This is a genomic window from Alcanivorax sp. S6407 (assembly GCF_023016115.1).
Taxonomy (GTDB): domain Bacteria; phylum Pseudomonadota; class Gammaproteobacteria; order Pseudomonadales; family Alcanivoracaceae; genus Alcanivorax.
This window is the reverse complement of record NZ_JALKBH010000010.1, coordinates 1-56,900: the sequence shown is the minus strand read 5'-3', so window position 1 is coordinate 56,900 and position 56,900 is coordinate 1. Positions and strand designations below refer to the sequence as shown.

Sequence of the window (56,900 nt, the reverse complement as noted above, 5' to 3'; positions counted from 1 at the left end):
AGGCCAAGGACAAGATCTTGATGGGCGCCGAGCGTCGCTCCATGGTCATGAACGAGAAAGAAAAGCTGAACACCGCTTATCACGAGGCGGGTCACGCTATCGTAGGTCGTCTGGTGCCTGAGCACGATCCGGTCTACAAGGTCAGCATCATTCCCCGCGGCCGCGCCCTGGGTGTGACCATGTACCTGCCGGAAGAGGACAAGTACTCGCAGTCCAAGCGTGGTCTGGAGTCTTCTATCTGTTCCCTGTTCGGTGGTCGTATCGCTGAAGAAATGACCCTGGGCTTTGACGGTGTCACCACCGGTGCCTCCAACGATATCGAACGTGCCACCAAGCTGGCGCGCGCCATGGTCACCAAGTGGGGCCTGAGCGAAAAACTGGGTCCGCTGGCCTACGAGGAAGACGAAGGTGAGGTGTTCCTTGGCAAGCAGATGTCCCAGCGCAAGCATGTGTCCGAGCAGACGGCGGAAGAGATCGACCGGGAAGTGCGTGCCATCATCGATGACTGCTATGGCCGTGCCAAAACCATCCTGGAAGATAACCGTGACAAGCTGGATCTGATGGCCGATGCGCTGATGCAGTACGAAACCATCGATGCCGAGCAGATCGACGACATCATGGGTGGTCACAAGCCGCGTCCGCCCAAGGACTGGCGTGATCAGGGGCCGGGCAATGGCGCTGCTGCCACTGGCGACAAGAAGCCGGGCGATGACGCCATCGGTGGCCCTGCCAACACCCATTAAGATAGATCGCATAACGCCTGGCCCGGATTTCCGGGTCAGGCGTTTTTGCAGCTGATTGCCACAGGCAGTCGAACAAGAATATCCCGGCCCGTTGCGTTTCCCTGCGGCGTAGCCGGAACAGGAACGAGCAAGCACCCTGGATACTCCCTCAATGACCCGGTTACGTTGTGGCTCGCGGACGCTGGATCTGTCTGCACCAGTTGTCATGGGCATTCTCAATGTCACCCCGGATTCCTTTTCCGATGGCGGCCGCTTCAACGAGCGGGATGCGGCCCTGCGCCAGGCTGAGCAGATGCTGGCGGATGGTGCTGCGATCATTGATGTGGGAGGCGAATCCACCCGTCCCGGTGCGGCGCCGGTCAGTGAGCAGGAGGAACTGGACCGGGTGGTGCCGATTGTCGAGGCGCTGCATCAGCATCTGGATGCCCTGGTATCTTTGGATACCAGTACCGCGGCGGTGATTCGTGACGGTGCAGCGGCCGGTGCCGGTCTGATCAATGACGTGCGTGCTTTGCGTCGGCCTGGCGCGCTGCAAGCGGCTGCTGCCAGCGGGCTGCCCGCCTGCCTGATGCATATGCAGGGCGAACCGGGCAATATGCAGGACAATCCACAGTATGACGATGTCACTGCGGAAGTGATGGCCTTTCTGCAGGAGCGCATCGCCGCTTGTGAAGCTGCCGGGATAACCCGTGACAGATTGCTGGTGGACCCAGGTTTCGGCTTCGCCAAATCAGCGAACCATAATCTGCTGTTGATGCGTGAAATGGCTCAGCTGCAGCAGCTGAATTTGCCGATTCTGATCGGTGTCTCCCGCAAGTCCCTGTTTGGCAAGGTGCTGGGACGGGGAGTGAATGAGCGGCTGCCGGGAAGCCTGGCGGCTGCGGTAATGTGTGTTGAGCGTGGCGCCCTGATCGTCCGCGCACACGATGTACAGGAAACCGTGGACGCGGTGCGTTTTGCCCATGCCGTTCGCGAAGCGCACAAGGAGTCATGATGGCGCGTAAATATTTTGGTACCGACGGTGTTCGCGGTACGGTGGGCCAGTTCCCGATTACTCCCGATTTCGTGCTCAAGCTCGGCTGGGCGGCGGGCAAGGTGCTGGCCGCCCATGGTGGTAGCCGCATTCTGATCGGCAAGGACACCCGCATTTCCGGGTATATGTTCGAGTCTGCCCTGGAAGCCGGGATTTCCGCCGCCGGGGTGGATGTGCGTCTGCTGGGCCCCTTGCCGACCCCGGGGATTGCCTACCTGACCCGTACCCTGTCGGCCCAGGCCGGGATCGTGATTTCCGCTTCCCATAACGCTTATACCGATAACGGTATCAAGTTCTTCGGTGCCGATGGTCGCAAGCTTAACGATGAAATCGAGCTGGAGATTGAGAAGCTGCTGGACGAAGAAATGTCGGTGGTAGCGACAGATCAGATCGGCAAGGTGCGTCGTATTGATGATGCCCGTGGCCGCTATATCGAATTCTGCAAAAGCACTGCGCCAGGCCTGGATCTGAGCGGCATGAAGATCGTGGTGGATACCGCCAATGGTGCGGCCTACCACATTGCCCCGGATGTGCTGGAAGAGCTGGGGGCCGAGGTGATTGCCATTGCCAACCAGCCTGACGGTTTCAACATCAACCGCGATTGCGGCTCCACGCATCCCGAGCAGCTCCAGCAGCGCGTCATTGATGAAAAGGCCGATCTCGGTATCGCCCTGGACGGTGATGCGGATCGCCTGATCATGGTGGATCACAATGGCAAGCTGATCGATGGTGATCAGTTGTTGTATGTGGTGGCACGGGACCGCAAGGAAAGCGGAGAAGAGGTAGGCGGCGTGGTCGGTACGCTGATGTCCAATTTCGGTCTCGAGCTGGCCCTGCAGGAGTTGGGTGTGGAGTTTGTCCGCGCCAAGGTCGGTGATCGCTATGTGATGGAGCAGCTGGACAAGCGTGGCTGGCTGATTGGTGGCGAGTCCTCCGGCCATCTGGTGTGCCTGGATCGCACCTCCACCGGTGACGGCACCGTGTCTGCGCTGCAGGTGCTGGCGGCACTGGCTCGCCGCAAGCAATCCCTGGCGGATGCGGTGAAGGATGTGGCGCTGTTGCCGCAGACCATGATCAATGTGCGTGGCGCCAACCGCGATGGCTTTGAGGCGCTGCCCGAAGTGCAGGCGGCCATGGCCGAGGCAGAGACAAAACTTGCCGGCAACGGCCGCATCCTGCTGCGTCCTTCCGGTACCGAGCCGCTGGTGCGGGTGATGATCGAGGGCAAGGACCCGCAACAGGTAGAATCGCTGTGTCGCGAGTTGGCCGACGTGGTGGAAAAGGCCATTGCATGACACGCCTGCTGCCCGACGCCTGACGCTTGACGCAGATGAGCGTCGGGAGCGTCACGCAGGCTGGTAGAATGCTGGCCAGATGAGGGGGCTGCAACGAGGCCGCCGAGAGAAGAATCCAAGGAATACACATGACGACAAGACAGCCCCTTGTGGCCGGTAACTGGAAAATGAATGGCAGCCAGGCGCTGCTGGGTGAGATTGCCGCTGCTCTGGTGAGCTACCAGGGTGCAGCCGAAGCGGTGGTGTGTCCGCCGTTTCCTTATCTGGCTGCTGCACGGGCGGCGCTGCCCGCTGGCGTGAAGGTTGGGGGGCAGAATCTCAGTGATCAGGCGGATGGTGCGTTCACCGGAGAGGTGGCGGGCGCCATGCTGGCCGAGGTCGGCTGTCAGTATGTGATTATTGGCCATTCCGAGCGTCGCGCCATTTACGGTGAAGGTGATGCGCTGGTGGCAGCCAAGTTTGCTCAGGCTCAGGCCGCAGGGCTGGTGCCGATCCTCTGCGTGGGGGAGACCCTGGAAGAGCGAGAGGCGGGTAACACGGAATCGGTTGTCTGTGGCCAGCTGCTGGCGGTAGTGGATGCCGTGGGTATCGACGCATTTGCTTCGGCTGTGGTGGCTTATGAGCCGGTCTGGGCGATCGGTACTGGCAAGACCGCTTCCCCGGAGCAGGCCCAGGAAGTGCACGCTACCCTGCGTCAGACCCTGGCCGAAAAGAGTCCGGAAATTGCCAGTTCGACACGCTTGCTTTACGGCGGCAGTGTAAAGGCGGATAATGCCGCCCTTCTGTTTTCCCAGTCAGACATCGATGGGGGTCTGATTGGTGGGGCGTCACTGACCGCCGACAGTTTTATTGCTATCTGCCAGGCAGCGCAGTAGCCCGTTTTCATGAACAAATAGAGTAACTATGGATATCGTCGTTCACGTAGTGCACATTCTGACCGCGCTTGGCCTGATCGGTCTGGTGCTGATTCAGCACGGCAAGGGTGCCGATGCTGGCGCCTCTTTTGGTGGTGGCGCCTCCCAGAGCGTATTCGGCAGTGCCGGTTCCGCCAATTTTCTGACCCGGGCCACGGCGATACTGGCGGTACTGTTTTTTGTGACCAGCCTGATCCTGGCGTGGATGGCCCGTCAGGAAGCCAATGGCGCAACCAACTATCTGCCTGAGCTGGAAACCATTGAAGAGCAGGCTGATGTGCCGGTGCCGGCAGATCAGGCTGAGGTTCCTGCGGTGCAGTCCGAGGTGCCTGTGGCAGCCGAGGCAACAAATTCTGAAAAAGAAGTTTCAGAAGTGCCGCAAGCTGATGTAGAATCCGCGTCCCCGGTTGAGGTGCCTCAACCGGAGCAGCAGTAAGCGTTCTTTGCCGAAGTGGTGGAATTGGTAGACACGCTATCTTGAGGGGGTAGTGAGCTTCGCTCGTGCCGGTTCAAGTCCGGCCTTCGGCACCAATTTGGACAAGATGATCCGCGGCAATTGCGATCCGGCTCATCTGGTTGAAAAAGCATCAGGTTAAGCGGCTTTTCCTGATGCTAAGGCTTCGAAAAATAAAACCTTTTTTCGAAACTGCCTTGACAGCGCAAGGGTCCATAAGTAGTATTTGCGCTCTCGGATTTGAGGTGATTGCAGAGATCAGACGCTGCACTCACTGATTCAGGCAAGACCTGAATCGCAGCCCGGTGCGAAGGGCTTTAAAGGGCACAAGGTTTATTGCGGGGTGGAGCAGTCTGGTAGCTCGTCGGGCTCATAACCCGAAGGTCGTAGGTTCAAATCCTGCCCCCGCTACCACTTAGAGGAGTTGGCTCCGGTCGACTCAAAGCGGACAAAAAGCCCCTCTAGCAGGGGCTTTTTGTTATCCGCGTCAGTGGAATGGGCGGTGGATGTGCGGTCGATTGCATGTTTTCCTTGCGGTCGCCTGTAATGTCTCCAGGCCCATTTTTTGTTTGTGCCTGAAACGATGAAGTCATGGTTTCAGGCGTAATGTCGGAATGGTATGTCGAAACGCGTAGAGCAATTAACGGAGCTGCTGGCTCCGGTTGTGGAAGATCTGGGCTTCGTGCTTTGGGGATTGGAATATATCCAGGGGCGCGGGGCTGTTTTGCGTGTGTTTATCGACCATGCTGATGGCATTACTGTAGATAACTGTGCGGCGGTGAGTCACGAGATCAGCGGCGTGCTGGATGTGGAAGATCCGATTCCGGGTGAGTACAACCTGGAAGTCTCCTCTCCGGGGATGGATCGTCCCATGTTCCAAATTGCGCAATATGTCGATTACATCGGTGAAGATGTGCAGCTCAAGCTGCTGGCACCGGTGGCCGGCAAGCGCAAGATGACGGCGGCCATTGTGGCCGTTGACGGCGAAACGCTGGTGGTGGAGCTGGATGGCGAAACCCTGCGTATTCCTTACAGTCAGGTAGATCGTGCCCGGTTGCAGCCCCGCTTCGACTGAGCACGCCCTGGAAACTTTGTCTTTGTAAAGGCCTGGCCATGAACAAAGAGATCCTGCTGGTAGCGGAAACGGTATCAAACGAAAAAGGTGTCAGCCGCGATGTAATCTTCGAGGCCATCGAGCTGGCCCTGGCTGCTGCTACGAAAAAGCGTTTTAAGGAAGAAGACGTGGAAATCCGCGTGGACATCGACCGTGTATCCGGCGATTCCCGTACCTTCCGTGTCTGGCATGTGGTGCCTGATGAAGAGCTCTACGAGTTCGGCAAGCAGCTGACTCTGGACGAAGCTCACGAGCAGGATACTTCGCTGCAGATCGGCGACACCTGGGAAGAGGAAATTGAATCCGAAGCCTTTGGTCGTATCGCTGCGCAGACTGCCAAGCAGGTTATCGTGCAGAAGGTGCGCGAAGCCGAGCGCCGTCAGATCATCGAAGAATATCGCGATCGCATCGGCGATCTGGTCAGCGGTACGGTCAAGAAGGCCAACCGTGACTCCATCGTGCTGGATCTGGGTGGCAATGCCGAAGCCCTGATTACCCGCGAGCACATGATTCCTCGCGAAGCAGTGCGTCAGAACGATCGCATTCGTGCCTACCTGATGGGCGTGAACGAAGAAAACCGTGGTCCGCAGCTGTTCGCCAGCCGCGCTTGCCCGGAAATGCTGATCGAGCTGTTCAAGATTGAAGTGCCGGAAATCGGCGAAGAGCTGATCGAGATCAAGGGTGCGGCCCGTGATCCGGGTTCCCGCGCCAAGATCGCGGTGAAGACCAACGACCAGCGCATTGATCCGGTGGGTGCCTGTGTGGGTATGCGCGGCGCGCGTGTCCAGGCGGTATCCAACGAACTGGCCGGCGAGCGTATCGACATCGTGCTGTGGGATGACAATCCTGCCCAGCTGGTGATCAATGCCATGCAGCCGGCTGAGGTGGCTTCCATCGTAATGGATGAAGAAAGCCATTCCATGGACATCGCTGTAGAAGATGAGTCTGCGCTGGCACAGGCCATTGGCCGTAGTGGTCAGAACATTCGTCTTGCTTCCGAGCTGACCGGCTGGGAACTGAATGTGATGACGCTCGACGATGCCGAGAACAAGCAGCAGGAAGAAGCCGCCCAGGCCCTGGAAACGTTCATGAACGAACTGGACGTGGACGAGGATGTGGCTGGCGTTCTGGTTGAGGAAGGCTTTTCCACGCTGGAAGAAGTCGCCTACGTACCGGAAGAGGAAATGCTGGCCATCGAAGGGTTTGACGAAGACATCGTTGAAGCCCTGCGTCAGCGCGCCAAGGATGTATTGCTGACCAAGGCGCTGGTTTCCGAAGAGAAGTTTGAAAACGCAGAGCCTGCGGAAGACCTTCTGACAATGGAAGGCATGGATCGTGACCTGGCTGTGGAGCTGGCTTCCCGTGGCATCGCCACCATGGAAGACCTGGCCGAGCAGGCAGTGGACGATCTGCTGGAAATCGAAGGTATGGACGAAGAGCGTGCGGCCCAGTTGATCATGACTGCGCGCGCCCCCTGGTTCGAAAACGAAGACGGCGAATAACAGCCTTTTTACCGGCTGGCCCGCCTTCGCAGGCACCCATGAAGTACTGCAGTTTCTCTGCAGGCCAGGGGAAGGGCAGTTTTGCCCTTTTCCGGTATTTTGGCGAAAGCCGAAATGCACACAGACAGTTTGACTGGCTGACACGGCCGGTCAAAGTGGCCAACCGCACAGGCGGTGGCCCAGGCTATAACCCTAGCCTGCAAGAGACGCGGACAGGAGAGTGTTGCTGACATGGCAGAAACGACCGTAAAGAAACTGGCCGAAACAGTAGGTATGCCCGTTGAGAAGCTGCTTTCACAGATGAAAGAAGCGGGATTGCCTCATGGCGACGCCAGCGAAGAGGTCTCCGGTGAGCAGAAACAGCAGTTGCTGGCTCACCTGCGCAAGTCTCATGGTGCCAAGACTGACGACGCCAAGAAAATCACCCTCAAGCGCAAGTCCACCAGCACCATCAAGACTACCGGTGCGGCGGGCAAGGCCAAGACGGTAAACGTGGAAGTGCGCAAGAAGCGCACCTATGTGAAGCGTGAAGTGCTTGAGGCCGAAGAGCGCGAAGAAGCGGAACGCAAGGCAGCCGAAGAGGCAGCGCTGAAAGCTGAGCAGGAAAAACGCGAAGCGGAAGAAGCGGTCAAGCGTCAGGCGGAAGAAGAAGCCGCTCGCAAGAAAGAGGAAGAGGCCAAGGCCGCTGCCGAGGCAGACCGCAAGGTAGCCGAAGAGAAGGCAGCGGAAGAGAAGGCCAAGCGCGTGGCTGTGCCGAAGACTGCCACCGCCAAGAAGCCGGCCAAAGAAGAAACGCCGGAAGAAAAGGCGCAGCGCGAAGCAGAAGAAAAGAAGCAGCGTGAGGCAGAAGAAGCCAAGCGCAAGCAGGAATCTGAAGCGCGCAAGAAGGCCGAAGAAGAAGCTGCCCGTCGTACCGCTGAAGAGGCTGCCCGCATTGCGGCGGAGCTGGAAAAGCGTGGCGACCAGCCTGAAAAGAAAGAAGAGGAAGTGGACGATGGTTCCTCCATCGTGGTGGCGGCCCAGGAGGCCAGCTATCAGCGTGAGGAGCGTCAATCCCGTCGTCGTCGTCGCAAGCCGAAAGCGGCTGGCGTTGCTCATGGCCAGATGAAGAGCTCCATGAACAAGGCGCACGGCTTTAAAGCTCCGACCGAGAAGAAAGTGATGGAAGTTGAGGTGCCGGAAAGCATCACCGTGGGTGATCTGGCACAGCGCCTGAACATCAAATCCAAAGAGCTGATCAAGTCACTCATGAAGATGGGTGAAATGGCGACCGTGAATCAGTTGATCGATCAGGAAACCGCCATCCTGCTGGTGGAAGAAATGGGCCATAAGGCCGTTGCCGGCAAGGGTGAGGAAGAGGTTCTGGAAGATCACCTGGCGACCATGGTTAACCGTGACGGTGCCGAGCTGTCGGATCGCGCTCCGGTGGTGACCATCATGGGTCACGTTGACCACGGTAAGACCTCCCTGCTCGATTACATCCGCAAGGCCAAGGTGGCTGCCGGTGAAGCGGGTGGTATTACCCAGCACATTGGTGCTTACCACGTAGAGCACGAGAAAGGCATGATCACCTTCCTCGATACCCCTGGTCACGCCGCGTTTACCGCCATGCGTGCCCGTGGTGCCAAGGCTACTGATATCGTGGTGATTGTGGTCGCTGCTGACGACGGCATGATGCCGCAGACCGAAGAGGCGATTAACCACGCCAAGGCTTCCGGTGTGCCGATCATCATCGCAGTCAACAAGATTGATAAAGAGGCGGCGGACCCGGATCGGGTGCGTACCGAGCTGGCAGCCAAGGAAGTGATTCCGGAAGAGTGGGGCGGTGACTATCAGTTCATCAACGTCTCTGCGCATTCCGGTCAGGGTGTCGACGAACTGCTCGACTCCATCCTGGTACAGGCTGAGCTGCTGGAGCTGAAAGCTCCGGATCATGGCCCGGCTACCGGTGTGGTGATCGAATCCCGCATCGAGAAAGGTCGCGGTACCGTTGCTTCCATCCTGGTTCAGGGTGGTGAGCTGAACATCGGTGACATGCTGCTGGCGGGTGCCCACTTCGGCCGCGTTCGTGCCATGGTTGACGAGAACGGTCAGCCGATCAAATCCGCTGGCCCGTCCATTCCGGTAGAAGTGCTGGGTCTGGATGGTGCGCCGGAAGCCGGTGAGCAGGTTCAGGTGGTATCCGACGAGCGTAAGGCCCGTGAAGTGGCCGAGTTCCGTCAGGATCGCGATCGTGATGTGAAGCTCAAGCGTCAGCAGGCCTCCAAGCTGGAAAACCTGTTTGCCAACATGGGCAGCGCCGAAGCCAGCACCGTAAATATCGTATTGAAGACCGACGTACGTGGTTCCCTGGAAGCACTGACCGGTGCCCTGAACGATCTGGGTACTGAGGAAGTGAAGGTGAACCTGGTGTCTGTGGGCGTGGGTGCGATCAACGAGTCTGACGTGAATCTGGCCATGACCAGTGAAGCGGTACTGCTGGGCTTCAATGTTCGTGCCGATACCAAGGCCAAGAAACTGTGTGAGCAGGAAGGTATCGACCTGCGCTACTACAGCGTGATCTATGAGCTGATCGACGATGTGAAGCAGGCCATGAGTGGTTTGCTGGCACCGGAGAAGCGCGAAGAGATCCTCGGTACCGCCCAGGTGCGCGACGTGTTCCGTTCTTCCAAGTTCGGTGCCGTGGCCGGCTGTATGGTTATCGAAGGTACCCTGTACCGCAATCGCCCGATCCGCGTTCTGCGCGACGATGTGGTGGTCTTCGAGGGTGAACTGGAATCCCTGCGTCGCTTCAAGGACGACGTGGCGGAAGTTCGCAACGGCATGGAATGTGGTATCGCCGTGAAGAGCTACAACGACGTGAAAGAAGGCGACAAGATCGAAGTCTTCGAAGTGAAGGAGGTGGCGCGCTCCCTGTAAGGGGCGTGCCCGGCCGGATTACCCATGAGTCGTCATCGTCGCCCGCAGGGCTTTAACCGCACGGACCGGATTGCTGACCAGATCCAGCGTGAGCTGTCCCGTCTGCTGCAGTTCGAGATGAAAGACCCGCGGGTCAATCTGGCTACCATTCAGGACGTGACCGTGTCCCGCGATCTGTCCTATGCAGAAGTCTATTTCACCCTGCTCGGCAAGGGCGAGGAAGAAGGCGTTGAGGCAGAAGCGGTACTGGAGAAAGCCAGTGGTTTCCTGCGCAGCAGCCTGGCCCAGAGCCTCAATACCCGCACTACCCCCAAATTGCGTTTCCACTACGACACCACTCCGGAGCATGCCGCGGAAATCTCTCGTCTGATTGACGATGCCCGCGCCGAAGACCGGGAGCTGGGTCTGGACAGCGACGAACCCGAGCAGGACTAATCGGGCAGGCTTAACGGCGGCCCGTATTAACGGAGAGTATCCAGGTGGCAAAGCGTCGTCCCCGTGGCCGTGATCTCAACGGCATTCTGTTGTTGGATAAAGTCGGTGGTGTCAGCAGTAATGGCGCCCTGCAGATGGCCAAGAAAATGTTTGCGGCGGCCAAGGCCGGCCACACCGGTAGCCTGGATCCGCTGGCCACCGGCATGCTGCCGATCTGTTTTGGTGAAGCCACCAAGTTCAGTCAGTTCCTGCTGGAATCCGACAAGAGCTATCGGGTAACGGCGAAGCTGGGGGTTACCACCGAAACCGGTGATGCGGATGGCGACGTGGTGAAGACCACTGAGGTGACCGCCTCGGCAGCCGAGATCGAAGATGCCCTGATGTCCTTCGTGGGGGATATCGAGCAGATCCCGAGCATGTATTCAGCCATCAAGCATGAAGGTGTGCCGCTCTACAAGCTGGCTCGAGAAGGCAAGACCGTGGAGCGCAAGCCCCGCGCCGTGACTATCTACGACATCCGTATCCTGCGTATCGAAGGCGATGAGCTGGAATTCGAGGTGGACTGCTCCAAGGGCACCTATGTGCGTTCGCTGGTGGAAGACACCGGTGAAAAGCTGGGTTGCGGTGGTCATGTGACCGTGTTGCGCCGTCTGTCGGCTGGCCCTTATCCGGCTGAAAAGATGCTGACCCTGGAACAGCTGGGCAATATCAAGGCGGAAGGCGGTTTCGAGGCAATCGACGAACTGCTCTTGCCTTTATCTACCAGCGTGGCAGACTGGCCGCGCGTTGAACTGGGTGACAATGCTGCCTACTACATTCAGCAGGGTCAGCCAGTGATGGCCTCGGACCGTCCCGCGGACGGCTGGGTCAGTGTTTATGAGGCCTCCAGCGGCAAGTTTCTTGGCGTTGGCGAGGTCCTGGAAGACGGGCGAATCGCGCCACGTCGACTGGTTTCAAACTGAGCTGCCTGCCGGCAGCCCGGATTGGAAGTAACGACGGCAGCTATAAATATGCATGGCTGGCCGTGACACTCATTGAGCATATTGGAGCAATATCATGGCGTTGAGCGCTGAAGTTAAAGCTGAGATCCTGAAAGAGCACGGCCAGAAAGAAGGCGATACCGGTTCCCCGGAAGTGCAGGTTGCCCTGCTGACCGCCAACATCAATGGTCTGCAAGGTCACTTCAAGGACCACAAGAAGGATCACCACAGCCGTCGCGGCCTGATCCGCATGGTAAACCAGCGTCGTAAGCTGCTGGACTACCTGGCCAAGAAAGACCGCACCCGTTACCTGCAGCTGATCGAAAAGCTGGGTCTGCGTCGCTAAGCGATTGTGGATGGGTAGCAACAGCAGAAGCTCGGCCTTGCCGGGCTTTTGTTGTTTCTGGGGGCATGCAATCCCTCTGTGCCGTAGGAGCTTGCCTGCAAGCGATGTCTTTTTGGCGGAGATCGGCTCACGCCGATTTCCGCCCTACGGGCTGGCGGGTTATGATGCGCGAGCATTGAAGAGTGTTGTCAGAGGCATGGGCCTCGAGATTGTCGTGAAGAAGAGAGAAGAGACGAGATATGTTTAATAAAATCACCAAAGAGATTCAGTACGGCCGTGACACGGTCATCCTGGAAACCGGGCAGATTGCCCGCCAGGCGACTGCCGCTGTCATGGTTCGCATCGGTGCCACCGAAGTGCTGGTTACCGTGGTAGGCAAGAAAGAAGCCGATCCGAGCAAGAACTTTTTCCCGCTGACCGTGAACTACCAGGAAAAGACCTACGCCGCCGGCCGTATCCCGGGTGGCTTCCTGAAGCGTGAAGGTCGTCCCAGCGAGAAAGAAACCCTGACCTGCCGCCTGATCGACCGTCCGATCCGTCCGCTGTTCCCCAACGGCTTCATGAATGAAGTGCAGGTAGTGGCCACTGTGATGTCCGTCGACAAGGAAAACGATCCGGATATCGCTGCCATGATCGGTACTTCCGCGGCCCTGTCCATTTCCGGCATCCCGTTCAATGGCCCCATCGGCGCCGCCCGTGTTGGTTTCAAGGACGGCATGTACATCCTCAACCCGAGCTACGCCGAGCTGGCCGAGTCCGCACTGGACCTGGTGGTTGCCGGTACCGAGCCTGCGGTATTGATGGTGGAATCCGAAGCCAAGGAACTGTCTGAAGACCAGATGCTGGGCGCGGTACTGTTCGGCCACATGGAAATGCAGCCGGTGATCCAGGGTATCAAGGAATTCGCTGCCGAAGTGGGTACCGAGACCTGGAACTGGACTGCCCCGGCCGTGAACACCGAGCTGAAAGACGCCATCAAGGCCAAGTTCGAAGCGGGTCTGGCCGAGGCCTACACCATCACCGAAAAGATGGCCCGTTACGCCAAGGTCGGCGAGCTGCGTGATGCCTGTGTTGCCGAATTTGCTACTGGTGCAGAAGGCGCGCCGGAAGCGGGTGAAGTGAAAGACCTGTTCGGCAAGATCGAGAAGAACGTGGTACGTGAAGCGGTAGTATCCGGCAAGCCGCGTATCGACGGTCGTGCCCTGGACGCAGTGCGTGCCATCGACTGTCAGGTTGGCGCACTGGCCAAGACCCACGGTTCTGCCCTGTTCACCCGTGGTGAGACCCAGGCCATCGTTGCCGCTACCCTGGGCGGCATGCGCGATGCCCAGTTCATCGATGCGCTGGAAGGATCCCGTCAGGATCACTTCATGCTGCACTACAACTTCCCTCCTTACTGCGTAGGCGAGACCGGCATGATCGGCTCTCCCAAGCGTCGTGAGATCGGTCACGGTCGTCTGGCCCGCCGTGGTGTTCAGGCCGTACTGCCCACCGTGCAGGACTTCCCCTACACCATCCGTGTGGTATCCGAGATCACCGAGTCCAACGGTTCCTCCTCCATGGCGTCCGTGTGTGGTACTTCCATGGCGCTGATGGACGCTGGTGTTCCCCTGACTGCTCCGGTGGCAGGTATCGCCATGGGTCTGGTGAAGGAAGAAGACGGTCGTTTCGCGGTACTGTCCGACATCCTCGGTGACGAAGATCACCTGGGCGACATGGACTTTAAAGTGGCCGGTACCCAGCGTGGCGTGACTGCCCTGCAGATGGACATCAAGATCGAAGGCATCACCGAAGAGATCATGGAGAAGGCCCTCGAGCAGGCCAACGCCGGTCGTCTTCACATCCTCGGCGAAATGTCCAAGGCCATCAGTGCATCCCGTGCCCAGGTGTCCGAGAACGCTCCGACCCTGCTGACCCTGAAGATCAACCCGGACAAGATCCGTGACGTGATCGGCAAGGGCGGCGCCACCATCCGTGCGCTGACCGAAGAAACCGGCTGTACCATCGACATCGAAGACGATGGCAGCGTGAAGATCTACGGTGATACCCGCGAAGCAGCTGATGAAGCTGTGCGCCGTGTGGAAGAGATCACCGCAGAAGCGGAAGTCGGTGTGATCTACGAAGGCAAGGTGACCCGTGTGGTCGACTTCGGTGCCTTTGTTGCCATCATGCCGGGCACTGAAGGTCTGCTGCACATCTCCCAGATCGCTGAAGAGCGTGTGGAGAAAGTGTCTGACTACGTGAACGAAGGCGACATCATCAAGGTGAAAGTCCTCGACGTAGACCAGCGTGGCCGCATCAAGCTGTCCATGAAGGAAGCCAAGGAAGACTGATCATCAGTCCTCTGAAGCACAAGAAAGGCCGGCATTCGCCGGCCTTTTTTGTGGGCCGCTCTGCGGCTGCAACACGCTTGTGGGAGTTTGCCTGCAAGCGATCCGGGCGACAGCGAGGAAAGGAAGCGAGTTACGAGTTTCGAGTTGCGAAATTCAAAGGATAACCGGTTCCCTCAGTGGGGTTTGCTCTTCGCAACTCGTCACTGAGACTTGCTTCTCAGCCCGTTACTGTCTGGAGCCTCCCCGGTCTGGACCCGAGTAGAGGGGCGGAGTGATAAGGCAAATGCAAACAACTGTATCAAGCCGACAACATTAGTCCTGTATATATGACTCACAGGTCGCGTTAAAAATGGGTGAAGAATAACAACCTATGCAACGCGATGACTGGCAACTTTCTTCCCAGTTCAACGCTCCACGGTGCCGCCGAATTACTGATCGCTCATGGTGGTGACCCGAAGCCGTTGATGACTGCTCTCCATATGGATGCCGAGGCCCTCCACAAACCGGATATACCGGTGCCTGCAGGGGCGGTGGGCACCTTTCTCGAGCGTGCCGGTGAGGCTGCTCACTGCCGCAGTTTTGGTATCCGGCTGGCGCTACGCTCCGGCATGGCGATTCTCGGGCCATTGTGGGTATTGCTGCGTAATGCGGAAACCGTCGGACAGATGTTTGAAGATCTGGCGGGCCATTATGAGCTGTTTACCACTGCCGCGGCGGTCACTATGGAGTCTGCGGATGGCGGGGTATTTGTCGGCTGGGATACCGCGGCAGGCCTTACGGGGAGCAGTATTCAGGCGGTGGAATTCGTGATCGCGCTGTTCTGCAATGAAATCCGGCTGCGCGCAGACCCGCAATGGACGCCGTCACTGGTGCAGTTCCGTCATTCCCCTCCGGCACAACTGCATGATCATCAACAGGTTTTTGGCAGTCGCATACAGTTTCAGGGTGAGCGAAATGCGCTGTTTCTGGATCAGGCGACGCTGGCGTTACCGGTGAATGGCTCGGGTGCCCGTTCCCGGGCTCTGCTCAGTTCCATGTTACGGCTGGATCAGGATGCCCTGAACGCGGGCATAAGCCGGCGCGTGGAAGGGGTGGTGAGGGCCTTGCTGCCCTACGCCCCCTGCTCGCTGCAGGACGTGAGCCGGGTGTTTGGTATGGCCCCGCGCACCCTGCAGGAGCACCTGTCCAGCTCCGAGACCAGCTTCAAGGTGATCAAGGATCAGGTCCGCTCTGATTTGGCACTGAAATATCTGCAGCAATCCAGCCTCAGCCTGTCCGAAATCGCGGATATTCTCGGTTATGGAGCGCTGAGCAGTTTTTCTCATTCATTCCGGCGCTGGCATGGCTGTTCTGCCTCTGCATTTCGCCGTCAGGCGGCAATGTAGATAGCGCTCCCTAATGGTTTTCCTGTTCCTTTGGCGTGTGGCGTGATGCCTGTTGCGTCCAGCAGCCGCAGAGCGGCATGAAGTTTAGGAGTTTTGTAACTGCGCGCCTGAAAACAAAAAACCTGCGTAAAAAAGCAAATGCCTGGCACCGGGCTGGGGCAAACTGCGGCTGCGCTCGAGACATATATCTTTATATGTCTCTCTGTTTTCCCTGAACCTGAAAGGAATTGTCCCATGAAAAAAACAAAGACACCGTCTACCTCAATGAATCGCCGTAGCTTTCTGGCCCTCACCGGTGCCGTTGGCGCCAGCGTTATGGTGCCGAGCTGGAGCTGGGCAGGTAGCCAGTCCGTGGCCGGCATTGGTGGTGTCACCGTTCCGCCGTCCTACGTCTATGACGACGAGGCAGATCCGGTTGTGGCTCGTCTGATTGAGGAAGGCAAGGTTCAGGAAGTTAACCAGATTCTCAGCAGCTGGAAGAAGAACAGCCAGCCGCTGCCCGCTGGCCTGCCCGATTATCTGCACGACTTTATTGAAGAGGCTCGCCAGCTGCCGAGCTGGGCGGATATCGACAAGCTGAACGCGGCGGACAAGTTTAACAAGGACCGTGGTACCTACCTGGGAGTGGCCTACGGTTTTGTCAGCGGCATGATGAGCACTGTGATTCCCCACGAAGCCCGTGCGGTGTACTACTCGAAGGGTGGCGCGGACATGAAGCGCCGTATCTCACGTACCGCCAAGTTCGGTTATGACATCGGTTCCATGGGTGGCTTCCATAACCCGGATGCGGAAATGGTAGTGACTGCGGTGAAGACCCGTCTGGCCCATGCTGGCGTGCGCCATCTGCTGCCGCAGTCTCCGCATTGGCAGGGCACTGCCGACCAGCCCAAGCCAATTTCCCAGCGCGATATTCTGGTGACCTGGCACAGCCTGCCCACTTCCGTGATGCGTGCACTGGATCAGTGGGGTGTGCGCGTTTCCGATAGCCAGGCCAACGCTTTCCTGCATTCCTGGCAGGTAGCGGCGCACATGCTGGGGGTACGTGATGAGTACATCCCGGCGGATTGGGATGGTGCCTATGAGCAGGCGCCGCAAATTCTCGATCCGGTGCTGGCTCCCACCGAGGAAGGCATCAAGCTGGCCCACATCCTGCTGGATCTGGCTGCCGACGTGGATGGCGGTGTCCTGACCCGTCCGATGATGGAATCCTTTACCCGTTACTTCCTGGGTGACGAAATCGCCGAATGGCTGGAAATTCCCCGTCATCCGGTTCAGGACCAGGGCCTCGCCTACAGCTGGCCCTACTTTGTCACCATGAAGGAGTACGGTCTGCGCATGCCGGGTTCCAGCGAATTCTACTGGGCCTGTGATGAAATGCTGCGCCAGGGCGCCATGTGGTACCTGGCCGAAGGGCAAGAGATCAACATCGAAATCCCTGACATGAACAACCCCAATTATTCCTGAGAGGCGCTACGCTGCTTCAAGGCCGGCTTATGCCGGCCTTTTTTTGGGGGCCGCTCTGCGGCTGCAACGCGCTGCACGCAACATGCAACACGCCAAAATCAAATCTGCCGGGTTGCAGGTCTGCTGTAGGAGCCTGCCTGCAGGCGATCCGAGCCTGAGCGAGGTAAGGATTCCAGAGACGAGTTTCGAGTCACGGGTTTCGAAAGGCAAAAGCGGGTGCGGGACTGCGGGAATAAAGCTTGTAAGCGAATGGGGAGGGCAGGGCGTGAGTGCCCTGCCCGGAGAGGATTCGGCTATTCGCCGCAGACCACGGTGGTGGTCTTGCCGAAGATGCCCAGCAGGCTCTGGAAATTCATGTCCACGTTGGTCACCTTGGTGACGCCGGCCTGCTCCTTGGCAGCGGCCACACCGGCATCGCCGAAAGACAGTATGTTGAGCACATTGACCATGCTGGCTTCGCCGCGCTTGCTGCAGTCGCCGGCGTTGTCGCGCACATCGATGGGCGCATTGAAATTGTTGTAAACCATCCCGCCGGAGTAGGGGGCCTGACAGCCAGTCAGAGAGGTAGCAGCTGTAAAGGTGGCAAGCAAGATCAGCTTTTTCATGGTAGTTCCTCGCGCATTTTATTGGAGCGAAGAGGATGCCAACTTTATGAAATAAATCTGTAATCTATTTGCTTGAGAAAGAGTAAGCGATGGCTGAATCACCCTGAAAAACAGGGGTCGACAGGTTCTGTCTCGAGGAAGTCAGGGATTTTTGTGGTTTCACGATCAACAAGAAACGGCGGCCTTTTGGGCCGCCGTTTTTTATCTGGCTGCTGACGCGTTACTTGTTCAGGCGCGTTTCAATCAGCTGCTCCACCACACTGGGATCGGCCAGGGTGGAGGTGTCGCCGAGGCTGTCCAGTTCGTTGGCGGCGATCTTGCGCAGGATGCGGCGCATGATCTTGCCGGAACGGGTCTTGGGCAGGCCGGGGGCAAAGTGGATCAGGTCCGGTTTGGCGATCGGGCCGATTTCCAGGTTTACCAGCCCGCGCAGTTCTTCCACCAGCTTTTCGCTGCCTTCCTTGCCTGCCATCAGGGACACGTAGGCATAGATGCCCTGACCCTTCACATCGTGCTGGTAGCCCACCACGGCGGCTTCGGAAATGCTCGGGTGAAGTACCAGCGCAGATTCGATTTCGGCCGTGCCCAGACGGTGACCGGACACGTTGAGCACGTCGTCCACCCGGCCGGTGATCCAGAAGTAACCGTCTTCATCACGACGGGCACCGTCACCGGTGAAGTAGTAGCCCTTGTAGGCGCTGAAGTAGGTGTCGATCATGCGCTGGTGATCGCCGTACACGGAGCGAATCTGGCTGGGCCAGCTGGACTTGATGGCCAGGTTGCCGGAGGTGGCACCTTCCAGCTCGTTGCCGTCCGGATCCATCAGTACTGGTTCCACGCCGAACATGGGCAGGGTAGCGGAACCGGGTTTGAGATCTACCGCGCCGGGCAGCGGGGCAATCATGATGGCGCCGGTTTCGGTCTGCCACCAGGTATCCACGATCGGACAGCGGGATTCGCCTACCACCTTGTAATACCACTCCCAGGCTTCCGGGTTGATCGGCTCACCCACGGTGCCGAGCAGTTTCAGGGAGGCGCGGGAGGTTTTCGTTACCGGTTCATCGCCCACACCCATGAGGGCGCGAATGGCGGTAGGCGCAGTGTAGAAGATATTCACCTTATGCTTGTCTACCACCTGCCAGCAACGGGAGGCATCAGGATAGGTGGGCACGCCTTCGAACATCAGGGTGGTGGCGCCGTTGGCCAGCGGGCCATAGACGATATAGCTGTGGCCAGTGATCCAGCCCACGTCAGCGGTACACCAGTAGATGTCGCCCTCGTGATAATCGAAAACATATTTGTGGGTGAGCGCGGCGCTGAGCAGGTAGCCGGCAGAGGTATGTACTACGCCCTTGGGCTTGCCGGTGGAGCCGGAGGTGTAAAGGGTGAACAGAGCATCTTCGGCTTCCACCCATTCCGGTTCGCACTCTGCCGAGGCGGTGGCAATGGCTTCGTGGTACCAGACATCACGGTCGTCGTGCCAGTTCACATCGCCACCGGTACGTTTCACGGTAATGCAGGTGTGAACGGTGTCCATGCCGGTCATGGCCTTGTCGGCATTAATCTTGAGAGGCACGGTCTTGCCGCCGCGAACGCCTTCGTCGGCAGTGATCACGGCGCAGGCGCCGGCATCGTTGATGCGGTCCTTGAGGGCTTCAGGAGAAAAGCCGCCAAACACGACGGAGTGAATGGCGCCGATACGGGCGCAGGCCAGCATGGCGTAGGCGGCTTCCGGGATCATCGGCATGTAGATGACCACGCGATCGCCTTTCTTGACGCCGCGATCCTTGAGCACGTTGCCGAACTTGCTGACTTCCTCAAACAGTTCCTGATAGCTGATGTGCTTGTCCTGGTCGGGCTCGTCGCCTTCCCAGATGATAGCGGTCTGGTTGGCGCGCTCGGGCAGGTGACGATCCACACAGTTGTAGCAGACGTTCAGCGTAGCGCCCTTGAACCAGGCGGCACGGCCTTCTTTAAAGTCCCAGTCGCTGACGGTGTCCCATGGTGTTTTCCAGTCCAGAAATTCATTGGCGCGATCGGCCCAGAAGGTATCCGGGTCATTGATGGACTGGGCGTAAAGACGATCATAGGTCTCGCGGTCCATCAGGGTTTGCGACTTAAAGGCGTCAGGAACTGGGTGAACGATGGGCTTGGACATCAAGGGCCTCCTTGGAATACTGCCTCTGGGAACCAGTCTGGCTCCCTGCTTTTCCTTCATTATTGTGAGTATCTCTTTGCTCGCCTATTCCACCATGGTCGTAGTGGGTAAGGGGTAAAGAGACAGGCTGCCACAAGAGTAAACAAAGCGTGGAGGAATGGCCAAGTTGAAGAGCAGTTAATAGTGAATAGTTAACAGTTAATAGCTGCGCGGATGGGGGAGGGGCGCCCTGTAATGGCGGTGGACGCGAAAGGCAAAGGCGGGTGGGGCGGAGCCGCTCGGGGACGCTGTAGGAGCTTGCCTGCAAGCGATACGAGCGATAGCGAGGTGGTGAGTTTCGAGTGGCGAGAAGCGAGTTTCGAAAGGCAAAACCGGAAGCGGGATACGATGGTTTATTGGTTTTCGAAACTCGTTACTCGTCACTCGCTTCTTTACCTCGCCAGGGCTCGTATCGCTTGCAGGCAAGCTCCTAGAGCAAGTGGTGGCGGGGCGGGTGAGGTTTTGGTTAGCCTGTTGCAGCCGCAGCGCGGCCAAAAAAAACGCCGGCATTTGCCGGCGTTTTAAATAATCCTTTTGAACGGAATCGGGATCAGGCGACCTGAACCGGAATCGCGTTGCTGGTGCCTTTGACGGCGTTGCCTTCATCCATGTAGATCAGGCTGGGCTTGAAGTTGATCAGTTCGGCGCTGGAGTAGCTTGCGTAGGCGCAGATGATCACACGGTGACCGGGCTGTGCCTTGTGTGCAGCTGCACCATTGACAGAAATGATCTTGGATCCGGCTTCGCCACGGATAGCGTAAGTCTCGAAACGCTCGCCGTTGTCGATGTTGTAAATCTGGATCTGTTCGTACTCCAGGATACCCGCCATGTCCATCAGATCACCATCGATGGCGCAGGAGCCTTCGTACTCGAGTTCCGCGTGGGTGACACGAGCCTGATGGAGTTTCGCTTTCAGCATGGTGCACTGCATGTTGGTTACCTCTCACACTACCCGAAGCCTGCAATTACAGGGCGTTACAACCAAGCAGGCGCTAAGGGGCCCGAAGTATGCACGAATCACTGGTTGTCTACAACGGCCAGTGAGACATTGTCTATCAATCGTGTTTGCCCCAGTTTGGCGGCTACGGCAACCACCAGATCGGTGTCGCTTTTGGCCGCTGGCGCCAGTGATCGGGCGTTGGCAATGGTCAGGTAATCGACCTGGAAGCCGGCCCCGTTGAGCGCGTCGGTATAGCGCTGTTCAAGGCTGCGGAAGTCCCGTTCACCTTGCTCGATGTCGTTACGCAGAGCGCTCAGATGAGAGTAGATTTTTGGCGCTAGTTGGCGCTCACTCTCGCTGAGGAATCCATTTCTTGAGCTTTTTGCCAGGCCATCCTCCTCGCGGCTGGTGGGCGCGCCGACGATCTTGATCGGGAACAGCAGCTCTTCGCACATGCGTCGCAGGATCGCCAACTGCTGAAAATCCTTTTCGCCGAACACGGCCACGTCAGGCTGGACGATATTGAACAGCTTGGACACCACGGTGGTGACGCCGCGGAAATGGCCTTCGCGGCTGGCGCCGCACAGGTAGTCACCCAGGTTGTCCACGTCTACCCAGGTCTGGTTCTGGCCCAGAGGGTACATTTCGTCGACGGAAGGGGCGAACAACAGGGCCGCGCCGGCATCCACCAGCTGGGCAGCATCGGCGTCCAGAGTTCGCGGGTAACGGTCGAAATCCTCGTTGGGGCCAAACTGGGTGGGGTTCACGAAAATGGACACCACCACCTTGTCGCAACGGGCCAGTGCTTCCCGGACCAGACTGATATGGCCGCTGTGCAGATTGCCCATGGTGGGCACAAACCCCACGCTCAGACCTTCGCGGTGCCATCCACGAACCACTTCGCGGACCTGGGAGACGGTATGGGCAGTTTGCATGGTAAAACCTCGCAGAGACGCAACACGCAACACGCAGCAACGCGACGTCTGGGCTGTTACGTTTTTCGGTGTCAGGGCCGCGCCCAAGCCCTGGGCGCGGCTCCGGTGTTATCAATCAGGAAAGACCGTGATGTCGCGTTGTTGCGTGAAGCGTGTTGCGTGCTGCGGTCTTTAAAAGCAGTGCTCGTCCGCCGGGAAGCTGACGTTCAGAACCGCTTCATGATACGCCTTGAACGCGCCCGGAATGTCGCTGGCGTCGGCCATGAAGTTTTTCACGAAGCGGGCGGGTTTGCCGGGGCTGATGCCGAGCATGTCGTGCATCACCAGTACCTGGCCGTCGCATTCCGGGGCGGCGCCGATGCCGATCACCGGGATGTTCACCGATTGGGTGAGACGGGTGCTCAGTTCACGCGGCACGCATTCCAGCAACAGTGCGGCTGCGCCAGCCTGTTCCAGAATGCGGGCGGCTTCCAGCATTTCATTGGCGCTGTCGTCGTCCTTGCCCTGCACCCGGTAGCCGCCAAGGGCGTTAACCGCTTGCGGAGTCAGGCCCATGTGGGCGCACACCGGGATGCCGTTGCGGTTGAGCAGCTCGATGCTCTCCGCCAGCCAGGCGCTGCCTTCCAGTTTGACCATGTTGGCGCCGGCCTGCATCAGGGCGGTGGCGCTTTCCAGGGCGCGCTCCACGGTGGCGGCGCCCATGAAGGGCACATCGGCAATGATCAGGCTGCCTTTATTGCCGCGGGCCACGCATTCGGTGTGATAGGCCATCTGTTCAAGGGTCACCGGTACGGTGCTGGACTGGCCCTGGATCACGTTGCCCAGGGAGTCGCCCACCAGGATGGCATCCACGCCGGCTTCAGAAATCAGCTGGGAAAAGCAGGCGTCGTAAGCGGTAAGTACGGAGAACTTTTCACCGTCCTGCTTGCGTTTCTGCAGGGTGCGAATGGTCACGGACATGGGAAACCTCCCAGGGAAATTCAGGGGCGAGCTTCAAGCTTCAAGCTGCAAGCTACAACACGGTCAAGTCTGTCAGGTTTGGGGGCGCTGGTGCCCGCGCACAGATTTGATCGCGGCTTTCTGGACTCAAGAGCACACAGGAGCCTGTCGCGTTGTAGCTTGCAGCTTGTAGCTTGTAGCCAGTTTTCAGTCGACCAGCGGCCGGGGGTTAAAATAGTGTCGTCCGGAGCGGATGTCCAGCAGCTCGCTGACCAGTTGCTGGTAATCGCGGTCGTGGCTGACCAGGTTGATCTCGGCGGCGTTGACGATCAGCAGCGGGGCGCGATCGTAGAAATGGAAAAATTCGGTGTAGGCATTACTCAGCCGATCCAGATAGTCGCCCTCGATACGCTGCTCGAAATCGTTGCCGCGTCGGGTAATACGCTGACGCAGCACCTGCGGCGGTGCCTGCAGGTAAATCACCAGATCCGGTTGCGGAGCGTCCAGAGTCAGATGGTCGTCCACGTTACGGTACAGCTCGAATTCATCCTCATCCAGGGTCACTTGGGCAAACAGGCGGTTCTTGTCGATCAGGAAGTCGGCAATGCGTGGGCCGGCAAACAGGTCCTGTTGCTGGATCTGGCGCAGCTGGTCGGCACGCTGGAACAGGAAGAATAATTCTGTCTGCAGGGCATAGCGGGCCGGGTCCTGATAAAAGCGGGCGAGAAAGGGGTTTTCTTCCGCCTGCTCCAGCAGCAAATCATAGCCAAACGTCATGGCGAGACGACGAGCCAGGCTGGTCTTGCCTGCGCCAATGGGGCCTTCCACGGCGATAAAGCGGGGCAAGGTGCCCGCCTGGCGGCGCTGTTCAATACGCTCGGTAAGTGTCTTGTCATTCAATGAGGGCATCGCAATCCAGCTCTTCCAGTGGTGACAGTTGCTGATCCTTTACTTGTTCCAGAAAGCTACTCAGTGCGGTGCCATCGGGCAAGTGGGCTGCCGGGGCGATATCCATCAGCGGCTGCAGAACAAAGGCACGGTGAATCATCTGAGGGTGGGGTACCTGCAGGTCCGGGGTGTCGATGCGTTGCTGATCTATCAGCAGGATATCCAGATCGAGAGTGCGTTCGCCCCAGTGGCGCAGGCGTTGGCGGCCCGCGGCCAGTTCCAGTGCCTGCAGAGTGAGAAGCAGTGCATGAGGCGTGCTGTCCCAGGCCAGCGCCGCCACGGCGTTGACGTAGTCGGGCTGATCCTGGGGGCCGATGGGGGCGCTGCTGAACAGTCGTGAGTGATGCAGCAGGCGCCCGCCCGGTAGCCGCTGCAGAGCGGCCAGGGCGCTTATCAGTCGTTGGGCGGGATTGTCCAGATTGCTGCCAAGTCCGATAAAGGCCTGCATGACTTGCTCTCTGTGATGGCAGGGAGGGTTAGCTGTCTGCCTTGGGTTTGCGTGGCCGGCGGCGGCGGCGGCGCTTGTTGGCACTACCCTGGTTACCCAGGTTGCTGATCATCTCGCGCCGACCTTGCTCGTCTTCTTCCTGGTAGCGGGTCCACCAGTCGCCCAGCCCGGGTTTGATCTCCCCGGCCTGCTCTCGCAGCAGCAGGAAATCATAGGCCGCCCGGAAACGGGGGTGCTCCATCAAGGCATCGGCGCGGCGTCCGCCGCGCTTGTCCAGACGCAGCTGCAGTTCCCACATTTCGCGCATAACGGTAGAGAAACGGCGAGGGATGGCAGTGTGTTTGATCTGGTCGTTGAGTGCCCGGGTGGCTGCCTTGTGCAGGGCCTGTGCCGGCGGTAACCCGCTGGACAGGTAGCCGCCCATGCGCTGCTGGATTTCCGGCCACAACAGCACGGCATAGATAAAGGCAGGGGTCACAGGCTTGTCGACGGCCAGGCGCTTGTCGGTGTTGTCCATGGCGGCCAGCAGCATGTCTTCCCACACCGGCCCCTGCTCGCCTTCCAGTGCCCGCTGGGTGCCGGGGAACAGGAAGCGGAACAGATGCAGCTGCTGCAGCTGTTCATAGGACGCGCGGGCATGGCCGCTGAGGAACAGCTTGAGCACTTCATCGAACATGCGCGCGGAAGGAACCTGCAGCAGCAATTCGGCAAGCTCCGGGATCGGGTCAGCAGTGGCCTGGTCGATGTGGAAGCCGAGCTTGGCGGCGAAGCGGGCGGCACGCAGCATGCGGACCGGGTCTTCGCGATAGCGGGTCTGCGGATCACCGATCAGGTGAATGCGCTGGTTTTCGATGTCCTGCAGGCTGCCGGTGAAGTCATGCAGGGTGAAATCGGCAATATTGTAGTAGAGCGCGTTGCAGGTGAAATCCCGGCGCTGGGCATCTTCCTCGATGCTGCCCCAGGTATTGTCGCGCAGTACCAGTCCGGTTTCCTCATGGGCGTGGTGTTGCTGCTTGTCCGGGTTTTCCTCCCGGTTCATGGCCCGGAAAGTGGAGACTTCGATGACTTCCCGGCCAAAGCGCACGTGCACGATCTGAAAGCGGCGGCCGATGATGCGGCTCCGCTTGAAGATGCGGTTTACCTGCTCGGGGGTGGCGTTGGTGGAGACATCGAAATCTTTCGGTTCCCGGCCACTGAGAATGTCGCGCAGGCAGCCGCCCACCAGAAACGCCTCGAAACCAGCCTTATGCAGACCGTAGAGCACGTTGAGTGCCGCACGGGAAATCTGCTGGCGGGAAATCGGGTGTTGGTCGCGGGGAATAATCCGGGGTGAATTCATGGCAGGATTCTGGGAACCCTTCTTGAACCAGCCTGTCATACGTTCCAGAAGCTTGCAGGGCATGCGTGATTGTCCGGACTCAGAATAAGGAAGCAGTAAAGCGGCGATGGTAGCATTTTTTTCTCGCCGGGTGAGGGATTCGTCACGTATACTCGGCAATTGGGTTTGTGAAAGCCCAAAAGTAAAAAGGAGCCACAACCTAAGTTGTGACTCCCATATTTTGCGCTGATTCTGTTGTTATTATTGTTTGTGTTGTTATCTGCCTAGTGCTGCAAGCAGCACTGCATTGGCTCGTAAAATTATTGTTCTTCTTTCTTGTTGTTATTGTTGAGCCTGTCACGCCGTTGTTTTTGTTGTTGGCTGGCGTGGAATTCATAGTGCCTGCCACCCCGCCCCAATGCAACAACGCTTAAAATCCTTTTAAAACAGTGTGTTACAGGTTGTTCGTGAAAAGCCCGTTGAATTGGGGGTGAATCCGGTAACAACAGTGTTACTTTCCTGGGTAGTGAGGTAACACTTGAACCGTGTTCTGCGAAAATCTGTGGAAAACGGCCAAAATGGGCCGGGAGCCGCTGCAATTTTTTGATTGACCAAAATGACGAACGTGCCGGATTAAAGGGTCAATGGCCGGTTTGTCAGGGCTGGATTCGCCTGTTTTAACGTCGCCCACCGCCTTTTTTACGGGGAATGCCCAGTCTCTGGCGCCGTTCCCACAGGCTTTTTCGGCTGATTCCCAGTTTCTGGGCCAGTTCGGTCTCGGTCATGCTGTCCTGGTTTTCCATCACGAAGCGGGTGAAATAATCTTCCAGCGAAAGGTCCTCGCTGGGATCCAGACTGGCCCGGCTTACCCGCTGCGGGGTGCGGTTGGGGTTCAGGCCCAGTTGGGCGGGGCCGATGCCTTCTTCCTCGGTGAGGATGATGGCGCGCTCGATCACGTTTTCCAGTTCCCGTACATTGCCTGGCCAGCTGTAATTGTGCATGGCCTGTCGTGCCGACTCGGTGAAATGCAGCCCGTGGCGGTTAAGCTTCTCGCTGCCACGACCAAGCAGGGCGTCGGCCAGCAGATCCAGATCATCTCCCCGTTCACGCAGCGGTGGCAGGGTCAGTTCCATCACATTGAGGCGGTAGTAGAGGTCCTGGCGGAAATGGCCATCAGCGACACGGGCGGGAAGATCCAGCTGGCTGCTGGCCAGTATGCGTACGTCCACCTTGCGCGGTGCCAGTGACCCCTGCCGGTGAATCTCGTGGTGGGTCAGCAGGGTCAGCAGGCGGCTCTGGACTTCGCTGGCCAGTTCGCCGATTTCATCCAGAAACAGGGTGCCTCCGTCGGCCTCTTCTATCCGGCCGGGATTGCCGTCATCGCCGAACAGCTCGGTAATCTGCAGGTTGCGCGGCAGGGCAGCGCATTGTACTGACACCATGGGGCCCGCCGAGCGCTCACTGTTCTCGTGCAGGGCGCGGGCGGTGAGTTCCTTGCCGCTGCCTGCTTCGCCCATGATCAGGACCGGGGTGTTGGTGGGCCCGACCCGGTTGATGCGGTGACGCAGTTCCTGCATCACTTCGCTCTCGCCCACCATGTTGCGGACTGGATAAGTGCGTTCGATGTCCCGGCGCAGGGCGCGGTTGCCGCGGTTAAGGCGGCCTTCTTTCAGAACCCGGTCCACGGCCAGCAGCATTTCGTCATGGTCGAATGGCTTGGGAATGTAGTCCACGGCCCCCAGGCGCATGGCATCCACTGCCGAGCGAAGGCTGGCGTAGCTGGTCATGATCAGTACTGGCGTATTGCCCGCGGCTTCAATCATGTTGGTGCCCGGTTCGCCGGGCAGGCGCAGATCGCTGATGATGAGGTCAAACTGATTGAGAGGTTTTTCCCGGGCCTGCTCCACGGAATCGGCTTCTTCCACGGAGTGTTCGTGACGCTCCAGCAGTTTTCGCAGTGCACCGCGAATGACGGGCTCGTCTTCAACAATCAGGATGTGGCTCATGAATCACGGGTTCCTGTACTGACCGATCAAGGCTTGAGACAGCGTTTTCTGAACAGTAACGCTATGCAGAAAATACTACCTCAAGTTGCCGCGTTATGAATGGGCAGACGAATAATAAAACGGGTGCCGCCCTGTTCGTTGACCGGGCTCTCTACGCTGATGCTGCCGAAATGCTCTTCGATAATACTGTACACCAGCGCCAGGCCAAGACCGGTGCCCCTTCCGGGACTCTTGCTGGTCACAAAGGGTTCAAACAGGGCATCGCGCACGTTGGCCGGTATGCCGTGGCCCTGATCTTCTACCTGAATTTCCAGCCACGGATCCTGGGCCTCGCAGCGAATGGAAATGGGCTGTGAGGGTTCGCAGGCATCGGCAGCATTGCCCAGCAGGTTGATAAACACCTGCAGCAGACGTTGCGGGTCACCCTGAACCCAGTTGTTGCCGGGACAATGATTTTCAAACTGTTGCTGGCGGTGATCCGGGTCCAGCAACAGCAGGGAAATCGCTTCGTCCACGGTGTCACGCACACTGACCGGAACATGCTCGCTATGACGCACGCTGCCGGAGTGGCTGAAGGTCACCAGGGATTCCACGATGCGGGTAATGCGGCGGGTCTGTTCCAGGATCTGCTGACTGGATTCCATCTGTTCGCGGGCATCACTTTCGCTATCCAGATTCTGCGCCAGGCAGGCTATGGCGGTGACGGGGTTGCCGATTTCGTGGGCCACTCCGGCAGCCAGTCGGCCGATGGAGGCAAGTCGTTCGTTGTGCGCAAGGTGCACTTCCATGTGCCGCAGTTCGGTAATGTCTTCGATCACCAGCACCTGGCCGCCGGCCTGTTCGGCTGTGCCGACGCCCATCACCGAGGACTTGTGCAGACTCAGCCAGCGGGTCTGGCCATCCACATCAAGGGACTGCTGCGGCTGGTGGGAACTGGCGTCACGGCTGAAACGGGTGAGGAACTCGCCCCAGGGGGGCGCCAGGTCTGCCAGTCGGGAACCGATGGTGTCGGCGGCGGAGATGCCGGTGAGGAATTCCATGGCCTGGTTCCAGCCAATGATTTCATCGTCGGCGCCCAATGAGATCACCCCCATGGGCAGTTCCAGCAGGGTCTGCCGGTGGAAGCGACGCAGTCCGTCCAGTTCTGCCGCCAGGCCGGAGAGGCGGTCGCGATATTGCTCCAGGCGGGATTCGATGAACTGAATGTCTTCGCTGGTGCTCTGTTCTTCCTTGGGCAGATAGGGCAGATGGTCATCCATGAGCTGGTGGGATACCGACGGACCAAGCAGCCCGGAGAGGTTGGTTTCCAGCTGATCCCGCAGCCGCCGCAGGGCATAGGGGCGGGTTTCGGTTCTGGGCAGGCGCAAGTCGCGTAGCGCCATTTCCACCTCGCGGGTGGCGGTGATCGGGCCCAGAGGCAGGCTCAGGGCGTCGATGAAATCGTCCACGCTCTTGGCTTCCAGCTCCCAGCGGTAGGGACGGCGCAGGCTGTCCACGGCACAGGCTTCGGCGGCGTTCTTTTCCGCGCGCGACATGGGCGTCACGATGGAGATGATGGCAAACAGCAGGGCGTTGGCGGACACCGAGGCAATGGCCACATGGTGCCACTGGTTGGCGCCATTCTGATATCGCATGCCAGCCAGTTCCATCAGTTGCGGAATCTGCAGGCTCGGGTAGGTGATGGGCAGTACCAGCAACAGCAGCCACAACAGGAAGCCGATGATAAGACCGGCGAACAGACCGTTGCGGTTGCCGGTGGGCCAGAACAGGGCGCCGATCAGACCGGGGACAAACTGCAGGGTGGCCACAAACGACAGCACACCCAGCTCTACCAGGGTGTGGTTGGCACCGGTAAAGCGATAAAACAGGTAGGCCATGGCGAGGATGGCGGCGATCAGGGTGCGCCGCGTCCACAGCAGGTTACGGTACAGGTTCTGGCCCTGATGTAGCGGGCTGGCAGGCAGAATCAGGTGGTTCAGGCACATGCCCGACAACGCCAGTGTGGCGACAATCAACATGCCACTGGCGCCGGCGAGGCCGGCCAGATAACCCAGCACGGCACCCTGTCCGCCGGTAACCATGCCAATGCCCAATACATAGTAATCCGGCGGTGTAGGGGCGTTGCTGGCAGCAGCGGCCCACAGGATCACCGGCACGCACAGGGCCATGACCAGGAACATCAGTGGCAGCGCCCAGCTGGCGGTGATCAGGGCTCGCGGGTTCAGGTTTTCGGTAAAGGCCATGTAGAACATGTGCGGCAGCACCACGGCGGAGACAAAGAACGCCATGATCATGGAGTGCCAGGTGCCGTCCTGCAGTGGGTAGTACAGGCGCGCGAGCATTTCCGGGTGATCGTCCAGCCAGGCGCTGAGATCGCCTGGACCGTCAAATACCCCGTAAAGCCCCAGCAGTGCCACCGCGCCGAAGGCCATCAGCTTGATCAGGGATTCGGTGGCAATGGCCACCACTAGCCCTTCATGTTTTTCCCGCGCAGTGGCATGGCGAGCACCAAACAGGATGGCGAAGATCACCATCATGATGCAGAAGCCTCCGGCCAGTGAACGGGGGTCATCGGTACCGGTGAGAATCTGGATGGATTCGCCCACCGCCTTGAGCTGCAACGCCAGCAGGGGCAGCACGCCGATCAACATGATGATGGTGGTCAGTGCCCCGGCCAGCCGGCTGCGATAACGGAATGCGAACAGATCAGCCAGGGAACTTAGCTGGTAGGTGGCGGTGAGGCGAAGAATTGGTGCCAGCAGAATCGGCGCCAGCAGGAACACCCCGGAGATGCCCAGAAAGTAAGACAGGAAGTTGTAGCCAAACTGATAGGCATAGCCCACCGCCCCGTACACCGCCCAGGCGCTGGCATAGACACCAAGGGAAAATACATAAACAGCAGGGTGGCGGACCAGTCGTGACGGCAACCAGCCGCGTTCGGTGATCCAGGCAACCAGAAACAGGAATAACAGGTAACCGCCGGCGATGGCGATCAGTTCGCTGACACTATAGACCATCGACGTCTTTGCTCTTGGCGATCCAGTAACTCAGGGCGATCAGGCCCAGCCAGATCAGATAGGGGCGATACCAGGCCCGGCCCCCTTCGCTCCACCAGTCGATGATGGCAGGGGAGAGCAGGTAGGTTCCCAGAATAAAGATGATCAGCAGGCGGTCGGTATACATGGTGGTTTTGCCCCTTCAAGGCGAAGAGCATACGTCAGGTGGGGGAGGTGTGTAAAAGCGGGGAGCGCAGTTGAAAGTTCAAAGTTGAAAGTTTAAAAGCGCGAGATGGGGTTGGGGTTGCTTCTCCGCTGTGCCCGCGCCGATACGCTGAATCGCGGGCTCCGCCTTCGCACTCGCAGTAACCTGCGCCGCGTTTGAACTTTCAACTCGGCGGATTGAGGGCGTAGGGTGGAAATTGGCGTCAGCCAATCTCCACCAGATGATGCCGAAATCCAGGGGCAGGGTGGCGGAGATGGGCTGACGCCCATTTCCGCCCTACGAGAGTAACGTGGGTAAAGGTTGCTGGCGGCCGGGGGGCCAGTGGTGTTCGGGGTAATGGATTTTGCTCCATTCCAGCAGGGTGGCGGGTGGTGCGCCCAGCAGATCCTTGGGCGGCTGCAGCCCCATGCAGTGCAGGGCGGCGGAGAGTAGCTGGCTGGCGTGGGCCGGGTCGAGCGCTTCGCTGCCGCCGGACTTGGACAGCTTGGTGTCGCGGCCATCCGTGATGACCGGTAAATGCGCATAGCGGGGTGCGGGGCGGCCAAGGCATTCCAGCAGCCAGCGTTGGCGCAGGGTGGAATCGAGCAGGTCGGCGCCGCGCAGCACATGGGTGATAACGTCGTCGGCATCATCCAGGGCGCAGGCCAGTTGATAGCCAAACAAACCGTCGCGGCGACGGATCACGAAAGCGCCGCCATCCCGGTGGAGGTTGTTGCAAACCTGGCCCTGAATGCCATCGTCATAGCACAGCTCACGGTCCGGCACGGCAAGACGAACCGATGCCTCGGAACTGGCAGGCACGGCGGCGCTGATGCCCGGGTGATTATGTTCGAGCGCGGCCAGCTGTTTGCGGGTCAGGGTGCAGTAAAAGGCGTGGCCCTGCTCCAGCAGTTGATCCACCGCCCGCTGATAACTGGCATGGCGCTGGCTTTGGTAACGTACCGGGCCATCCCACTCCAGCCCGAACTGTTCCAGCTGCCTGAGAATGGTGTCGGCGGCGCCGGGCACTTCCCGCGGCGGATCCAGATCATCCACCCGCACCAGCCACTCCCCACCCGCAGCACGGGCCTCCAACCAACTGGCCAGCGCCGCCACCAGCGATCCGAAATGCAACGGGCCGGAGGGGGTAGGGGCGAAACGTCCGCGATAGGTCATAAAACAGTGAACAGTGAATAGTGAATAGTGAACAGTGAACAGCGACGCGCCTTAAGAGTGCAGTGGAGTAAAACGCAGGAGGCCGCGCTCAGAGTATGGGCGCGGCCTCCTGAATAGCAAAGAGCGAAAGCCCGCTATCGCGCGCTGTTCACTGTTCACTATTCACTATTCACTGCCTTTAGCCTGCCAGCTGCTTTTCCTTGATCTCCGCCAGCTCCTTGCAGTCGATGCACATCTCTGCGGTGGGGCGGGCTTCCAGGCGGCGGATGCCGATTTCGATACCGCAGGCTTCGCAGTAGCCGTAATCGTCCTTGTCGACCAGATCCAGGGTTTTCTCGATCTTCTTGAGCAGCTTGCGCTCACGGTCGCGGGTACGCAGTTCCAGGGCGAATTCTTCTTCCTGGGTGGCCCGGTCGGCCGGATCGGGCAGGTTGACCTGCTCATCCTGAAGGTGGTGCATGGTGCGATCGGCTTCCTCCATCAGCTCCTGGCGCCAGGCCAGCAGAATCTTGCGGAAGTGGTCACGCTGCTTTTCGTTCATGTATTCCTCACCTGCCGCAGGCTGATACGGTTCGAAGCCGTGCAGCTGGGCCATGGAGGAAGTGGATTTGGATGACTTTTTCACGTTCTTTTTTACCTGAGCGGAAGAGGTGGATCGGCTCGGCGACATTCCATTGCCGGCAGACGCTGTCCTTGCGGTACCGGATTGCGATGTACTGGTGGCCGCAGCAGCTGCGGACCGTGCCTTCCCGGAGGTAGGCAGCTTTGTTCTTGGTGCAGCAGGCGCTGCTTTCTTGGCCGCGACCTTTTTGGCCGCTGGCTTGGCGGCGGCGGGTTTGGCTGCCGTCGCCTTGGCTGTCTGGGGTTTGCTGGCCGGCTTTGCGGCTGGCTTGCTGGCTGCCGGCTTGGTCGCCGGTTTCTTCACTGCAACCTTCTTCGCCGGCGCTTTTTTGGCGGCAGGCTTTGCAGCCGGTTTGGCGACGGCCTTCTTGGCCACAGGTTTTTTCACCGCTGCTTTTTTGGCGGGGGCCTTTTTGGCCGCGGCCTTCTTCGCCGGTGCTTTCTTTACGGCGGCTTTTTTCGCTGCCGGCTTTGCTGCCGTTTTCTTGGCTGGCGCTTTCTTCACTGCCGCTTTCTTTGCCGGCGCCTTCTTGGCAGCGGCTTTCTTGGCGGCAGGCTTTTTCACGGCAGCTTTCTTGGCAGGGGCTTTCTTTGCTGAGGAAGCCGAAGCTTTTTTGCTGGCAGTGGTTCCGGTTGTTTGTTTTTTAGCCGCCTTCTTCGGGGCTTTCTTTTTGCCGGTGGCCATCTTCAATAACTCCCTTAGCATCGTCTTGACTCTCTGTCCTGTGCCCGAACATCCCTCATGGGCATAATGTAATCTTCGACCTTACCCCTTATAGGCAAGTCTTGTCACCAATTACAGGGCTGGGGCCCCGAGGGTAGCCTGATTGATGAAAATCTGGCCGATTATAGCCATGCAGACTCTGCATGGAAGAGGAAACTTGCGATGAGCCAATTGTCACGATACGCCAGCCAGGTACCACCCTTTCATGTGATGGCCCTGTTGGAGCGCGCCCAGCAACTGACGGCCCAGGGGAGGGATGTTATTCACCTGGAGGTGGGCGAGCCGGATTTCGACACCCCGGATCCTGTCATGGATGCCATTCGCGATGCCATGGCCCATGGCCGTACCGGGTATACCCCTGCAGCAGGATTGCCGGCCCTGCGTGAGGCGATCGCCCGTGATTACCGCGAGCGTTTTGGTGCAGCGGTGTCGCCCGGCCAGGTGGTGGTGACACCGGGTGCGTCCGGGGCCTTGCAGCTGGCACTGGCGGCACTGATCAATCCCGGGGATGGTGTGTTGCTGCCGGATCCTGGTTATCCCTGTAATCGTCAGTTCGTCAGGCTGGTGGGCGGTGAGGTGCAGCCGCTGGTATTGTCGGCGGAGAACCAGTTCAGCCTTACCTGTGATGACCTGCTGGAGGCCTGGCAGCTCAACACCCGGGTGGCCATGGTGGCGAGCCCCGATAATCCCACTGGCAATATGTTGAGCCCGCAGACGCTCGGCAAGATGGCGGCGGCGGTCAAAGGTCTGGGCGGCACCCTGTTGGTGGACGAAATCTATCAGGGGCTTTGCTACGGTGAGCCGGCCGGTTCGGTGCTGGCGGAAACCGATGACGTGGTAGTAATCAACAGCTTCAGCAAGTATTTCTGCATGACCGGCTGGCGGCTCGGCTGGCTGGTGGCGCCGCCGGCACTGGTCCCAGCCATCGAAAGGCTGGCCCAGAACCTGTTTCTGGCGCCTTCCACGCCCGCCCAATACGGCGCTATCGCCGCCTTGGAAGAAGCCTCGCTGACCATTCTTGAGCAGCGCCACCAGTTGCTGGCGCGCCGCCGTCAGTGCCTGCTCAATGGTCTGGCCCATCTCAAGGTGCCGGTGGTGTCCCGTGGCGATGGCGCCTTCTACCTTTATGCCGATGTCAGTGGCTTTACCGATGACAGCTTTGCCTTCTGTGCTGACTTGCTGGAAAAGGCCGGCGTGGCCATGACTCCGGGGCTGGATTTTGGTGAGGGGCATGAGCATTGTCGCTATGTGCGCCTGGCCTATACCTGTTCAGAGTCACGCCTTAGCGAAGCATTGCATCGCCTTGAACATTATCTGGAGACTTTGTGAAGTTTGATCCCCCGCTGGAAACCGTCACTCTGCTGCGCCGTTACAAGCGTTTCATGGCAGATGTGGTGCGCGCCGATGGCAGTGAAATCACGGTGCACTGTCCGAATACCGGGTCCATGAAAAACTGCGTGCTGGGTGAGCCCCAGCAGGCGCTGATTTCCGATAGCGGCAATCCCAAACGTAAATACCGCCATACCCTGGAAGCCTTGCAGGTGGCTCACGATCATTGGGCCGGGGTGAATACCAGTCGCACCAATGCCCTGGTGGAAGAGGCGGTGCGGGCGGCGATTATTCCGCAGCTGGATCCCCAGGACGGGGTCGAACGGGAAGTGAAATACGGCGACAGCCGTTTTGATCTTGCTTTGGGCCATCGCGCGGACCCGCACACCTTTATCGAGGTCAAGAATGTGACCCTGGGTCCGGGCCCTGAGGATACGGATGATGGCGTGATTGCCTTTCCGGATTCGGTCACTGAGCGAGGCCAGAAACACCTCAAGACCCTGATGGCGGTGGTGGCTTCCGGCAAGCGTGCGGTGCTGGTGTTTTGTGTGCAGCACAGTGGTGCCACGGCCGCCCGGCCGGCGGACGAGATTGACCAACGCTATGGGGCGCTGCTGCGTGAAGCGGTGGATGCCGGGGTAGAGGTGCTGGCCTGGAAAGTCTCGCTTTCCCCGCAGGACTTCTCCCTGACCAGCAGTGTTCCGGTATTGCTGTAACTGTTGTTGTAGTTATTGCTTCTTGAAGATCAGGAAGCGGCTGTTCTGCCTGTCTCCCACAATGACGCTACTGCTGTCGATGATCCTGACGCCATTGGGGTCGCTAAGAGTGCGCGCGCTGGGGGTGCCGGGCAAGCCGTCATCCGGCAGCCCATCCTGGTCATCATCATTGGGCGCGCCGTGGACGAAATCAGACTGGCCAATGACTTCGTCAGCAGCGGCGAAGTTGGTGGTGGGGAACTGGTTCCACACCAGCACGCGGTTGTTGTCGCCGTCAGCGATGAACAGACGGGAGCCATCCGAGTCCACCCCGTTGTAGGGAGTGCTGAGGGTGTGTGCGGTGGGTGAGCCGTCAGAAGCGCCATCCTGATCGCTGTCGTTGGCGGCGACGTTGGCAAAGTTTTCCTGTCCCAATACCACATTGGCGGGCTGGTAATTGCTGGTCGGAAAGCTGTTCCAGATCAGCGCCCGATTATTATAACTGTCCAGAACCACCAGCTTGTTGCCATCACTCCAGATGCCGGCCGGGTAATTCAGGGTGCGGGCAGAGGCGGGATCCGGCGCTGCCCCGGCATCATTGTTGGCGCTGCAGTTGCTGAAATCGGGCTGCCCAAGCACCAGATCGGCTGCTGCTCCATTGGCCAGCGATGAGGTGTCATTCCAGATCAGTACCCGGTTGTTTTCACTGTCAGCCACTATCAGTTTGCCGGCAACGGCAAACAGGGACTCAGGGTATGCCATGCCGGTCTGGCTACAGGCCTCCACATTGCTGTTCAGATCAACTTGCCCCAGCACCACAGAGGCGTCCGCACCAGCCGTTGGTGTCGGGTCATACACGACGACCCGGTTATTGAAGTAATCCGCCACAAACAACTTTCCATCGCTGGCGGACGGGCTTTGCGGGCTATCGAACAGGGCTTCACTGACACCGGCGATGCTGCTGGTAAGATCTGCCTGGCCGAGAGCGAAGGTGGCGGTGCCATTGTTCACCGCTGGCAGGGTGCCGAAACCGAGGCTGCGATTGTTGTTGCTGTCCGGCAGATAAAGGATGCCGTCACGGTAATCGGGGTTGCCATAGGGTTTGTCGAGGGTGTTGGCCGCAACAGTGCCTCCCTGATCCGGTTGCCTGCTGGCCATGTCGGCCTGTCCGATTACGACGGTGGCTGCCGCAAAGGTGAAGGTGGGTTTCGGTGGCGTGGAGGCTGCCACTGCTCCGCCGCTGCTGCCACCCCCGCCCCCGCAGCCTGTGAGTGTCGTAGCGACGGCAATCATGCCGATGAAACTCTGAATTCGCGTCCCTGCATTCATGATGATCCCCCCTGTCCATATGGTGGGCATGGTTTTCCGGAGCGTCCTTCCCCGGGTACATATTTGAATATAGGCCTGTCCGGGCGGTTAAAAAGTAATCAGATGGTAACGATTTGAGAGCGATCGGCAGGGAAATGTTATGCGTTATATGCAAGGGCTGGGAAAGGGGGGCGCGACTGCCGATCCCGGCGGGATCGGCAGTGTACTGACGGCTATTGGTCCAGCTTGAAAACCAGTGCCCGGTGGTTACCGTAGTCACCGACAATCAGGTGGCGGTTGTTGACCATAGAGAGCCCATAGGGGGAGTTAAAGGTGCGGGCACTGGGGGCGCCATCACTGATACCGTTCTGGTCGTCGTCGTTATCCGTGAGACGGGTAAAGTCCGATTGCCCCAATACCACATCGGCGGGCTGAAAATTGCGGGTGGGGAAGCCGTTCCAGGCCAGCACGCGCATGTTGTCCGAGTCCGGAACAAAGAACTGCTTGCCGTTGAACACAATCTGCCCATAAGGGAAGTAGAGGGTTCGGGCACTGGTGATCTTCTGGCCGTTCTCCGGGTCCGTGTCGGGTACGCCATCCTGGTTGTCGTCATTCTCGGTGTTATTGGTGAAGTTGCTCTGACCGAGCACCAGGTCTGGCAGTTTGTCTTCGGCTGTGGGGAAGGTGTTCCAGATCAGAATCCGGCTGTTGTCACTGTCAACGACGGCCAGGCGGGAGCCGTCGCTCCAGATCCCGGTGGGGTTATGGAGTGAGCCGGCAGAGGCGGTGGCGTAGCCTCCAGCATTGACTGTGCATTCTGTAAAGCTGTCTTGTCCCAGCACCAGATCGGCAGGCTGGCCATTGCTGTCAGGAATGCTGTTCCAGATCAATACCCGATGATTGCCGTTGTCCGAGACGATCAGCTTGCCATCTACCACGGCGATCGCGTGCGGGCGTCGCAGACTGGAGCTGGAGCAGCCCGGGTCGTTGCTGCCGAAGCCGGTCTGGCCAATAACCAGCTGTGCACTGGCCGGCCCGGTCTGTGGTGCCGGGTCAAAGATCAGCACACGGTGGTTGCCATAATCCGAGACAAACAACTGGTTGCCGGCCTCGACCACCACATTGGGTCGGTTCAGCTGGTCGGCGTTGCTGCCGGAGGCGTTGGAGGTGAAATCGGCCTGGCCAAGAACAAAATCTGCGGCAGCTTGCTGAACGCCGGGGATCTGGTGGTAACCGAGAACCCGGTTGTTGTATTCATCAGGAAGATACAGGGGGCCGCTGCCTGCGCCGTTCATGATCGATGCGACATTGTCGGCTGCGGGGCTGGCGGGTGCGGAACCGGTGACAAAGTCCGGTTGGCCAATCACGAAGTCCGCACGCTGAAAGGTGCTCGCCTTGCCGCTAAAGCCGGCCTCAGCTGGTGGAGTGGAGCTGCTGCTTCCACCGCAGGCGGTGAGGAGCTGGATGGCTGCCACGAGTAGCAGGCCGCTACCGAGCTTGAAGGTGTTCGTCACGTGGTAATCCCCCGAAAGAATGGCAATGCCGAGAAGGCAAAAGGAATGCATGGCTGGCGTTAACTGATATGCATGCTATTGCTTATTTAGAGAATCTCAAATGCTATTTGACGTGGAAGTGTGAAAGCGGGTGTCAGGTCACGTTCGGAGCTAAAAACGAACGGTTAACCGTCCTGCCAAAGACTATGGGATTGCTGCTGGAGCAGGTTGATCTGGTTGCCCCAATAGTTCATGGACTCAAACCAGGGGAACGCCGGCGGGAAGGCCGGGTCGTCCCAGCGGCGCGCCAGCCAGGCGTCGTAGCAGACCATGCGGCGAATGCGCAGCGGCTCGATCAGGGCTTTCTGCTCCCAGGGGAAGGGCAGGAAGGTGTCATAGCCCTGGGCCAGCACGCGCAGCTGGTGTTGCTGCTCGTCGTCTTCGCCGGACAGCAGCATCCACAGATCCTGCATGGCCGGGGCGCGCAGGCTGTCGTCCAGATCGACAAAGTGAGGGCTGTTGTCGCGCCACAGGATATTGCCGGTGTGGCAGTCGCCGTGGACGTTGAGTAGCGGGAAGGAGAGTCCATCCAGGCGTTGCGTGATGCTGTCGAGCAGTTGGCCGATCAGGTCGCGATACTGGCCGCGGTAATTGAGATCCACCACGTCATCGATCAGGAAGGTGCTGGCGGTGCGGATATCCTCAATCACATCCAGGGTGGGGCGATGCTGGTAGGGGCGGTCGCTGCCGCAGGCGTGCCAGCGGGCCAGGGTGCGACCCAGTTGTTCCAGGTGACTGTCGTTGGCCAGCTCCGGGGCGTGGCCACCGGCGCGGCGGAATACCGCAAAGGAAAAGCCGTTACAGTGGAACAGGCTGTTTCCATCGCGCACTTCCGGGGCAATCACCGGAAGATCCCGTTCCACCAGAAACAGGCTGAAAGCGTGCTCTTCGAGAATCTGTTCATCGCTCCAGCGCTGCGGGCGGTAGAACTTCACGATTACCGGCGGGCCTTCTTCCTGGCCCACCTGATATACCCGGTTTTCAAAGCTGTTCAGCTGCAACAGGCGACCGTCGCTGAGAAAGCCTGCGCCATCCACCGCATCCAGCATGAAATCCGGGGTGAGATCATCAAAGGGGTGGGACATGGTATGCCTCAGGTGTTGGCGTTGTCAGCGTCGGGCTTCCGGCATCTGGCGTCCAGCGTCATTATGCCGGTTCCGGCACTTCGCCCAGCCAGATTTCTTCACCGCGCACTTCCACGGGTACCGGTACCAGCTTGTCGCCCATGCACGGGCCAGACAGGCAGTTGCCGGTCTGCACTTCGAACAGCGCCCCGTGATTGGCGCACATGATGAACTGCTTGTCGCTGTCCATGAAGTCGTCAGGCATGAAATTCAGTTCGATGCCCAGGTGCGGACACCAGTTGATATAGGCATGAATCTGGCCATCGAATTTGGCGATGACGATGGGCTGGTCGTCCTTGCGGAACTCCCGTGCGCTTTCGTGCTCGATGTCGTCCAGGTTGCAGATGTGTTTCATGGTGCTTCCAGTGTTGCTTGGCAGGGTGGAGTCTGTGGCGGAGAACGGCGCTCGCCGATTTCCGCCCTACGGTTATTCGCCGAGAACCGCCTTGCGGATTTCCGGGTGGGCTTCGGCTGCCAGACGCGGGCCAAATTCGGTGACCAGGCGGGCGGAGGCTACGGAGGCCAGCTTGCCGGCGGTGGCGAAGTCGTGGCCGTGGGTAATGGCATACAGGAAGGCGCCGGCAAACAGGTCACCCGCGCCATTGCTGTCTACCGCCTTTACCTGTACTGGCTCGATCTGGTGGGTGTCGATGCCGTCCCAGACCAAAGCGCCCTTGGCGCCCAGGGTAATCACGGCGGAGCGACACACTGCTTTAAGGGCGTCGAGGGCAGCTTCTACATTGTCGGTGTCGGTGAAGCTGGTGGCTTCCGCTTCGTTGCAGAACAACAGGTCAACACCGTCGCCGAGCATTTCGCTGAGCCCATCCTTGAAGAACTGCACCATGGCCGGATCGGAGAAGGTCAGCGAGGTTTTCACCCCGTGCTTCTCGGCCAGCTGGCGCAGTTTCACGGTGGCAGCCCGGGAGCTGTCGCCGCTGACCAGATAGCCTTCCAGATACACGTAGTGGCTGGCGGCAATGGCGGCTTCGTCCAGGTCCTGTTCGGACACTTCACTGGAAATGCCCAGATAGGTGTTCATGGTGCGCTCGGCGTCCGGGGTGAGCATCACCAGGCACTTTCCGGAGATGCCGTCTTCACGGTTGCCGTTCATGTTGGTGTCGACGCCAGCGGCAGTCAGGTCGTTGACGAAGATATCGCCGGTGCTGTCGCTGGCGACCTTGCAGGCATAGTAACCGCTGCCGCCAAAGAAACGGGTGGCTACCACGGTGTTGCAGGCGGAGCCGCCACTGGTCTGCTTGCGGGGCTCCGCTTCCTCGGCCAGGGCAGCCAGTAATTCTGCCTGACGGGCTTCATCTACCAGGGTCATCAAGCCCTTGCCCACGTCCATACGCTCCAGGAAGGCGTCGCTGACCTCGATCTCGGTATCCACCAGGGCATTGCCGAGGGCATAAACGTCATATTTCTTGGTCATGGTTGCTCCGTTTTGCGTTGGGGGCTTGCTGGGGTTAAGCCGGGCGGCTCTGTGGGAACGTGCTTGCACGCGAATAAACCTCTCAGAAATAAAGGCTTCGCGTGCAAGCACGCTCCCACAAAAAACCAAAATCGCGGCTTAAGAGAACAGCAGTATGCTAAGGCCGGCTATTATGGGCTCCCGGGCGGCGGTTGCAAAATCAACGCGCCGGCTTTTTGAGCTGGCGGAACATATTGGGCGCCGTGCACTCATAAAATACCCACACTTTTCTCTATACTCCGTCCCCATGGCGAAAAAGACGAACAACACTCGAAAGACCCCGGCGCGATCGCGGGGGCAAACACCACGGAAGAAAGCGCCGGCCCGCAAGAAGAAAGCGGCGAAATCCCGGCGCTGGTTCAGCTGGGCCTTCGTGGCCAAGGTGTCCCTGGTGCTGCTGGTGATCGGCGCGGCTGGCCTGGCCTATCTGGATGCCATGGTGCGGCAGCGTTTTGATGCCCATGCCTGGCAGTTGCCGGCGCGTGTCTATGCCCGTCCGGTGGAGCTGTATGAAGGGCGTGTGCTGTCCCGGGACGACATGCTCAAGCTACTCGACCTGATGCGCTACCGAAAAGATTCCCGGGCGTCTACGCCTGGTAGCTTTTCCGCCCAGGGCAACAGCCTGCTGATCCATACCCGGGGTTTCCGGGACAGTGATGGTGGCGAACAGCCAAAGCGGATCCGGCTATCCCTGTCCGGGGGCCAGATTCGTTCCCTGCAGGCGGGCGGTGAGGGGCTGGCTCGTCTCGAGCCGCTGCAGATCGGCAGTATCCATCCGCAGCATGCCGAGGACCGGGTACTGGTGCCCCTGGAGGAAGTGCCGCCGCTTTTGGTGGAGATGCTGGTGGCAACCGAGGATCAGAGCTTCTACGACCATCACGGTATTTCCCTGCGCGGGCTGGCCCGGGCCATGCTGGCCAACCTGAAAGCCGGGCGGCTGGTGCAGGGGGGCAGTACCCTGACCCAGCAGCTGGTGAAGAATTTCTGGCTGAGTTCGGATCGCACCCTGTCGCGCAAGCTGCTGGAAATGCCCATGGCGTTGCTGCTGGAGCTGCATTACAGCAAGCAGCAGATTCTCGAGGCCTACCTCAACGAGGTGTATCTCGGTCAGGACGGCGCCCGGGCCATTCATGGCATGGGCCTGGGTGCCCAGTTCCTGTTCGGTCGGCCGTTGCAGGAACTGGAGCCTCATCAGCTGGCAACCCTGGTGGCATTGCTGAAAGGGCCCAGCTGGTACGATCCGCGTCGCCGTCCAGAGCGAGCCATGGAACGTCGTAACACCGTGCTTCGGGTGGCGGTAGAGCAGGGCGCTCTGTCCCAGGCGGACTATGACAAATACAGTGCCCGCCCGCTGGAAGTAGTGCCGCGCGGCGCCTCGGCACTGTATGCGTTCCCTGCCTTTATCGATCTGGTGCGCCGTCAGCTGGCCCGGGATTACCCGCCGGAAGTGCTCAGTGACGAGGGCCTCAATATCCATTCCACCCTGGATGTGCTGGCCCAGCTGGCCGCAGAAGGGGCACTGAAAGAACACCTTGATAACCGCGACCCGCAGCAGGACAAGAAACTGAACGGGGCCGTGGTGGTGGTCGCCCCGGCCCAGGGCGATGTGTTGGCGCTGGTCAGTAACCGCAACTCCCGGGAAGCCGGTTTCAATCGCGCCCTGGATGCCCAGCGGCCCATGGGTTCGTTGGCCAAGCCGGCGGTGATTCTGGCGGCGGTACAGCAACCGAAGCAATGGTCACTGGCGACCCTGGTGGAGGATGGCCCGATCCAGGTGGCCATGCCCAATGGCGATTTGTGGGATCCGCAGAATTTCGACAAGCAATCCCGCGGCGCCATGCCCATGGTCGATGTGCTGGCCCAGTCCCGCAACCAGGCCACCGCCCGGTTGGGACTGGATGTGGGACTGGACAAGGTAGCGGGCACCATGGAAACCCTGGGCGTGACCCGCAATGTGCCCCGTTACCCCAGTATCCTGCTGGGCAGCCTGGCGCTGACACCCTTTGAGGTGGCGATGATGTACCAGCCGCTGGCCACCGGGGGTTTCAGTACCCGGCTGCGTTCCATCACCGATGTGCTGGACAAGGATGGCGAACCGCTGGCCCGTTATCCGGTCAGTGCGGATGAGGTCATCGGCGCTGGTCCGGCGTTTCTCACCCAGTGGGCCATGCAGCAGGTGGTGGAAACCGGCACCGCCCGTTCAGCGCGGGCCTATTTGCCAGAAGATCTCAAGGTGGCCGGCAAGACCGGCACCAGCGATGACTTCCGCGATGCCTGGTTTGCCGGCTTTTCTGCCAACCATCTGGCCGTGGTCTGGGTGGGGCGGGATGACAACGGCAATGCCGGCATCACCGGCTCCAGCGGCGCGTTGCCAGTGTGGGCAAGGCTGATGGGCAAGCTCCCTCAGCGCAGTCTTTCCCAGAATCCGCCCGCCGGCGTGGAGTGGGTATGGATGAATCCCAATGGCACCCAGGTCAGTGCCGAGGGTTGTGGTGAGGCCCGTCGCTACCCCATGCTGGAGGCCTCGATTCCCCGGGATGCCGACGGCTGTGGCACCGTGAAACAGACCGGCAAGGGCATCAAGGGCTGGTTCAAGGGATTGTTTGATTGATGCCTCTCGGACTTGGGAAGGCAACGGTTATCAGGATGAAGGCGATGCAGATGTGGATGCGATTACTGGTGATTGGCGTGTTGCTGAGCGGCTGTGCCGTGCGAGGTCCCGACATGCCGACCGAACCCATGACGGCCGGCGTGGAACTGGACGGCTCGCCGGCATTGTCGTTGCTGCACAAGGCGGAGGCCGCTCGCCAGCAGGGGGAAACGTCGGCGGCGGAGCGTTATCTGGAGCGGGCCCTGAATATCGCCCCGGATTCGTCCTGGCTGTACAAGTCGCTGGCGGATCTGCGTCTGTTTGAAGGCGATGCTCGCAGTGCCGAGGGCTTTGCCCTGAAGGCCCTGCGACTGGCGCCGGATTACCCGCAATACCGTGCGGAACTGTGGGAGATGGTGGCCACCGCCCGTGAGCGCCAGGGTGACAAGGCTGGGGCCGACGACGCCCGTGCCCGTGCCGCCGATGCGTTGGCGCCGGGACAGCCGGTATGACGCCAGCGGTTCAGGCGGCCAAAAAGGCGAAGGTGAAGCACCGGTTGCTCAGCTACGAGCATGATCCCAAGGCGGAAAGTTACGGTCTCGAGGCGGCGGAGCTGCTCGGATTGCCCGCGGCTCAGGTGTTCAAGACCTTGCTGGCGCTGGTTGATGAACAGCCGGTGGTGGCCATGGTGCCGGTGGCACATCAGCTGGATCTGAAGTTTCTCGCCAAAGCCCATGGCGGCAAGAAGGCGGTGATGTGCCCGCCGGACAAGGCGCAACGGCTAACCGGCTATGTGCTGGGCGGGATCAGCCCGCTGGGACAGAAGAAGCGCCTGCCGTTGTATCTGGACAGCAGCGCAGAAGCACTGGATGAAATCTACATGAGCGCCGGACGCCGCGGCCTGGAAATCGCCATGGCGCCGGAGGATTTGTTGGGACTGACTGGAGGAAAGATGGTGTCGCTGGTTCGCGACTGACCAATCTCTCCGTAGGAGCGTCGCTGGCGGCGCGATCACAGACCAGGATCAAAAGCATTTTCACCACAGAGGGCACAGAGTCCACCGAGAAAATGAACGCATTTCTCTGTGCCCTCTGTGGTAATGCTGTCTTTTTAAATGTTGGGTTATCGCGCCGCGAGCGACGCTCCTACGAATAGGTTTGGTTAAACCTTCCCGAATGCCTTGCGTGCCGCCGCGATAGTGGCATCGATATCTTCGTCGCTGTGGGCGGCGGAGACGAAGCCGGCTTCGAAGGCGCTGGGGGCCAGGTAGATGCCCTGGTCCAGCATGGCGTGGAAGAAGCGGTTGAAGCGCTCGCTGTCGCAGGCCATCACTTCGGCAAAGCTGCTGACCCGGCTCTGGTCAGTGAAGAACAGACCGAACATGGCGCCAGCTTGAGCGGTAGTGAAAGCCACGCCTTCGGCATGGGCGGCTTCGGTGAGGCCGTTGAGCAGACGGGTGGTCTTCTCGGTCAGCGCCTCATGGAAGCCGGGCTGGCTGATCAGGTTCAGGGTGGCCAGACCGGCGGCCATGGCTACCGGGTTACCGGACAGGGTGCCGGCCTGGTAGACCGGGCCCAGCGGTGCCAGGTGCTCCATGATTTCCTTCTTGCCGCCAAAGGCGCCCACCGGCATACCGCCGCCGATGATCTTGCCCAGGGTGGTCATGTCCGGGGTGATGCCGTACATGGCCTGGGCACCGCCCAGGGCGACCCGGAAGCCGGTCATCACTTCATCAAAAATCAGCACGCTGCCGTGGTCGTCACAGTGCTTGCGCAGGGCCTGCAGGAAGGCCGGGGTGGGCGGCACGCAGTTCATGTTGCCGGCCACCGGCTCGACGATCACCGCGGCAATGTCGTTACCGTATTCGGCAAAGGCAGCTTCCACGCTGGCGGCGTCGTTGTAGTTCAGCGTCAGGGTGTCGGCAGTGACCGAGGCCGGCACGCCCGGGGAGCTGGGGTTGCCCAGGGTCAGCGCACCGGAGCCGGCTTTCACCAGCAGGCTGTCCACATGCCCGTGATAGCAGCCTTCAAACTTGATGATCTTGTCGCGGCCGGTATAGCCGCGTGCCAGGCGGATGGCGCTCATGGTGGCTTCGGTGCCGGAGTTGACCATGCGCACCATGTCCATGGAGGGCACCAGTTCGCAGACCTTGTCGGCCATGGCGATTTCGGCGGCGGTGGGCGCGCCAAAGCTGAGACCGTTCTTCACGGCCGCATCCACGGCGCTGATCACTTCAGGGTGATTGTGGCCAAGGATCATCGGGCCCCAGGATCCCACGTAATCGATATAGCGGTTGTCGTCTTCGTCGAACAGGTAGGCGCCTTCGGCCTGATGGAAGAACACCGGGGTGCCACCGACGCCCTTGAACGCGCGGACCGGGGAGTTGACGCCCCCGGGGATGTGCTTCTGGGCCTGACGAAACAGTTTTTCGGATTGCTTGCGGGGCATGGTGTGTCTCCTGAATCTGGGGTCTGAACGTGTCAGAAAAGAGCGCTGATACGGCGCGCTGCGGCTTCAATGTCTGCCGGGTCGGAATGGCCGAACAGGGCCTCGATAACGGCCACGCTGGCGGCGCCAGCCTGGATCAGCTGGGGCGCATTATCCGCATTCACCCCGCCGATGGCTACCACGGGAAGATGAAACTCGCGGCAGGCCTGTTCCAGACTGGTGATGGCGGCGGGCGGCGCCTGGGGCTTGGTGCGGGACGCAAAGAACCGCCCCATGGCGAGATAATCGGCGCCGGCGTCGGCGGCACTACGGGCCAGCGCCAGGTCGCCATGACAGGTGACACCGATGATGCGCTGGTCGCCAAGCAGGGCGCGGGCGGCGGCGATACCGCCGTCGCTCTGACCGATATGGACGCCGTCAGCGCCCACTTCAGCAGCCAGCACCGGATCATCGTTGACGATGAACAGGGCATCGTATTCATGGCACAGGCCGCGCAGCTGACTGGCCCGGCGGCGGCGTTGATCCTGGCTGGCGGTCTTGTCGCGGTACTGCAACAGCCGGGCGCCGCCAAACAGGGCTGCCTCTGCGGCAGGCAGCAGGCGGTCGTCCGGGGTCAGGTGCGGATCGGTAATGGCGTAGAGCCCGTGCACGGCGAGTAGCTGGTGGGGAGCGGTCATCGGCGATCCGGGACGTACTGGCCTGCGCCGGGACGGAATGCCTTGCGCAGGAAGCGATCCACGTGGGCCTGACCATCGGCCACTGCGTTGCCCAGGGATTCGCCATGTCCGCGCAGGCAGGCGATGGAGGAGGCCAGGGTGCAGCCGGAGCCATGGTAGCTGTGCGGCAGGCGCTCCCATTGCCACTGCTGTTCGCCGCTGGCGGTGAACAGGTGGTTGGCCACCAGGTCAGTGTTGTCATGGGTGCCGGTGATCAGTACCCCCTGGCCGCTGGCTTTCACCAGTGCCTCGCCACAGGCCTGGACCCCATGCCGCCCGCTGAGCTTTTCGGCTTCGGGCAGGTTGGGCGTCATCACTTCACAACGTGGTGCCAGTTGATTGAGCATCACATCGGCCAGCGATTCCGAGGTCAGGCTGCCGCCGGCTTCGGCGGCCAGCACCGGATCAAGCACCACGGGAACGCCGGGCAGGCGATCCAGCAGACGGGCAATGAATTCGATGATGGCGACGGAGCCGGTCATGCCGATTTTCACTGCCTGATACTGGAAGTCATCCAGCAGTGCATCGGCCTGCTGTTCCAGCAAGGCTACATCGGTGAGCTGGAAGCCGCGCACATTCTGACTGTTCTGCACGGTCAGGCCGGTAATCAGGGTGGAGGCAAAGCCGCCCAGGGCCTGAATGGCTTCGATGTCCGCATGGATGCCCGCCCCTCCGGAGGGGTCATGACCAGCAATGACAAGAATATTCGGTTTCATTGGTGCGCCTGCGTCAGGACACCCAATGCCTGCCTCGGGTGCCGGTTTGTCGTCCGGCATCGGGCGTCAGGCATCAGGCGTCGGTCAAAATGGACGTACGATGACCAGAATAACGATGGCCACCAGCATGAATACCGGAATCTCGTTAAAGATCCGGTAAAACTTGTCGCTTTTGGTGTTGGCATCGTTGGCGAATTTTTTCATGTAGGCCAGGCAGACGTGGTGGTAGCCGATCAACAGAAACACCAGCGTCAGTTTGGCATGCATCCAGCCGCTGCCCTTGTACGCTTCCATGTTGGCAACAAACATCCAGATACCCAGCACCACGGTGACGATCATGCTCGGGTTCATGATGCCACGGTAAAGCTTGCGTTCCATGATCTTGAAGCGGTCCTTGCTGACCTGGTCTTCGGCCATGGCGTGATACACGAACAGGCGTGGCAGGTAGAAGATGCCGGCAAACCAGCAGATAACAGCAATCAGGTGAATGGCCTTGAGCCAGAGAAAGTGGTCGAGAGCGAACTGCATCGGTAGATCCTGTTGGTTGCGCCATTGGAGTGGAGGTTCAGTGGGCGTACACTATACCGCCTTCCCTTTGCCCTTTTCGAATTCTCAAGGAGTCCTGTGAACAAGCGGCCCCGTCATCGTCGATTGATGCGTTACTACCTGTTTCGCACCCGACGTGTCAGCCGCAAACAGTTGGGCTCCTGGCAGGACTGGAAATTGCGCATGGTGTTCTGGACCGGCGCCATTCTGGTGGGCCTGCTGGTGGTGGCGTTCGCCTGGGTGGCCGAGCTGGCTTCCCACACCTTTGTGCAGATCCATGAACGCTCTCCCTATTTGCCGATTCTGGTCACGCCACTGGGCATGTTGCTGATTGTCTGGCTGATGCGTCAGCTGGGCACCGAGTCCCAGGGCAGTGGTATTCCGCAGGTGTTGGTGGTGCTCAAGCAGCGCTACCACTGGTTGCGTCCCACCTTTCTTTCCCTGCGGGTGATTCTCGGCAAGTTCGTGCTTACCTGCCTGGGGTTGCTGTGTGGCGCCAGTATCGGTCGCGAGGGTCCCAGCGTACACATGGGGGCCGCGATCATGTATTCGGTGGGGCAGGTAGGACGACTGAACCAGAAATACGTGGATAATTCGCTGATCGTTGCTGGCGGGGCCGCCGGGGTGTCAGCGGCGTTCAATGCTCCTCTGGCAGGCATTGTGTTTGCCATTGAGGAGCTGTCAGGCTCTTTCGAGCAGCGCACCAGCGGCACCCTGATCCTGGCTATCATCCTGTCGGGTGTGGTGGTGCTGATGATCATGGGGCACTACAGCTTTTTCGGGCATCCCGGCGGCGCCCTGGACATTACCCGGGACTGGGCGGCCATTGGGGTGACGGCGCTGGTGTGTGGTCTGTTTGGCGGACTGTTCAGCCGCTTGTTGATCCGCGGCAGTCAGTTTCTTTCTCCTTATGCCAAGGCCCATCCCTACCGGGTGGTGTTGATGTGTTCGCTGGTGCTGGTATTGCTTGGCCTGGCCACCGGGGGCGCGACCTACGGTAGTGGCTACGAACAGGCCAGTACCTTGCTGGACGGTGAGCATCCCGGAAACTGGAGTTTTGCGCTGGCCAAGATGTCGGCCACGCTGGTGTCCTATTTCACCGGTATTCCTGGCGGGTTGTTTTCGCCCAGTCTGGCGGCAGGGGCCGGGTTCGGCAATCTGGTTGGCGGTTTCTTCCCGGAGGTTTCGCTGGTGGGATTAACGCTGGTGGCCATGGCGGCTTTTCTGGCTGCCGTGATCCAGCGTCCGATTACCTCGTTCGTGATCGTCATGGAGCTGACCGGTAACCGCCACGATATTCTGTTGCCGTTGATGGCTGGAGCGTTCCTTTCTGCTGCGGTGGCAAAACTTGTCTGGGCAAGGCCGCTGTACGATTCTCTTGCCGAGCGCATGGCGGATGGGCAGGGGATGGCGCTGGAAAAGCCGCGCGAAGAGGAAAAACCGGCGGAGCCAGCCAGTGAAGAAAAATCCCGGCAATTACCGGGGTAAAGGGTGTGGCAACAACGTCTTAAAGTTGCTGAGGGCAGGGCGGGCCGCCTATTATGCGGGCCTTATGCCGGAGGCGGCACAGTGAATTGGTTGGAGTAAGACTATGGCAACGGGGTCTGTCCTCAAGGTCGGCGTGGTAGGTGGAACCGGGTATACCGGGGTAGAGCTGCTGCGTCTGTTGGTCAATCATCCCCAGGCTGAACTGGAAGTGATCACTTCCCGCGGTGATGCCGGTACGGCTGTTGCCGACATGTTCCCCTCGTTGCGTGGTCGTACCGATCTGGTGTTCAGTGAGCCGGATGTGGGGCGCCTGGCCCAGTGTGATGTGGTGTTCTTTGCCACCCCGCATAATGTGGCCATGCGCATGATGCCCGAGCTGATGGACGCCGGGGTGCGGGTGGTGGATCTGTCCGCGGATTTCCGTCTGCGTGATCATGTGCTGTGGAGTGAATGGTACGGCGAGCCCCATGCCTGCCCGGAGTTGCTGGCGGAGGCGGTCTACGGCCTGCCGGAAGTCAATCGCGAGAAGATGCGTGATGCCCGGCTGGTGGCCTGTGCCGGTTGCTACCCCACTTCCATCCAGCTGGGCTATCTGCCGTTGCTGGAAAATGGCTGGATCAAGCCGGATCAGCTGATTGCCAACGCGGCCAGTGGTGCCAGCGGTGCCGGCAAGGGTGCCAAGGTGCCCATGTTGCTGGCGGAAGCGGGTGAGAGCTACAAGGCCTATGGTGCCAGCGGGCATCGTCACCTGCCGGAAATCGAGCAGGGGCTGGGTGATATTGCTGGTCAGCCGGTGAAAGCGACCTTTGTGCCGCACCTGATCCCCATGATTCGCGGCATTCACTCCACCCTGTACGGCCAGCTGGTGGAAGGCGCGCCGTCTCTGGAGGCGGTGCAGGAAGCCTATGAGAAGCGCTATGCCAACGAGCCTTTCGTGGATGTGATGCCGCTGGGCAGTCATCCGGAAACCCGTTTCGTGAAAGGCGCCAATACTTGCCGGATCGCCCTGCATCAGCCCCGCGGCGAGAATGTCATCGTGGTACTGTCAGTGATCGATAACCTGGTCAAAGGCGCTTCCGGACAGGCGGTGCAGGCCATGAATATCATGTTTGGACTGGATGAGGATGCGGGGCTGTCTGTTGTCCCGCTGGCGCCCTGATATGGCAAAGAAACCGAAAAGCCGGGCCGGTATTGATGATGTGATGCTGGTGCCGGTCAGTCCGTCCCAGCAGAAGAAGCGCCGCCGGATTCTGGTTGCCAGTGCCATCGTGGCAGCGCTGTTACTGTTCTTTGGTGGCCTGTGGACCGGCAATAGTGGCTCTCTGGATACTTCGGAAACCAATCGTCGTCTGCGCGCCGAGCTGAAGAGCGCCTCCCGGGAACTGGAGGCCGCCCGAAACGAACTGGCGCTGTATCGTACCGATACCGAAGTGACCCAGCAGGCCCGTGAGAATCTGCGTCAGGAGATCAAGGGGCTGCGCGATCAGGCGGCGGAGCTTGAGGAGGCGGTGTCCTTCTACAAGAACGTGATGGCGCCCGGTGGTACCGAAAGGGGCATGCAGATCGAGAAGCTGACGCTGCAGCCCACCGGGGAAGATCGTCAGTACAGTTACAAAGTGGTGCTGGTGCAGTCCGGCGATAACCGTAATTATCTGTCTGGTGACATATCCTTGACTCTGCGTGGCAGCAAGGATGGCAGCGCCATCAAGCTGACCGGAGATAGCTGGCTGGATGACGGAAGTGAGACCCGCTTCCGGTTTCGCTATTTTCAGGAGCTGAATGGGCGCTTTCATCTGCCGGAAGGGGTAGAGATTGTGGCCCTGGATGTGGATGCTGAGAGCGGCGGCAGAAACCGTTACGAAACACAGAAAACCATAAAGTGGCAGTAGGAGAGACCTGTGCTAGGCCGAGACAAGAAAAATGCAGCCAACAATAACGCTGCGTCCCAGGATTACCGGAACCATACCCTGATTGCTCCCAGTGCAACCGTGAAAGGGGATCTTGAGTTCACCGGCGGCCTGCATGTTCAAGGCACTGTGGAAGGCAATATCAGTGTGGGCAAGGATGGCGGTCGTCTGATCATTGGCGAGACCGGTGTGGTCAAGGGCGAGATTCAGGTGCCCCAGGTGGTCATCAATGGCCGTGTGGAAGGCGATGTACATGCCTCCGAAAACCTGGAGCTGGCCGAGAAGGCCTCCGTGGAAGGCAATGTCTACTACCAGATGATAGAGATGGTGATGGGCGCCCGGGTGAACGGCAAGCTGGTGCGTCTGGACGACGAGCGCCGCAACCTGCCGGCGCCGGACAAGGACAAGAAAGGTGAAAAGGCGGACGCAGGCAAGCAGCCGGCAGCCGAATAATTCTTGACTGATTTAGTCGGGTACTGGAACATAGATGACCCGCTGACCCGAAAAGGCAGCGGGTTTTCTGTCTTTACTGCATCAGCGAGCCGTATGACCGAGCAAGCCCCCATTTCTTTCACTGACGCCGCCGCCGCCAAGGTCAAGGAACTGCGCGACGACGAAGGTAATCCCGAACTCAAGCTGCGGGTGTATATCACCGGGGGTGGCTGTGCCGGCTTTTCCTACGGCTTCACCTTCGATGAAGCGGTGAATGACGACGACACCATCGTCGAGAAAGACGGCGTGACCCTGCTGGTGGACGCCATGAGTATCCAGTACCTGGACGGTTCCCAGGTGGACTATGAGCAGGGCCTGATGGGCTCCCGCTTCGTGGTCAGCAACCCCAACGCCGCCACCACCTGCGGCTGCGGCTCCTCCTTCTCGGTCTAAACCGCTGCACGCAACACGCAACACGCAAGCACGCGTGAGTAGTACGAAGGCGCCATAGGCGCCTTCTGGTTTTTGGCGTGCGCCCGCAGGGCGGCGTGCAGCGTGGTGCGTGTTGCATCTCCCGTTGTCATATAACCTTCATCAGTTGATCAACATTTCGTCGTTTTCAAGGGGGAAACTGAACCCATGATGACGACACGACCGACATTTCAGAGAATGACCGCCGCGGATACCCGCGCCATGTGCTGGCTGCTTCAGCAGCCCCAGGCTGCGCGCCGCGCTCGCATGGCCAGGCAGGTTTCGCGGCTGGGTGACGGCCCCTTCTATGTGGCGCTGACGCTGTTGATCTGGTGGTTCGACAAGGAAGGGGGCAGTCTGTTTGCGCTCACAGCCATGGCCGCCTATGCCCTGGAGGTGCCCTTGTTCGTCGGGCTTAAACATCTGATCCAGCGCCCGCGTCCGGCGGATGCACTGGAAAGCCTTTCCGCCTTCATTCAGCCGGCGGATCGCTTCAGCTTCCCCTCAGGCCACACCGCCGCCGCTTTTGTGATGGCGTCCCTGTTGGCGGTGTTCTATCCGCCGGTGGCGGCGTTGGCCCTGGCGCTGGCGGTGATGGTGGGGTTGTCCCGGGTATTGCTGGGGGTGCACTACCCCTCGGATATCCTGGCCGGCGCCGCCCTCGGCTTCAGCTGCGCCATGATCGGCCTCTGGCTGGTTTGAGTAGCTGCAAGCTACAAGTTACAAGCTGCAAGGCGCGAGAAAGGGGCTTGCCAACTGGATTGCTTGTGGTCGCGTTCATGCGTAATGAAAAGGTTTGCGGCGCGGCTCGGTGACCTGTCGATTGGCGAGATGCTTTATTCGCGCCTTGTAGCTTGAGGCTTGAAGCTTGTCCCTCTATGGCAGGGTGACCTGTCCCAGAATCGCTTCCCTTGATGCGCCGGTAACCACCGGGGCGTTGCCCGGTTGTTCATTCCATCGTGCCCAGGCCAGCCAGGCAAAGGCCGCCGCTTCCACCCAGTCCGGGTGCAGTCCTTCGCTGTCAGTGCTGACAACCGGCACGCCACTGCAGGCTCGCAGGCGCTCGATCAGGTGGCCGTTGTGGGCGCCCCCGCCACAGATCAGCAGGCGTTGGGGGGCGAAGTCGGTGAGGCTGTCGGTGATGCTTCGCGCGGTCAGCTCGGCCAGGGTGGCCTGAAGGTTTTCGGCGGGCAGTTCATCCTTGAGGTGGCGGGTCAGCCACTGGCGGTTGAAGTGTTCGCGGCCGGTGCTTTTGGGGGGCGGTTGCTGGAAATAGGGGTCGCGCAGCAAGCGGTTGAGCAAGGGCTTGTTGATCTTGCCGCTGGCAGCCCAGGCGCCATCGGCATCGTAACTGTCGCCACTGTGCAGCTGGATCCACAGGTCCATCAGGACGTTGCCCGGGCCGGTATCAAAACCGCCGACCAGGGTGTCGCCGTCCAGCAGGGTGGCATTGGCCATGCCGCCAATGTTGACGATGGCCCGCCGCTCGCCGGTTGCGGCAAACAGGCGGCGGTGGAAGGGTGGTACCAGCGGTGCCCCCTGTCCCCCCAGCACCATGTCCTTGTTGCGGAAATTATTCACTACCGGAATGCCGGAGGCGCAGGCCAGGGTGTCCGGGCAGCCAAGTTGCACGCTGAAGCCATCCGCTCCGGGCCGATGTCGCACGGTCTGGCCGTGGCAGCCTATGGCGGTGATCTGGCTGGCATCCATGCCGGCCTTTTTCAGCAAGGCGGCGCAGGCCTCGGCGTAGATGCGTCCCAGTTGCCGGCTGACCTTGCCGGCGGCATCCAGCTCACCGTCACCAGGTTGGCACAGGGTCAGGATGTCGTCTGTCAGGTCGGCGGGCAGGGTGTGGCTGTGGCTCTCCAGAAGGGAGAAGTGGTCATCATCAATGCGAGCCAGCACCGCATCGATGCCATCGACGCTGGTGCCGGTCATCAGGCCGATAAAGAGATCAGAAGACATCACTGCTGGCCAGGGTGGCGGCTTCGGCGAACAGGGTCATCTGTGCTTTCAGCCGGTTGGCAGCGATCAGGAACTCCGAGCGCTCGTTGTCATTGATGCCACGGGCCTTGGGCAGCGGCACGGTCTGCGGGTTGCGGTGAACCCCGTTGATGCGGAATTCATAGTGCAGGTGCGGCCCGGTGGAGAGTCCGGATGTGCCCACATAGCCGATGGTTTGCGACTGCTTAACACGTTTTCCGACCCTGATGCCTTTGGCGAAATTACGCATATGTGCATACAGGGTGGTGTAGATCTGGCCGTGTTTGAGAATGATCACGTTGCCGTAGCCACCTTTCACACCGGCGAAGATCACCTTGCCGTCACCGGCTGCGCGAATCGGGGTGCCTCTGGGGGCGGCATAGTCGGTGCCCCTGTGAGCTCGAATAGTGTTAAGAACCGGGTGGCGGCGGCCAAGGTTGAAGCGCGAGCTGATCCGGGCAAAGGCCACCGGGGTGCGAATAAAGGCCTTGCGCATGGAGTCGCCCTTGATATCCAGGTACTCCACGTCGCCCGACAGGGTTTCATAGCGGAACGCAGACAGATGGCGGTCCTGGTTCCAGAATTCTGCCATCAGGATGTCGCCTTCACCGACTTTCTCGCCATCCAGGTAAAGTTCTTCATAGAGAACGCGGAATTTGTCGCCCTTGCGGATATCCAGTATGAAATCGATGTCCCAGGCGAACAGCTCGGCCAGCTGCATGGTGAGCCGGTCGCTGATGCCCGCGGCGGCACCGGCCAGAAACAGGGAGTCGGTGATCTCGGCCTGGGCAAAGCGGGTTTGCTTCTGGTACTCGCGCTGGCTGAGGCGGGCGGTCCAGCCTGCACCGGTGAGTTTCGCGGTCAGGGTTTCCACACGGGAGGGATTGTAGCGAACCCCGCGCAGGGCGTTGTCCTCGTTTACCAGAACTTCCAGTTGTTCTCCGGGGCGAAGCTTGGTGAGCCGTGTCAGCTTCTCGTCACTGTTGATGAGGCCATAAACCTGCCCTGCGCCGATGCCGAGTGGCTGCAGCAGGGAGGACAGGCTGTCTCCGGATTTGACCGTCAAGGTTTGCCATTCCGGCCCCTTCGCTACGGCAGGTTGCTCCACCGGTTTGGGGGCCGGGGCGGTACGGGCTGGCAATTCGATGGACTTGGCTGCCTGTTTTGGTGTCGGCGCAGACTCGGGCTGAAGGGCGACAATGATGACGCCGCCGAGAAGCACCATGGCCAGCAGTAAATGGGTGCGGGGGAACTGGCGCACCAGTCTGCCGACAGCAGAAAAAAATTGTTTCATGGAAATCGCGGAATCTGGTTGGCTGAGGGTGTGTCGGGATACAAAGACACAACGAAAAACAGACCTGCAAAGATACCTGCCTTCTCTGGCCGCATTCAAGTGCTACAATACCGCGCTTTCACGGGGCCGCCGGGTCCCGGAACAGCGAATACATAAAGACAGCGGCAGATCACAGAGGTAGGCATGGCCACGGTGGAAGAACAATGGGCACTGATTTCCCGGGGTGCGGATGAAATCATCCAGGAAGACGAATTACGGGAAAAGCTGGCCTCCGGCCGCCCCTTGCGCATCAAGGCGGGCTTTGATCCCACCGCACCGGATCTGCATCTGGGGCACACTGTACTGATCAACAAGCTGCGCCAGTTCCAGGAGCTGGGTCATGAGGTCATCTTCCTGATCGGGGATTTCACCGGCATGATCGGTGACCCCACCGGCAAGAGCGCCACACGTCCGCCCTTGAGTCGTGAAGATGTGCTCCGTAACGCCGAGACCTACAAGGAGCAGGTGTTCAAGATCCTCGATCCGGCGAAAACCCGGGTGGTGTTCAATTCCAGCTGGATGAACGAAATTGGTGCTGCCGGCATGATCAAGCTGGCAGGCCAGTACACCGTGGCGCGGATGCTTGAGCGGGATGACTTCGACAAGCGCTACAAGGGCAATCAGCCCATCGCCATTCACGAGTTCCTCTATCCCCTGGTGCAGGGCTATGACTCCGTAGCGCTGGAAGCGGACGTGGAGCTGGGTGGTACCGACCAGAAATTCAACCTGCTGATGGGGCGTACCCTGCAGAAGTCGCACGGCCAGGCCCCGCAGATCTGCCTTACCATGCCTATTCTCGAGGGGCTGGACGGGGTTCAGAAGATGTCAAAGTCGCTGGGTAACTATGTGGGGGTGAATGAGGCGCCGGGAAGTATGTACAGGAAATTGGTGCAGATGCCTGACACATTGGTATGGCGCTATTTCAAGCTGCTCAGTCTGCTTCCGATGGATAAAGTGGATTACATGCGGGCGGTCTGTTCTGCCCCGGAGCGCAATATTGGTGAATTCTCATTTGTTTATGATGATCTTTGCTCAAGAATTGCCGATGTTGAATCATTTGAGGCTGCAAACTTCGACCTCAGGTGGGTTCTTTGCGATGCTGCGGATGCAGTGAATGATATTCGCGATGCTAAACAGTTGCTTGCAGCTGAGATCGTAAGTCGTTTCCATGGTGCGCATGCCGCTTTGGTTGCGCCAAAATCTGCCGGCAACCAGATTGCCCTGGGTGAGATCCCGGACAATGTTCCGGAGGTGATAGTCAGCTTGGACGGCGAGGTGGAGATTCGTCTGTTCCAGCTTTTGGTGAAGGCTGATCTTGCCAAAGCCGCCAAGGCCGCCAAGGATGTATTTGCCCGTGGGGCGGTCTATCTTGACGGTGAGCAGCTCTCCGATGAGCGCACTTTCAAGTCCGGCGACAGCCATGTGATTCAGGCGGGCAAGAAGAAGATCGCCAAGGTGATCATCAAATAGCCAGAAACGGCCCCTCAGGGGCCGTTTTGGGCAGAAAGTGATCGGTCAGACGGTTTTTTGGAAAAAGTGCGAAAAAGGGTTTGACACCCTCAGGGAAATCCCTAGAATGCGCACTCCTCGACGGGGCAACAACGCAAAGCGCGGCACCGGACGAGACGCTCTTTAACAATCAGGCAAGCAAACGTGTGGGACCTGTTCGGGACGGGATCTTTAAAAGATTTCAGTTCTGAACGAGTCAACAAAGTTTTTGTTAATTCAGATGACGAACTGAGCATGTATTAAGTGCTCCTTCTTCGGAAGGCCACTTTAAACGCTTTTCTTAACTGAAGAGTTTGATCATGGCTC

General features: G+C 59.6%; 51 protein-coding genes and 2 tRNA genes (1 of these 53 running past the window's edge). 29 read left to right on the top strand and 24 right to left on the bottom strand.

All coding sequences use genetic code 11. The annotated features are described in order from the left end of the window. The 16 genes from ftsH to MWU49_RS16650 all read left to right on the top strand — a co-directional run. Positions 1 to 743, top strand: the 3' end of a protein-coding gene (gene ftsH / locus MWU49_RS16725; protein ID WP_246974551.1) for an ATP-dependent zinc metalloprotease FtsH. 1,165 nt of this gene lie to the left of the window's left edge; 743 of the gene's 1,908 nt are visible here — the last part of the coding sequence; its start codon lies beyond the left edge, outside the window; its stop codon occupies positions 741 to 743. A gap of 151 nt (positions 744 to 894) precedes the next feature. Beyond that, positions 895 to 1,737: a dihydropteroate synthase gene (gene folP, locus MWU49_RS16720; RefSeq protein ID WP_246974549.1), complete on the top strand. Its 843-nt coding sequence runs from the start codon at positions 895 to 897 to the stop codon at positions 1,735 to 1,737. Then, positions 1,737 to 3,071 (top strand): phosphoglucosamine mutase, encoded by a 1,335-nt coding sequence (glmM, locus tag MWU49_RS16715; protein ID WP_246974547.1) that lies wholly within the window; start codon positions 1,737 to 1,739, stop codon positions 3,069 to 3,071. The genes folP and glmM overlap by 1 nt, the downstream gene beginning before the upstream one ends. Positions 3,072 to 3,199: 128 nt before the next feature. Continuing rightward, entirely contained in the window at positions 3,200 to 3,946 is a 747-nt protein-coding gene (gene tpiA, locus MWU49_RS16710; RefSeq protein ID WP_246974545.1) for a triose-phosphate isomerase, read from the top strand. Between the two features lie 28 nt (positions 3,947 to 3,974). Next, a complete protein-coding gene (gene secG / locus MWU49_RS16705) occupies positions 3,975 to 4,421 on the top strand; it encodes a preprotein translocase subunit SecG (RefSeq protein ID WP_246974543.1) in 447 nt (148 codons plus the stop codon). Positions 4,422 to 4,430: 9 nt separating this feature from the next. After that, a tRNA-Leu gene (locus MWU49_RS16700) sits at positions 4,431 to 4,516 on the top strand. Between the two features lie 260 nt (positions 4,517 to 4,776). Next, positions 4,777 to 4,853, top strand: a tRNA-Met gene (locus tag MWU49_RS16695). Between the two features lie 205 nt (positions 4,854 to 5,058). Beyond that, complete coding sequence (rimP, locus tag MWU49_RS16690) at positions 5,059 to 5,514, top strand: ribosome maturation factor RimP (RefSeq protein ID WP_246974541.1); 456 nt, start codon at positions 5,059 to 5,061, stop codon at positions 5,512 to 5,514. Positions 5,515 to 5,552: 38 nt separating this feature from the next. Continuing rightward, positions 5,553 to 7,055, top strand: a complete 1,503-nt coding sequence (gene nusA / locus MWU49_RS16685) for a transcription termination factor NusA (RefSeq protein ID WP_246974539.1) — start codon at positions 5,553 to 5,555, stop codon at positions 7,053 to 7,055. A gap of 231 nt (positions 7,056 to 7,286) precedes the next feature. Then, positions 7,287 to 9,974 carry a translation initiation factor IF-2 gene (gene infB / locus MWU49_RS16680; protein ID WP_246974537.1) on the top strand — a complete coding sequence of 896 codons (2,688 nt, stop codon included), beginning with the start codon at positions 7,287 to 7,289 and terminating at the stop codon, positions 9,972 to 9,974. Between the two features lie 24 nt (positions 9,975 to 9,998). Then, a complete protein-coding gene (rbfA, locus tag MWU49_RS16675) occupies positions 9,999 to 10,409 on the top strand; it encodes a 30S ribosome-binding factor RbfA (protein ID WP_246974535.1) in 411 nt (136 codons plus the stop codon). Positions 10,410 to 10,453: 44 nt separating this feature from the next. Beyond that, positions 10,454 to 11,371, top strand: coding sequence for a tRNA pseudouridine(55) synthase TruB (truB, locus tag MWU49_RS16670; protein ID WP_246974532.1), 918 nt, complete (start codon positions 10,454 to 10,456; stop codon positions 11,369 to 11,371). Between the two features lie 94 nt (positions 11,372 to 11,465). Beyond that, entirely contained in the window at positions 11,466 to 11,735 is a 270-nt protein-coding gene (rpsO, locus tag MWU49_RS16665; RefSeq protein ID WP_035231943.1) for a 30S ribosomal protein S15, read from the top strand. A 239-nt stretch (positions 11,736 to 11,974) separates the two neighbouring features. Beyond that, positions 11,975 to 14,068 (top strand): polyribonucleotide nucleotidyltransferase, encoded by a 2,094-nt coding sequence (gene pnp / locus MWU49_RS16660; RefSeq protein ID WP_246974529.1) that lies wholly within the window; start codon positions 11,975 to 11,977, stop codon positions 14,066 to 14,068. Between the two features lie 380 nt (positions 14,069 to 14,448). Then, positions 14,449 to 15,453 carry an AraC family transcriptional regulator gene (locus MWU49_RS16655; protein WP_246974526.1) on the top strand — a complete coding sequence of 335 codons (1,005 nt, stop codon included), beginning with the start codon at positions 14,449 to 14,451 and terminating at the stop codon, positions 15,451 to 15,453. Between the two features lie 234 nt (positions 15,454 to 15,687). Continuing rightward, positions 15,688 to 16,917, top strand: coding sequence for an oxygenase MpaB family protein (locus MWU49_RS16650; protein WP_246974521.1), 1,230 nt, complete (start codon positions 15,688 to 15,690; stop codon positions 16,915 to 16,917). A gap of 293 nt (positions 16,918 to 17,210) precedes the next feature. On the opposite strand, the gene MWU49_RS16645 is transcribed toward MWU49_RS16650, so the two are convergent. From MWU49_RS16645 to dksA, 13 genes are all read right to left on the bottom strand, one after another. Continuing rightward, complete coding sequence (locus MWU49_RS16645) at positions 17,211 to 17,522, bottom strand: TRL-like family protein (RefSeq protein WP_246974519.1); 312 nt, start codon at positions 17,520 to 17,522, stop codon at positions 17,211 to 17,213. A 220-nt stretch (positions 17,523 to 17,742) separates the two neighbouring features. Then, on the bottom strand, positions 17,743 to 19,680 hold the full coding sequence (acs, locus tag MWU49_RS16640; protein ID WP_246974515.1) for an acetate--CoA ligase: 1,938 nt from the start codon (positions 19,678 to 19,680) through the stop codon (positions 17,743 to 17,745). Between the two features lie 589 nt (positions 19,681 to 20,269). Further along, the gene (gene panD / locus MWU49_RS16635; protein WP_035231936.1) at positions 20,270 to 20,650 is read right to left on the bottom strand and encodes an aspartate 1-decarboxylase; all 381 of its coding nucleotides are present in this window, start codon (positions 20,648 to 20,650) and stop codon (positions 20,270 to 20,272) included. A gap of 86 nt (positions 20,651 to 20,736) precedes the next feature. Continuing rightward, positions 20,737 to 21,594: a pantoate--beta-alanine ligase gene (panC, locus tag MWU49_RS16630; RefSeq protein WP_246974512.1), complete on the bottom strand. Its 858-nt coding sequence runs from the start codon at positions 21,592 to 21,594 to the stop codon at positions 20,737 to 20,739. A gap of 171 nt (positions 21,595 to 21,765) precedes the next feature. Then, complete coding sequence (panB, locus tag MWU49_RS16625; protein ID WP_246974509.1) at positions 21,766 to 22,554, bottom strand: 3-methyl-2-oxobutanoate hydroxymethyltransferase; 789 nt, start codon at positions 22,552 to 22,554, stop codon at positions 21,766 to 21,768. A 186-nt stretch (positions 22,555 to 22,740) separates the two neighbouring features. Next, on the bottom strand, positions 22,741 to 23,442 hold the full coding sequence (locus tag MWU49_RS16620) for a deoxynucleoside kinase (protein WP_246974506.1): 702 nt from the start codon (positions 23,440 to 23,442) through the stop codon (positions 22,741 to 22,743). Further along, on the bottom strand, positions 23,426 to 23,929 hold the full coding sequence (gene folK, locus MWU49_RS16615) for a 2-amino-4-hydroxy-6-hydroxymethyldihydropteridine diphosphokinase (protein WP_246974487.1): 504 nt from the start codon (positions 23,927 to 23,929) through the stop codon (positions 23,426 to 23,428). Before folK ends, MWU49_RS16620 begins: the two co-directional genes overlap by 17 nt. Before the next feature lie 28 nt (positions 23,930 to 23,957). Further along, a complete protein-coding gene (pcnB, locus tag MWU49_RS16610; RefSeq protein WP_246974484.1) occupies positions 23,958 to 25,331 on the bottom strand; it encodes a polynucleotide adenylyltransferase PcnB in 1,374 nt (457 codons plus the stop codon). A 593-nt stretch (positions 25,332 to 25,924) separates the two neighbouring features. Next, positions 25,925 to 27,253: a sigma-54 dependent transcriptional regulator gene (locus MWU49_RS16605; protein ID WP_246974481.1), complete on the bottom strand. Its 1,329-nt coding sequence runs from the start codon at positions 27,251 to 27,253 to the stop codon at positions 25,925 to 25,927. Between the two features lie 80 nt (positions 27,254 to 27,333). Next, positions 27,334 to 30,270: a sensor histidine kinase gene (locus MWU49_RS16600; protein ID WP_246974477.1), complete on the bottom strand. Its 2,937-nt coding sequence runs from the start codon at positions 30,268 to 30,270 to the stop codon at positions 27,334 to 27,336. Continuing rightward, entirely contained in the window at positions 30,260 to 30,436 is a 177-nt protein-coding gene (locus tag MWU49_RS16595) for a hypothetical protein (protein ID WP_007149317.1), read from the bottom strand. Before MWU49_RS16595 ends, MWU49_RS16600 begins: the two co-directional genes overlap by 11 nt. Before the next feature lie 315 nt (positions 30,437 to 30,751). After that, complete coding sequence (gluQRS, locus tag MWU49_RS16590) at positions 30,752 to 31,630, bottom strand: tRNA glutamyl-Q(34) synthetase GluQRS (RefSeq protein WP_246974475.1); 879 nt, start codon at positions 31,628 to 31,630, stop codon at positions 30,752 to 30,754. Between the two features lie 178 nt (positions 31,631 to 31,808). Further along, positions 31,809 to 32,225 (bottom strand): RNA polymerase-binding protein DksA, encoded by a 417-nt coding sequence (gene dksA / locus MWU49_RS16585; protein ID WP_246974570.1) that lies wholly within the window; start codon positions 32,223 to 32,225, stop codon positions 31,809 to 31,811. Between the two features lie 55 nt (positions 32,226 to 32,280). Here dksA and MWU49_RS16580 point away from each other — a divergent pair, with 55 nt between their 5' ends. The 3 genes from MWU49_RS16580 to sfsA all read left to right on the top strand — a co-directional run bounded on the left by MWU49_RS16580 (position 32,281) and on the right by sfsA (position 35,020). Further along, positions 32,281 to 33,003: a hypothetical protein gene (locus MWU49_RS16580; protein WP_246974473.1), complete on the top strand. Its 723-nt coding sequence runs from the start codon at positions 32,281 to 32,283 to the stop codon at positions 33,001 to 33,003. A gap of 134 nt (positions 33,004 to 33,137) precedes the next feature. Beyond that, positions 33,138 to 34,304, top strand: coding sequence for an aminotransferase class I/II-fold pyridoxal phosphate-dependent enzyme (locus MWU49_RS16575; RefSeq protein ID WP_246974470.1), 1,167 nt, complete (start codon positions 33,138 to 33,140; stop codon positions 34,302 to 34,304). Beyond that, on the top strand, positions 34,301 to 35,020 hold the full coding sequence (gene sfsA, locus MWU49_RS16570) for a DNA/RNA nuclease SfsA (protein ID WP_246974467.1): 720 nt from the start codon (positions 34,301 to 34,303) through the stop codon (positions 35,018 to 35,020). The genes MWU49_RS16575 and sfsA overlap by 4 nt, the downstream gene beginning before the upstream one ends. Before the next feature lie 12 nt (positions 35,021 to 35,032). Here the strand turns inward: sfsA and MWU49_RS16565 are convergent, their stop codons facing one another. The 5 genes from MWU49_RS16565 to MWU49_RS16545 all read right to left on the bottom strand — a co-directional run bounded on the left by MWU49_RS16565 (position 35,033) and on the right by MWU49_RS16545 (position 40,416). Beyond that, on the bottom strand, positions 35,033 to 36,328 hold the full coding sequence (locus MWU49_RS16565) for a hypothetical protein (protein ID WP_246974465.1): 1,296 nt from the start codon (positions 36,326 to 36,328) through the stop codon (positions 35,033 to 35,035). A 212-nt stretch (positions 36,329 to 36,540) separates the two neighbouring features. Beyond that, positions 36,541 to 37,821, bottom strand: a complete 1,281-nt coding sequence (locus tag MWU49_RS16560) for an NHL repeat-containing protein (protein ID WP_246974464.1) — start codon at positions 37,819 to 37,821, stop codon at positions 36,541 to 36,543. Positions 37,822 to 37,985: 164 nt separating this feature from the next. Continuing rightward, positions 37,986 to 38,945, bottom strand: a complete 960-nt coding sequence (locus MWU49_RS16555) for a serine/threonine protein kinase (RefSeq protein WP_246974461.1) — start codon at positions 38,943 to 38,945, stop codon at positions 37,986 to 37,988. A 61-nt stretch (positions 38,946 to 39,006) separates the two neighbouring features. Further along, positions 39,007 to 39,339: a Rieske (2Fe-2S) protein gene (locus tag MWU49_RS16550; RefSeq protein ID WP_246974458.1), complete on the bottom strand. Its 333-nt coding sequence runs from the start codon at positions 39,337 to 39,339 to the stop codon at positions 39,007 to 39,009. 72 nt (positions 39,340 to 39,411) lie between these two features. Further along, positions 39,412 to 40,416, bottom strand: coding sequence for an adenosine kinase (locus MWU49_RS16545; protein ID WP_246974455.1), 1,005 nt, complete (start codon positions 40,414 to 40,416; stop codon positions 39,412 to 39,414). Positions 40,417 to 40,702: 286 nt separating this feature from the next. Here MWU49_RS16545 and mrcB point away from each other — a divergent pair, with 286 nt between their 5' ends. Genes mrcB through ybaK form a run of 3 tightly spaced genes read left to right on the top strand, consistent with a single transcriptional unit; the run spans position 40,703 to position 44,021 of the window. Further along, complete coding sequence (gene mrcB, locus MWU49_RS16540) at positions 40,703 to 43,066, top strand: penicillin-binding protein 1B (protein WP_246974452.1); 2,364 nt, start codon at positions 40,703 to 40,705, stop codon at positions 43,064 to 43,066. A 44-nt stretch (positions 43,067 to 43,110) separates the two neighbouring features. Beyond that, complete coding sequence (locus MWU49_RS16535) at positions 43,111 to 43,557, top strand: tetratricopeptide repeat protein (protein WP_246974449.1); 447 nt, start codon at positions 43,111 to 43,113, stop codon at positions 43,555 to 43,557. Then, positions 43,554 to 44,021, top strand: coding sequence for a Cys-tRNA(Pro) deacylase (gene ybaK, locus MWU49_RS16530; protein WP_246974447.1), 468 nt, complete (start codon positions 43,554 to 43,556; stop codon positions 44,019 to 44,021). Before MWU49_RS16535 ends, ybaK begins: the two co-directional genes overlap by 4 nt. Positions 44,022 to 44,206: 185 nt before the next feature. Here ybaK and hemL read toward each other — a convergent pair whose 3' ends face one another. The 4 genes from hemL to hemJ form a co-directional block, all read right to left on the bottom strand. Then, entirely contained in the window at positions 44,207 to 45,493 is a 1,287-nt protein-coding gene (gene hemL / locus MWU49_RS16525; RefSeq protein ID WP_246974443.1) for a glutamate-1-semialdehyde 2,1-aminomutase, read from the bottom strand. Between the two features lie 32 nt (positions 45,494 to 45,525). After that, complete coding sequence (gene thiE, locus MWU49_RS16520; protein ID WP_246974440.1) at positions 45,526 to 46,170, bottom strand: thiamine phosphate synthase; 645 nt, start codon at positions 46,168 to 46,170, stop codon at positions 45,526 to 45,528. Beyond that, a complete protein-coding gene (locus MWU49_RS16515) occupies positions 46,167 to 46,925 on the bottom strand; it encodes a hydroxymethylpyrimidine/phosphomethylpyrimidine kinase (RefSeq protein WP_246974438.1) in 759 nt (252 codons plus the stop codon). Before MWU49_RS16515 ends, thiE begins: the two co-directional genes overlap by 4 nt. Before the next feature lie 84 nt (positions 46,926 to 47,009). Next, positions 47,010 to 47,453, bottom strand: a complete 444-nt coding sequence (gene hemJ, locus MWU49_RS16510; protein ID WP_246974435.1) for a protoporphyrinogen oxidase HemJ — start codon at positions 47,451 to 47,453, stop codon at positions 47,010 to 47,012. Positions 47,454 to 47,549: 96 nt separating this feature from the next. On the opposite strand from hemJ, the gene MWU49_RS16505 reads away from it, so the two are divergent. From MWU49_RS16505 to MWU49_RS16480, 6 genes are all read left to right on the top strand, one after another. Further along, complete coding sequence (locus MWU49_RS16505) at positions 47,550 to 48,959, top strand: chloride channel protein (RefSeq protein WP_246974433.1); 1,410 nt, start codon at positions 47,550 to 47,552, stop codon at positions 48,957 to 48,959. Between the two features lie 103 nt (positions 48,960 to 49,062). Then, a complete protein-coding gene (argC, locus tag MWU49_RS16500) occupies positions 49,063 to 50,118 on the top strand; it encodes an N-acetyl-gamma-glutamyl-phosphate reductase (RefSeq protein WP_246974430.1) in 1,056 nt (351 codons plus the stop codon). A 1-nt stretch (position 50,119) separates the two neighbouring features. Beyond that, positions 50,120 to 50,848, top strand: a complete 729-nt coding sequence (locus MWU49_RS16495; protein ID WP_246974426.1) for a DUF6776 family protein — start codon at positions 50,120 to 50,122, stop codon at positions 50,846 to 50,848. A 9-nt stretch (positions 50,849 to 50,857) separates the two neighbouring features. Then, complete coding sequence (locus MWU49_RS16490; protein ID WP_246974424.1) at positions 50,858 to 51,319, top strand: polymer-forming cytoskeletal protein; 462 nt, start codon at positions 50,858 to 50,860, stop codon at positions 51,317 to 51,319. 93 nt (positions 51,320 to 51,412) lie between these two features. Then, a complete protein-coding gene (erpA, locus tag MWU49_RS16485) occupies positions 51,413 to 51,751 on the top strand; it encodes an iron-sulfur cluster insertion protein ErpA (protein WP_153498422.1) in 339 nt (112 codons plus the stop codon). 186 nt (positions 51,752 to 51,937) lie between these two features. Continuing rightward, entirely contained in the window at positions 51,938 to 52,471 is a 534-nt protein-coding gene (locus MWU49_RS16480) for a phosphatase PAP2 family protein (protein ID WP_246974422.1), read from the top strand. A gap of 174 nt (positions 52,472 to 52,645) precedes the next feature. On the opposite strand, the gene MWU49_RS16475 is transcribed toward MWU49_RS16480, so the two are convergent. Both MWU49_RS16475 and MWU49_RS16470 read right to left on the bottom strand, forming a co-directional pair. After that, positions 52,646 to 53,734: an anhydro-N-acetylmuramic acid kinase gene (locus MWU49_RS16475; RefSeq protein ID WP_246974420.1), complete on the bottom strand. Its 1,089-nt coding sequence runs from the start codon at positions 53,732 to 53,734 to the stop codon at positions 52,646 to 52,648. Continuing rightward, on the bottom strand, positions 53,724 to 55,046 hold the full coding sequence (locus MWU49_RS16470; RefSeq protein ID WP_246974419.1) for a peptidoglycan DD-metalloendopeptidase family protein: 1,323 nt from the start codon (positions 55,044 to 55,046) through the stop codon (positions 53,724 to 53,726). Before MWU49_RS16470 ends, MWU49_RS16475 begins: the two co-directional genes overlap by 11 nt. A gap of 183 nt (positions 55,047 to 55,229) precedes the next feature. On the opposite strand from MWU49_RS16470, the gene tyrS reads away from it, so the two are divergent. Then, positions 55,230 to 56,555 carry a tyrosine--tRNA ligase gene (gene tyrS / locus MWU49_RS16465; protein ID WP_246974417.1) on the top strand — a complete coding sequence of 442 codons (1,326 nt, stop codon included), beginning with the start codon at positions 55,230 to 55,232 and terminating at the stop codon, positions 56,553 to 56,555. Positions 56,556 to 56,900 lie beyond the last annotated feature (345 nt).

What these genes read in the sequence shown, in the direction of transcription:
- folP (WP_246974549.1), top strand. Translation starts at nt 895, where the DNA reads ATGACCCGGTTACGTTGTGGCTCGCGGACGCTGGATCTGTCTGCACCA.
- glmM (WP_246974547.1), top strand. Translation starts at nt 1,737, where the DNA reads ATGGCGCGTAAATATTTTGGTACCGACGGTGTTCGCGGTACGGTGGGC.
- tpiA (WP_246974545.1), top strand. Translation starts at nt 3,200, where the DNA reads ATGACGACAAGACAGCCCCTTGTGGCCGGTAACTGGAAAATGAATGGC.
- secG (WP_246974543.1), top strand. Translation starts at nt 3,975, where the DNA reads ATGGATATCGTCGTTCACGTAGTGCACATTCTGACCGCGCTTGGCCTG.
- rimP (WP_246974541.1), top strand. Translation starts at nt 5,059, where the DNA reads ATGTCGAAACGCGTAGAGCAATTAACGGAGCTGCTGGCTCCGGTTGTG.
- nusA (WP_246974539.1), top strand. Translation starts at nt 5,553, where the DNA reads ATGAACAAAGAGATCCTGCTGGTAGCGGAAACGGTATCAAACGAAAAA.
- infB (WP_246974537.1), top strand. Translation starts at nt 7,287, where the DNA reads ATGGCAGAAACGACCGTAAAGAAACTGGCCGAAACAGTAGGTATGCCC.
- rbfA (WP_246974535.1), top strand. Translation starts at nt 9,999, where the DNA reads ATGAGTCGTCATCGTCGCCCGCAGGGCTTTAACCGCACGGACCGGATT.
- rpsO (WP_035231943.1), top strand. Translation starts at nt 11,466, where the DNA reads ATGGCGTTGAGCGCTGAAGTTAAAGCTGAGATCCTGAAAGAGCACGGC.
- pnp (WP_246974529.1), top strand. Translation starts at nt 11,975, where the DNA reads ATGTTTAATAAAATCACCAAAGAGATTCAGTACGGCCGTGACACGGTC.
- MWU49_RS16655 (WP_246974526.1), top strand. Translation starts at nt 14,449, where the DNA reads ATGACTGGCAACTTTCTTCCCAGTTCAACGCTCCACGGTGCCGCCGAA.
- MWU49_RS16650 (WP_246974521.1), top strand. Translation starts at nt 15,688, where the DNA reads ATGAAAAAAACAAAGACACCGTCTACCTCAATGAATCGCCGTAGCTTT.
- MWU49_RS16645 (WP_246974519.1), bottom strand. Translation starts at nt 17,522, where the DNA reads ATGAAAAAGCTGATCTTGCTTGCCACCTTTACAGCTGCTACCTCTCTG.
- acs (WP_246974515.1), bottom strand. Translation starts at nt 19,680, where the DNA reads ATGTCCAAGCCCATCGTTCACCCAGTTCCTGACGCCTTTAAGTCGCAA.
- panD (WP_035231936.1), bottom strand. Translation starts at nt 20,650, where the DNA reads ATGCAGTGCACCATGCTGAAAGCGAAACTCCATCAGGCTCGTGTCACC.
- panC (WP_246974512.1), bottom strand. Translation starts at nt 21,594, where the DNA reads ATGCAAACTGCCCATACCGTCTCCCAGGTCCGCGAAGTGGTTCGTGGA.
- panB (WP_246974509.1), bottom strand. Translation starts at nt 22,554, where the DNA reads ATGTCCGTGACCATTCGCACCCTGCAGAAACGCAAGCAGGACGGTGAA.
- MWU49_RS16620 (WP_246974506.1), bottom strand. Translation starts at nt 23,442, where the DNA reads ATGCCCTCATTGAATGACAAGACACTTACCGAGCGTATTGAACAGCGC.
- folK (WP_246974487.1), bottom strand. Translation starts at nt 23,929, where the DNA reads ATGCAGGCCTTTATCGGACTTGGCAGCAATCTGGACAATCCCGCCCAA.
- pcnB (WP_246974484.1), bottom strand. Translation starts at nt 25,331, where the DNA reads ATGCCCTGCAAGCTTCTGGAACGTATGACAGGCTGGTTCAAGAAGGGT.
- MWU49_RS16605 (WP_246974481.1), bottom strand. Translation starts at nt 27,253, where the DNA reads ATGAGCCACATCCTGATTGTTGAAGACGAGCCCGTCATTCGCGGTGCA.
- MWU49_RS16600 (WP_246974477.1), bottom strand. Translation starts at nt 30,270, where the DNA reads ATGGTCTATAGTGTCAGCGAACTGATCGCCATCGCCGGCGGTTACCTG.
- MWU49_RS16595 (WP_007149317.1), bottom strand. Translation starts at nt 30,436, where the DNA reads ATGTATACCGACCGCCTGCTGATCATCTTTATTCTGGGAACCTACCTG.
- gluQRS (WP_246974475.1), bottom strand. Translation starts at nt 31,630, where the DNA reads ATGACCTATCGCGGACGTTTCGCCCCTACCCCCTCCGGCCCGTTGCAT.
- dksA (WP_246974570.1), bottom strand. Translation starts at nt 32,225, where the DNA reads ATGGCCCAGCTGCACGGCTTCGAACCGTATCAGCCTGCGGCAGGTGAG.
- MWU49_RS16575 (WP_246974470.1), top strand. Translation starts at nt 33,138, where the DNA reads ATGAGCCAATTGTCACGATACGCCAGCCAGGTACCACCCTTTCATGTG.
- MWU49_RS16565 (WP_246974465.1), bottom strand. Translation starts at nt 36,328, where the DNA reads ATGAATGCAGGGACGCGAATTCAGAGTTTCATCGGCATGATTGCCGTC.
- MWU49_RS16555 (WP_246974461.1), bottom strand. Translation starts at nt 38,945, where the DNA reads ATGTCCCACCCCTTTGATGATCTCACCCCGGATTTCATGCTGGATGCG.
- MWU49_RS16550 (WP_246974458.1), bottom strand. Translation starts at nt 39,339, where the DNA reads ATGAAACACATCTGCAACCTGGACGACATCGAGCACGAAAGCGCACGG.
- MWU49_RS16545 (WP_246974455.1), bottom strand. Translation starts at nt 40,416, where the DNA reads ATGACCAAGAAATATGACGTTTATGCCCTCGGCAATGCCCTGGTGGAT.
- mrcB (WP_246974452.1), top strand. Translation starts at nt 40,703, where the DNA reads ATGGCGAAAAAGACGAACAACACTCGAAAGACCCCGGCGCGATCGCGG.
- MWU49_RS16535 (WP_246974449.1), top strand. Translation starts at nt 43,111, where the DNA reads ATGCAGATGTGGATGCGATTACTGGTGATTGGCGTGTTGCTGAGCGGC.
- ybaK (WP_246974447.1), top strand. Translation starts at nt 43,554, where the DNA reads ATGACGCCAGCGGTTCAGGCGGCCAAAAAGGCGAAGGTGAAGCACCGG.
- hemL (WP_246974443.1), bottom strand. Translation starts at nt 45,493, where the DNA reads ATGCCCCGCAAGCAATCCGAAAAACTGTTTCGTCAGGCCCAGAAGCAC.
- thiE (WP_246974440.1), bottom strand. Translation starts at nt 46,170, where the DNA reads ATGACCGCTCCCCACCAGCTACTCGCCGTGCACGGGCTCTACGCCATT.
- MWU49_RS16515 (WP_246974438.1), bottom strand. Translation starts at nt 46,925, where the DNA reads ATGAAACCGAATATTCTTGTCATTGCTGGTCATGACCCCTCCGGAGGG.
- hemJ (WP_246974435.1), bottom strand. Translation starts at nt 47,453, where the DNA reads ATGCAGTTCGCTCTCGACCACTTTCTCTGGCTCAAGGCCATTCACCTG.
- argC (WP_246974430.1), top strand. Translation starts at nt 49,063, where the DNA reads ATGGCAACGGGGTCTGTCCTCAAGGTCGGCGTGGTAGGTGGAACCGGG.
- MWU49_RS16495 (WP_246974426.1), top strand. Translation starts at nt 50,120, where the DNA reads ATGGCAAAGAAACCGAAAAGCCGGGCCGGTATTGATGATGTGATGCTG.
- erpA (WP_153498422.1), top strand. Translation starts at nt 51,413, where the DNA reads ATGACCGAGCAAGCCCCCATTTCTTTCACTGACGCCGCCGCCGCCAAG.
- MWU49_RS16480 (WP_246974422.1), top strand. Translation starts at nt 51,938, where the DNA reads ATGATGACGACACGACCGACATTTCAGAGAATGACCGCCGCGGATACC.
- MWU49_RS16475 (WP_246974420.1), bottom strand. Translation starts at nt 53,734, where the DNA reads ATGTCTTCTGATCTCTTTATCGGCCTGATGACCGGCACCAGCGTCGAT.
- MWU49_RS16470 (WP_246974419.1), bottom strand. Translation starts at nt 55,046, where the DNA reads ATGAAACAATTTTTTTCTGCTGTCGGCAGACTGGTGCGCCAGTTCCCC.
- tyrS (WP_246974417.1), top strand. Translation starts at nt 55,230, where the DNA reads ATGGCCACGGTGGAAGAACAATGGGCACTGATTTCCCGGGGTGCGGAT.